The sequence below is a fragment of the Paraburkholderia silviterrae genome, from assembly GCF_004353915.1.
In the GTDB taxonomy this organism is placed as follows: domain Bacteria; phylum Pseudomonadota; class Gammaproteobacteria; order Burkholderiales; family Burkholderiaceae; genus Paraburkholderia; species Paraburkholderia silviterrae.
In genome coordinates, this window is the sequence record NZ_SMRP01000028.1 from 2883 (window position 1) to 60553 (window position 57671).

Sequence of the window (57671 nt, forward strand, 5' to 3'; positions counted from 1 at the left end):
CTCGGCCATCAGGCGTGCATTCGGGTTATAGGCGCGCTGCACCGGCATCGCCCAGAGCGTGATCTCGAAGCCGCTCGACAAGCCCGCCTTCGCGAGCAGTGCCTTCGCCTTCGCGGGGTCGTACGGGTTCGCCTTCAGGCTCTTGTCGTAGGACCATTGCGTCGGCGGCATCGGGTTGGTCGCCGCCTGGCCCGCGCCCTGGTACACCGAGTCGATGATCGCCTTCTTGTTGATCGCCATGTCGAGCGCTTCGCGCACTTCGAGCTTGTCGAGCGGCTTGTGCTCGACGTTGTACGACAGATAGCCGAGGTTGAAGCCCGGCTGCGAGGGCATTGCGATGGTCGGCTCGGCTTTCAGCGGAGCGATATCCGCGGGGCGCGGATAGGTCATCACCTGGCACTCGTCGCGCTTGAGCTTCTGCACGCGCACGCTGGCGTCCGGCGTGATCGAGAAGATCAGCTTCGAGAGCTTCACCGCGCCCGGCTTCCAGTAATCAGGATTGCCATCGAAACGGATGGTCGCGTCCTTCGTGTAGCTCTTGAAGATGAAGGGACCCGTGCCGACCGGGTTCTGGTTGATGTCGGCGGCCTTGCCGGCCTTCATCAACTGATCCGCGTATTCCGCCGACAAAATCGAGGCGAATTCCATCGCCATGTTCTGGATGAACGGCGCGTTCGGCTCGTTCAACGTGAACTTCACGGTGTACGGATCGACCTTCTCGACCTTCGCGATCAGCTTGTCGAGGCCCATGTCGGTGAAGTACGGGAACGAGACCGGGTAGGCCTTGCGGAACGCGTTGTTCGGATTGAGCATGCGGTCGAACGTAAACACGACGTCGTCCGCGTTGAATTCGCGCGTGGGCTTGAAGAACGACGTGGTCTGGAACTTCACGCCATGGCGCAGGTGGAACGTGTAGGTCTTGCCGTCAGGGGAAACATCCCACGATTGCGCGAGACCCGGTTCGACCTTGGTGCCGCCGCGCTCGAACTCGACGAGGCGGTTGTAGACGGTGAACGTATTCGCGGTGAAGTCGGTGCCGGTCGTGTATTGGGCCGGGTCGAAGCCGGCGGGGCTGCCTTCCGAGCAGTAGACGAGCGTCTTGTTCGGGATGCTACCCGCGGCGTGCGCGAGGGAGGCGCCTCCAATCGATGCCGCTGCGAGCGCCACGAGAGACGTCAGTCGTGCAGCACGCAACAGTTTGTTTTCTTTCATGTTTCCTCCAGTTCGGTGCCGACCTCGTGAGCCAGCGTAGCGCGATCTTACAAGAGCACTACCCGCGCTCACAAGCCAGCCAAAATGACCTTTGCGAGCAGGAAATGCCTGGTTGACAGCCTTGCTGCGAGCGGCTGCCCGAGCCAATTCGCGCGGAATTGCCCGGATCGCCTCGGGTCTGCTGTCAGAACGTACGCCGATTGCGTTTTTGCTGCTTTTTCGTCGTTCTTCTGTCGCATTTCGCTCGCTTCACGGCGCGCCGATGCGCAAACGGTGCGCCAGCCGGCCGCAGCGTGCGCTCACCGGCAGTGGACCTTACCGCGCCGTTATGCCGTTTGCAGTTGCGCGGGCAAGCGGCGCCCGCCCGGCGCTTGCCCTGAGCCATCCTGGGGGGCGCCCGGCCGCTTCCCGCCACTCCCCGCCACTCCCGGCCTTCCCTCGGCGGCCATTTCAGCCGTTCACCGGCTGCGCTCGCTCGCACCAGTCACGCCACATGAGCCGGTAAGCGGCTTCCATATTGCGCGCAAACCGTGCGCCGTCCATCAGCGGCGAGGCCGCCATGCGCGCGCGCAAGCCCGCGCGCAGCGCGGCGAGGCGTGCCGGATCGCGCGCGAGCGACACCACGATCTCGACGTACGCGGCATCGGTGTGCGCAGCCAGCTCCGGCAGCCCCAGGTTGGCGAGCAGCGAGAGGCCGGCGCGGCTCGCCGCCGAGCGGCCCATGCGCGTGGGCACCGGCACGCCCATCCAGAACGCATCGAGGCTCGTGGTATGCCCGTTGTAGGGAAACGTGTCGAGCGCGATGTCGATTTGCGCCCAGCTGCGCAGATAGTCCTCGCGCGGCTGAAAGCCCACGAAGCGCACGCGCGCCGCATCGACGCCATGCGCGCTCAGGCGCGCCACGAGCCGCTCGCGCGCGGCGCCGGGCGGCGCCATCAGTACGAGCCGAGCCGTGGGCAGCGCCGCGAACACGCCCGCCCAGAGCGCGAGCGTGGCATCGGTGAGCTTGCAGGGGTTGTTCAGGCAGCCGAACGTGAGGTGGCCGTCGTGTCCCGCGGCCAGCGCCGGCAGCCCGTTGACCTCGATCTCGGGCGCGAGCGCGTCGTAGCACCAGAAGGCGTCGGGCAGGCGCAGCGACCGCTCGGTGTACTGATCGTCCACTCCCGGCGCGCCGACGGGGTCGAGCCACGGATCGGTGAGCCGCCAGCCGATTGCCGCGCTGCCCGTGGTGCCCGGGTAGGCGAGCCACGCCACCTGCACCGGCGCGGGCCGCCGCGCGAACACGAGACGGCGTGCGCCGTCCATGTGCATGGTCAGGTCCACGAGAATGTCGATGCGGTCCTCGCGGATCTGCTGCGCGAGCCGCGCGTCGTCGAATTCGCGCACGTCGCGCCAGAGGTCGGCATGAGCGGCGAGGCGCGCCGTCACCTCGTCCGGCTTTGCCACGCTCGAATAGCAGACGATCTCGAACGCCGCATGATCGTGATGCTCGAACAGCGGCGTCGTGAACAGCATCTGGCAATGCGTGCGAAAGTCCGGCGAGACATAGCCGATACGCAAGCGCCGCGCCGCATCGGGCACCGTCGCGTGCGCCACCGGCTGCGCGAGCAGGGCCGCTTCGTGATGCGCGGACAGTTGCCCGGCGGCGGCACGGATGGCGTGGCCGTCGTCGGTCGCGAACATCAGCGCGTAGACGTAGTTGCTATGCGCGCCGATGCTGCCGGGCTCGCACGCGAGCGCTTCGCGATAGCACGCGAGCGCGGACTCGATGTCGCCCGCGTGCTTGTGCGCATTGCCCAGATTGCTCCAGGCGTTGGCGAAACGCGGCTTCAGTTCGAGGGCGCGCGTGAACGAGGCGCGCGCCGCGTCGATGCGTGAGAGGTCGACCAGCACGTTGCCCAGGTTATTCCACGCCGACGCGTTGTGCGGCGCGAGCGCGAGCGCGCGCTCCAGTGCCGCTTGCGCCTCGGCATGGCGGCCGCGCGCGCGCAGCAGGCAGCCGAGATTCGTGAGCACGTCGGCGGACTCCGGCGTGAGGGTGCGCGCATGTTCGAGCGCGGCCATTGCCTCATCCGTGCGCTGCAATGCGATCAGGACGTTCGCGAGATTGTTCCAGGCGTTCACTGACCCCGCGTCGAGCGCCACGGCTCGGCGCAGCGGCGCCTCTGCGCGCGCCGCGTCGCCGCTCGCGAGCAGCACGCTGCCATAGTTGTAGTGCGCACCCGCGTTGTCGGGCGTGAGCGTGAGCGCGCGCTCGAACGCCGCCAGCGCGCGCGTGAAGTCCCCTTGGGCGGAGTACAGGTTCGCGAGATTGTTTAACGCGATCGGAAAATCGGGATCGATGGCGAGCGAGCGCTCGAGTGCAGCGAAGGCGCCCTGCGCCTCGGTGGCCGCGTCATAGGTGAGGCTGAGGCTCACGAGGAAGTTGCGGTCTTCGCGCAGCGCGAGCGCACGCTCGAACAGCGCGCGCGCCGACAGCCGGTCGCGCGCCGTTTCGAGGATGCCGGCGAGATGCCATGCATCGGCATCCTGTGCATTGGCCGCGATGAGCCGTGCACAGCGTGCGCGCGCCTCCTCTAACGCGCCGGCACGCCAGGCGGCGACGGCATCGGCGAAGGTGCCGGCTTGCAGCGTGATCTCGGGATCGGAAGTCGTCATGCGCAGGGGTTGCTGCGGGTTGCCGCGCACGACGTGTGTCATTGCGCGACTACGCGGATAAAAACCCTCGATTATCAGCAGCGTCCCGTCTGCGTTTCTTGACATAGGTCACAAGCCCAAGCCGCAAAGGCCGCGCAAATAAAAACCGCGCGGCCCCTTGTGAAGGGTGCCGCGCGGTTTGCATGGCGCCGCGCGTGTGGCGGCTGGCTTGGGACTCAAGCGTTGCTCAGGCGCTCACAAATCGAGCCGCTCGCAAATCGCCTTGGTCGCGCCCGCCGCGTTGAGCGTGTAGAAGTGCAGGCCCGGCGCGCCGTTCTCGATGAGGCGGCGGCACAGGTCCGTCACCACGTCGAGGCCGAATGCGCGGATCGACTCGCGGTCGTCGCCGAAGCTTTCCAGGCGCTTGGCGATCCAGCGCGGCACTTCGGCGCCGCACATCTCCGAGAAGCGCATGAGCTGCGTGTAGTTCGTGATCGGCATGATGCCGGGCACGATGGGCACGTCCACGCCCAGCTTCCTCGCGTCTTCGATGAAGCGGAAGTACGCGTCGCCGTTGAAGAAGTACTGCGTGATGGCCGAGTTCGCACCGGCCTTCACCTTCTTCGCGAACGCTTCGAGGTCGTGGCGCGGCGAGCGCGCCTGCGGGTGGTACTCGGGATAGCCGGCCACTTCGATATGGAACGCGTCGCCGGTTTCCTCGCGGATGAACGCGACGAGCTCCGACGCATAGCGCAGCTCGCCCACTGCGCCCATGCCCGAAGGCAGGTCGCCGCGCAGCGCCACGATATGGCGGATGCCGTGCGAGCGGTACTGGCGCAGGATCTCGCGCAGGCTCTCCTTGGATGAGCCGATGCACGAGAGGTGCGGCGCCGCGTCGACGCCTTCCTTGGCGATGTCGACGATGGTGTCGAGCGTGCCTTGCTGCGTCGAGCCGCCCGCGCCGAAGGTCACCGAAACGAAACGCGGCTTGAGCGTGAGCAACTGCGCGCGCGTGGCACGCAGCTTCTCGACGCCGTCCGGGGTCTTCGGCGGGAAGAATTCGAATGAGAGTTCGATCGGTTTCATGATCGCTTTCGTAATAAGCCGGCCGAAGCTTGGCGCTTCGGCCAGGACAGGCGTCAGCCGAGGCTGCGGTTGCCGAAGATCAGCGCCGAGAGCAGCCAGGAGACGATGCTGTAGAGGATCGAGCCGAAGAACGCCGACCAGAAGCCCGACACCTCGAAACCCTTGAGCAGCGAAGCCGCCAGCCAGAAGCACAGCGCGTTCACCACGAGAATGAACAGGCCGAGCGTGAGGATGGTCACGGGCAGCGTGAACAGGATGAGCACCGGGCGCAAGACGGCGTTGATGAGCCCGAGCACGAGCGCGACGATCAGTGCGGTGCCGAAGCTGCGCACGTGGATCGACGGAACGAGCCAGGTGATGATCAGGAGCGCGAGCGCATTGATCAGCCAGGTCAGCAGCACGGTCATGGAAACTCCTTTTGCGTCGTTGTGATGTGTGCGGCCCGTGCGCGGCCGCAAGCGGCGCGGCGCACGGGCGTGATCACAGCATCGGCCTGGTCGCTTAAACGCGGCTTAAAAATGAGGGCCGCGTTGTGTCGCGTTATGCAGCGTTGTATCTGTTAGTAACGGTAGTGGTTCGGCTTGAACGGACCGTTCTTGTCGACGCCGATATACGCAGCCTGGTCGTCGGACAGCACGGAGAGGTTCGCGCCGATGCGCGCGAGGTGCAGGCGCGCGACCTTCTCGTCGAGGTGCTTGGGCAGCACGTACACCTTGTTCTCGTACTTCGCGCCTTGAGTGAACAGTTCGATCTGCGCGAGCGTCTGGTTCGTGAACGAGTTCGACATCACGAACGACGGGTGGCCCGTCGCGCAGCCGAGGTTCACGAGGCGGCCTTCGGCCAGCAGGATCACGCGCTTGCCGTCCGGGAAGATGATGTGGTCGACCTGCGGCTTGATGTTGTCCCACTGGTACTGGCGCGTGGAAGCGACGTCGATTTCCGAGTCGAAGTGGCCGATGTTGCAGACGATCGCGTTGTGGCGCATCGCCTTCATGTGGTCATGGCCGATCACGTGGTAGTTGCCGGTGGCCGTCACGAAGATGTCGGCCTTGTCGGCGGCGTATTCCATCGTCACGACGCGGTAGCCTTCCATCGCCGCCTGCAGCGCGCAGATCGGATCGATTTCGGTGACCCACACGGTGGCGCCCAGACCGCGCAGCGATTGCGCGCAGCCCTTGCCCACGTCGCCGTAGCCGGCCACGACCGCGATCTTGCCCGCGATCATCACGTCGGTGGCGCGCTTGATGCCGTCCACGAGCGACTCGCGGCAGCCGTACAGGTTGTCGAACTTGGACTTCGTGACCGAGTCGTTCACGTTGATCGCCGGGAACGGCAGACGGCCTTCCTTCTCCATCTGGTACAGGCGGTGCACACCGGTCGTGGTTTCTTCGGTCACGCCCTTGATGTGCGAGAGGCGCTTGGAGTACCACTGCGGATCGATCTCGAGGTGCGCGGCGATCGACTTGTAGAGCGCGACTTCTTCCTCGTTGGTCGGCTTGGCGATGACCGAGCGGTCTTTTTCGGCCTTCGAGCCGAGGATCAGCAGCAGGGTTGCGTCGCCGCCGTCGTCGAGGATCATGTTGGCGAACTCGCCGTTCGGCCATTCGAAGATGCGGTGCGAGAACTCCCAGTATTCGTCGAGCGATTCGCCCTTGAACGCGAACACGGGCGTGCCGCCTTGCGCGATCGCAGCGGCGGCGTGGTCCTGGGTCGAGAAGATGTTGCACGAGGCCCAGCGGACGTCGGCGCCGAGCGCCTTCAGGGTCTCGATCAGCACGCCGGTCTGAATCGTCATGTGCAGCGAGCCGGCAATGCGCGCGCCCTTGAGCGGCAGCTGCGCCTTGTACTCTTCACGCGTCTGCACGAGACCGGGCATTTCGGTTTCGGCGATGTCGAGCTCCTTGCGGCCCCAGCCGGCAAGTGCCATATCGGCGACGACGAAATCGTTGGCTTGATCTTGCGGAATTGCGGCGTTCATCACGCCCTCCTTTCTAAAAGTGACTAGAAATAAGACGTGAGCGCCGTTTCAGTGCGGTCGATTCAGGGAATTCAACCGGATTGAGCACCTTCGAGCCTGGCGGATCACAGAAAATCCGTCGCAACGCTCCTCGAAGACGAGGCGTGATTGTAGCAAAACGAGATGGCGGCCGCGCGGCGCAGATGCACTCGCGCGGCGCGGCGCCTGCGGATTCAGTGATCCGGCTGCGCCAGGTCGAGGGCGCGCACCTGCTTCACGCTCGCGATCGCGGCGTCGAGAAAGGCCTGCGAGCAGCGCACCGTTTCGGCCGTCGTAGCCGGGTCCGCTTCGACGAAGCCCATCTGGATGTTCAAAAAGCGCTCCGCATGAATGCCCGCGTGGTAGTGCATGCGCACCTGCTTGCCGCTGGTGAAGCGGCGCTGCCCGAAGATCTCGCGCAGCGTCCACGAGAGCGCGCCGTCCTCGCCGCCGTGGCGGCGGAAGAAGTCGTCCATCGGAAAACCGCCCAGCGCGAGAAAGGCGCTGCGGCGGATCACGAGGCTGCTCGGCACCGTGTTGCTGAGCACGGCGGCGTACTTCTCGAAATCGGGATGCTTCGTCAGCCGCTCGGGAAACCCCACGTAGTCGACGTCGAGGCGGATCGCCGCTTCGTGCGGGTGCTGCTCCATGTGCTCATGGGCGGCGGCGAGCGCGCCGGGCAGGTATTCGTCGTCGGCGTCGAGGAAGGCGAGAAGCGGGGTTGGCGCGTGCAGCGCCGCCCAGTTGCGCGCGCGAGCCGCGCCGCCGTTGCTCACCATCTGCAGGAGCCGTACGCGCGAATCGCGCATGGCATGGCCACGGGTGATGGACGCGGAGGCGTCGGACGAGCCGTCATCGACGACAAAGATATGTGTGGCGTCGCGCTGCGCGAGGCAGCTCTCCAGCGCGCGCGCAAGCGTGGCGGCACCGTTGAAACACGGGATGATGATCGAAATGGGGGACATGAAAGACAGCGGCAATGAACCGCATGATCCGCGGCAACAGGCTGGATCATAGGCGTGTCGCGACATCGTGAAATGCTGCGTGGCCGCGACGCAACGGCACACCCTGGCGGGCGGCCGCCCCCTTATATCGGCAGGAAGCCGAGTGCCGGCGCGAGCAGCACCATCACCACGCCCGCGATCATCATCGTGAGGCTCGCGACCACGCCTTCCTCGCTGCCGAGCTCGCGCGCCTTCGCGGTGCCTACGCCGTGCGCCGCCGCGCCGAACAGCGCGCCGCGCGCAAGCCGCGTGCGCAGCGGCACCACGCCGAGCACCAGTTCGCCGAACAGCATGCCGCACACGCCCGTGGCGATCACGAAGAGCGCCGTGAGGTCGCGCGGCGCGTGAATCTTGTCGGAGACCGCGAGCGCGAACGGCGTGGAGACCGAGCGCGTCATCAGGCTGCGCTGCAGCTCAGGCGACAGATGCAGCAGCTTGGCGAGAACGAGCGAGCCGCCCACGGCCACCACGATGCCCACCGTCACGCCGACTGCAAGCGAGATCCAGTGACGCTTGAGCAGCTCGCGGTATTCGTAGATCGGCACGGCGAATGCAACCGTAGCCGGGCCGAGCAGCCACATGAGCCAGCGTGTGTCCTGAAAGTAGACCGGATACGGAATGTGCAGCAGGAGCACGACCGCGCCAAGTACCGCAGGCACCGCGACGAGCGGCGTGAGCCACGGCGAGCGAAAGCGCGCGTAGAGCGCCTTCGAGGCGAAATAGAGCGCGACCGTGAGGACGAAGCAGCCGGCGGCGATCAGCCGCGAGGCGTCGTCGGCGAACAGGGAGGCGTAGAACGTGTTCATGATTGACCCCGGCGTGACGCTCAGGCCCGCGCCATGTGGCGCGAGTGGCGCACGCGGCGCAGCGCGAGACGGCGCTCGAGGCGGGCGGCCTGCTCCACGGCGAACGCCACGGCCACCATCACCATCAGCGTGCCGCCGGCCACCACGAGCGCGAGGCGCCAGCCGTCGGCGCGAAAGAGACCGCCGTATTGCACCGCCGCCACGGCGGCCGGGATGAAGAACAGCAGCATGTCGGAGAGCAGCCAGTCCGCGCCCGCCTTCACCCAGCGCGGCGTCACGCCGCCGCAAAACAGCAGCACCAGCAGCAGCACGAGTCCCACCACGCCGCCCGGCACGGGCAGATGCGTGGTGCGCACGAGCGCGTCAGCGGCGAACCAGACCCCGGCGAGCAGCGCGGACTGCGCCGCAATCCGGCCAACGCGCACCAGCCCACCCGTTTGCGGGGTCCTTGCGGAGGTAGTCGGAGAAGTCATGGCAAACCCTAAGTGACAGTGGAATGGAAGTCAGTATAGGGTGCGGCGCAGCATAAATAAAATGACTTAGGCTTATCGATTGCATTCCATAATGGAATGCAATCACCGGCAGACAGGAGACACAACTGTGGAATTGCGCGCCCTTCGCTATTTCATCGAGGTGGTGCGGCAGCCAGAATCACACGTGATGGGACGGCACACGCTTGACCCATGTACCTGGCGTGTTTGATTTCGTCGCCCGGCAGGTACAAGGTTGCCACGATCGAGGCACGAGGTAAGCGCTATCGCTCCAGCACCTAAGCTCGGCACGGCGTCTGAGCCTGCGCCGGGCGTGAGTATGACGCGCCCACCTCTGTGACCATAATCCCAAAGGCAGCGACGCATTCACGCTGAGTAGATGTTCGGTCTATAAAGTTCCATATATCGCTCCGGGTGGCTGATGTTAGTGAACCCATGACGTTTATAGACGCCGTGTGCATTCGATGTGACCAGGACGATCCGGCGTAGCCCCTTGAGCAGGTCAGAGCCAAAGATGTGGTCCAATAGCGCGTGGGCATATCCGCGAGTCTGGAACTCTGGTAGCACAAATACGTCGCACAGGTACGCGAAAGTCGCCATATCTGTTACAACGCGGGCGAACGCAACTTGACGCTGGCCTAGATATCCACCAAAACACAAAGATCGCTCAATGGCTCGTTCTACAGTTTCCCGCCCTATACCCTTCGACCAGGCAGCATGTTTGTGTAGAAAATCGTAAACGACATCGATATCCAATTCAGAGTTGTCGCTTGAGATACGCAGTACGTTTGTCAGCATTCGATTCAATCCTTCAAATTACGGGGCGGGGCTTCCGGTTTGCCGCGGCGTTCTGTCTGGATCCCACCGCATAGATGTTTCCCGCGAGTGCGATGACAATGAGGCCTGACGCAGCGATGCTTATCGCATCATAGTGTTCGTTGAGCACTAACCAGCCGCCCAACATACCGAAGACCGGGCTGATCAACGAGAAGGGGGCAACGAGCGAGGCCGGGTAGAGGCTCATAAGCTTTCCCCATGCGCCCAACGAAAAGAGCGTACCCACGAGAGCCAGAAAGAGCAGTGCTAAAGCACTTGTCCAAGTCAAGTTCCTGAATGCATTCGCAAGTCCGATCGGGCCGCCTTCTGTCATCAGGGAAAGCAGCAGCAGAGGAATCGGCGGCACGATGCTAAACCACACGGTAAATGCAAACATGTCTACTTTTCCTGCACGTTTCAACTCGATATTTCCCCACGCAAATCCAGCTGCACCAAGAAGCGCGAGTGCGACGGGAGCTAGCTGAAGCATCGCGTGGTATCGTGCGTAGCCAAGTAACAGCACACCAAGCAACGCAAGCACCATCATGAATTTTTGGGCCGAAGTGGATGTTTCTCTCAGAAAGATGCCGGAGAACAGGAGCGTTATAAAGACCTGCATTTGAACAAGCACTGACACGATGCCTGCAGGCACCCCCAACTGGATCGCAAAAAAAAGACAGCCGAACTGGATAACTCCGAGACAAAGCCCCGTGCGTAAATAAAGGCCGAAAGGCAACTTGGGCCGGCGAAGAAAAGTAACGCCAGCGGCAAACACAATAACGAAGCGCAGAGCTGCCAGGAGCAGTGGTGGGCATCCACGGAGGCCGATCGCGACGACCACAAAACTAAGACCCCAAATCGCTGCGACCAGCGTTGCAAGTGCGATATGCTGGATCTTCAAGTTGCCTCCTGTTCGTTTTGCATATCAAGTAACGCGGCTTCATACGCCTGTATGAAGAAGTCGATTTCGGATGCTGTCACGTTCAGCGGTGGAAGCAAGCGTATCGACGCCGGATCGTGAGCCGCTGGAATCGTGAGTACATTCTTATTCAGAAGCGCATGCCAAAGCCGCGCTGCCACCGCGTCGCCAAGGTGCCGGAGGCATTCTGGTGTCGTCCGGATCGAAAGGGCAAGGCCGATCCCGTCACAGCGAAGGCCGAGGCTAGCACCGGCATGCTCGATGCCGTTACGCAGGCGCTCGCCTTGCGTACATACGTTCATGCGAAGCTTGAGTTCACGCAGCAACGTAAGGACGTGCAAACCACAACGCATACCTAATCTGTTGCCGCTGAAAGTCGATCCGTGAATTTTCGCGGCGCCTTCGCGTCCAAACATCGACTGATAGATCGAATTTCGCATGAGAACAGCTGACACCGGGAAAAGTCCGCCAGTCAGTGCTTTGGACAGCAGTACCATCTGCGGCGGCGAAGCGCGGAGGGTCTGATAGGCGAACCAGTCTCCAGTCCTGCCTAAACCACTGAGAATCTCGTCGAAAATGAGCACGGTTCCATATAAGTCGCATTCACTGGCGATATCAGCAAGGTCCTCCCGATTCCAGACGCGTGCTCCTGCGGTTCCCTGAACCGGTTCAAGCAGGACCGCCGCTACGTCCTTGCGAGCGAGATGCGCTCGGATCGCCGCCACGTCGCCGAAGTCTACCTGTTTGAAGTCTTCCGGAGGTGGCGTTAAGTTACGGCGCCAGAATGAGTTGCCAGCCAGCCATGTCGCTGTGTGTGACAAGCCATGGAATCCACCGCCGATTGTCAAGATCCCTTTCCGGCGCGTATGTACCATCGCGAATTTCAGCGCAGCATCGACTGCTTCGACGCCGCTGCTGCCGAAATACACCTTTCCATCAGGCAAGCCACTCAGTTCGATCAATTGTGCGGCCAGCGCGCCGGCATCAAAGGAGATACCAAGGGGATTGAGATTTGGCAACGGGGAGTGCAGGTCGTTGCTCAAGCGATATAGGAGCGCGGGCAGATGATGTCCAAACGGCATCGCACCGTACCCGGACACGAAGTCGAGAAATCGGCTTCCGCCTTGCATCGTAATCCAGCTTCCCGAAGCACTAACGGGCTTTGTGTTAAGCCCGGCGAGTTGGACAACATCGGACCAAGCCGGGTTCACGAAGCGCTCGTATTCGTCTGTTTTTGTACCCATTTTGCCGATCAGGAAAGCGTATCCGCGTACGTTGTGAGCGAACAGATCGTCAGATCATGCTGCTTGCCGTAAAACTCTGCGGCCTGATCCATCGCCCGAAAATTTAGCTCAATCAGGAATGCCAGGTTGGCGAGCGCACGACGTTGCGCCACTGGGGAAATGGCTCGCAGCTCCTCAAAGAACAAACGCGACAGAGCCGCGTGATTCAGTTCAAGGTTCAGATCATCGTGGCGTTTCGCCACTTTTTTGTATTCGATTAGAGAAGAGCTCAATTTTTCCAGACGTTCATGGACAGGGTTATCGACACCAAGCATGCCTTCCGTGACCATGATTGAACTCATGTAGCCGATTGCGTCGTACCGCCCAAGCACTGTGAAAGCATCCACGTAGGCCTGAAACAATGGAAGCGGCAACGCTTTATCCAACTTTTCTGGTGCTATGCGGAGCGCGACACAGGTATCGCGCTCGAAGATCTCGTGCCCTAGCTCTTCCTGAAAGTACCGATAGATACGTTGCTTGATCGGCGAACGCGTGCGCTTGGTCATTAGCGGCGCGATGATTTCAACGAAGCGTTGAGTCACGTGATACTGCTCAATGAAAAGACCCTGAACCAGTGGCCCAAACTGCGTTGCGCTGTCGTTGATTTCTGTGACGTATCTTGATTGCCCTAAATGAGAGAGCGCGGATAACGCAAAATCTTCAGCTTGCCGCATAAAGTTGAGTCCGGTCTCGATCTGGTCGCATGTTGCGGTCGCTGCTACGCGACGCGCACGACCCTCGGTCGTCGCCAGATGCAAGAGATCTACCAGGCACATCAGATATGCCTCAATGTGCGCATTGCAATAAAAGCCAGCAGTTGTCGCTTGCATTTGGGATGGTGAGCTCTGTTTGCCGAGGGTCATCCCGAGGTAATGGCCTACCCGGAGCAGAATGTCACGCCACAGAGAAACGACAATTGGAAGGTTCTCTTCGACATAGAGTCTCTGCAGAAAAAAGGTCTGTAGGGCGAAGTCGTCATGGTCAGTAGCAGACCGGATATCGTCGACCGAAAACATGTCAGTTTTCGGGAGCGGGACGTCAAGCGCATGTACGAACATGGAAATGGCTTGTCGATACTTGTCGTGTTGGCCGTTCGAGGCGCGAATCAATACGGCTTCCGCTTTGCGCACGAGCTTTTCGCAAAGTTCATTGCTATCCTCAAAAACCCGCAAATCGGCGGGCTTGCTCTGCACCAGCGAGAGCTCGTCGAGCTTTTTTATCAGGTTCGCTTGCCACGGCTGTGCCAAGCCCAGTTTGATGTCAGACCAGAGTTGCGATTCAGGGTCGGCCATTGACCGAATGCTGTCTAGAAGTTGCGAGCCATCGATTTCATTTGACACAATTTCATATGCATTCGAACCTGAACTTAACACGACGGTTCGGCCATCCTTGTCGAGATCTACCGATAGCGGGACGAGCCGCGGCATGTCGTAGTGGTCAATATGCCAAGATTCCATTCTTTGCCTCTCTGCTAGCGAAATCACTGAAAGATTCGGGGGATCACTGCGTTCGGCTTACCGTAATAGCCGATGATCTCTTCTTCCTGCTGTGCCATCGTTTCGATCGCAAGCACTAGGTTCTTTTCGACTATAAGTTGCTCTTCACGACAGATTGCGCTTCGTTCGGCCAGAAGATCTGCTGTGACATCTTCGTGATCGAGAGCGTCATTGATGCTTGCGTGAGCGAGCAATGGCTTCGCGAACTCTGCTGGCAGACCAACCTTCGCACAGCACGAAGCCAGAGCTTCATTGAAGCTGACGCTCGGAATTTCGAAGAGAAATAGAATGCTTTGAAAGGAGAGCAAATGTTGCTTCGCGTAGACGCCGAGTGCGGCGCAAAGCGCGAATGTGGAAGGAAGCGGTAGCAATGAATCCAGCTTGCCTCCGGATGTGTCGATTCCTGCCGCCTCGAGGCTTTCGGCTAGCATCCGATCGTGATCGAGTTCGGAGACCAAGAAACGCTGTATGGTCTGCTGGTTTTTACGGCTGTCAGCTTGTGAGAGCGCCGGGGCGATAAGGCCCGGCGCTGCGCGGACGATGTAGTAATACTCGAGCGCGTAGCCGATCAGCATCTCCCGGGTCAACGATCCATCTTTCATCATCGAGAACAACTTCGACGTGCAGCGAGCCTGCATGGCACGAACGGTCAGGTCGCGAAGATGAGCGTTGAACTCGGGTCCAGAAAGGGTGCCGGCAGGCCATTCGAAGCTTGATTCTGTGACGAGCCCCAATCTGTCGAGCTCACCAAGCAGCCCGTCGATCGATGATGCAACTGACGGGTGTCGACCTCGCAGCTGATCCAATGTCTCATTACCAATCTTCATGGACTCGATCAATGCACGCACCGATGATCTCGCTTCGGCACTGATGGAGATATCGCACGACTGGTAGCCGTAAATTATCGACAATCCGTCGGTAGTTTCCTCGATCCTGACGCCTTTTCGCAGGGTCGGGCAATGGAAAAGTTCAGAAATTTCGGGAGCCAGCATGATGCCCTCAGTAGAGGTTGATTAAAGATGGTCGACACGGCGCAGTATTTCTCCCGCTGTCGAATAGTGTCTCCAGACGGCCGAGTAAAATGCATCGTACAATTCGACGAAGAGGTACGTCTGCGTGCGCATCCGCTTCATCGTCTCTTCATCGACGACTGGTATCTGGGAGAAAATTTTGCGAGTGAGGCTGCCATGCTCGCCCTGAAGGTTGATATCTGAATGCGCTTTCACTGGCCGCAGAAATTCGGGGTCGATTCCAATCCGAAATGCAGCATCAAGGAACGAGTCTTGGCGAATATCCTTGCCTTCAAGGATGCCAAGCGTTGTAAAGAAAAAGAGCGGGTCGTTATGCGCCCAGTATGCAAGACCGTTACAAAGTGCCATTGTCTGGGGCAACGGAATAGTGTGTGCGAGATCGTCGCGCGAAATTCCTATACGATTGAGCGCCTTCAGAAGTAGCTCGTCGTGACCGTATTCTTCAGAGAAGAACTCGTTCATCGCAAGACGAACCTTCGTGTTAGGAACATATGAGAGCACTGGCGCATCGAAGTAGCTTTCTCGGAAGAGGAAATGGTAGTTTTCAATCACCATTCCGTACACAACTGATTCCGGAACGTCGCCCGGATTCGTTGCTTTCGAGCAGTTCGTCCAGAATTCGTTGCGGTAGAGCGTTTCATAAAGAAGATGGTTCGATAGATCTTCGATTTCGAGGAGCGCTTCGAAACCAGTCTTTCCTGTTGGGCGGATAGCCGGGCGAATGATTCCATGTGCGGCCAAACACTCCACGAGCTGGCGAACGTGCTCACGCGCTCTAACCGGAAGTACATTCGCTATTTCCGCTTCAGTGCGCTCTTCTCCGAGAATTTCCAGCAAATCCTCGATTTCCCCAGCACTGACTACACCATCGGCGAGTTCAAAATCCTCGCCGACGCTTGTCCGGACAACAAGTGGAGTATGTGAAACCACTGATGAGTTCAATAAATATTTACGTGATTCCGACAAAATATTCTCCACTTCATCCTCCAATCAGATTGAATATAAATACGGAGCCACGGTATCTTCCGCAGCTCCGGCTCTTAACAGAGCGCCGTTCGATTACAGATGAACGGGGATCAGAACAGGACGCGGGTTACGCGGCTTTACCGAAATTACAACTTTTTCTGGCGTCGTCGATTGCGACATCACTATCTCCTTTGATTACTGGCTGAAAATGCCCACAAACACGTTGCGAGCAGGGGCTTTGCCGAATATCGGCAAATCGAAACATTGATACCTTTAAACTACGGCGACTCGCAATCCGAGTGCGATCAATACAACGGAGGAAAGCGCGCGAACTAATAGCCCAGATATTTTTCCATCAAACACTTTTTTCAACATAAGCCCGCCGCCGAGTGCAATGATCAGGTCAGACGGCATAGCTGTTATTGGAATCAAGGATCCAAGAATGAAAGATTGTACGGATACATTCCCCGCATCCGGGTTGATGAACTGGGGAATGAATGATAAAAAAAAGACTACAGTTTTTGGGTTCGTCACTTCAGTCAAGGCTGCCTGAAGATATATGGTTATCAATGGTGTATCTTTTATTTGTTCGATATTGCTGGTTGTGGACCGTGAACGACGAAGCAGGTCGATCGCTGCGCACACACCCAAATACAGAAGATAAAAGGCACCGGAAAACTTGATGATCTTGAAGATCAGCGGATTGGCGACGATCACTGCAGAGATGCCAAGAGTGGCAAGGAGTACGTGGAAGACACCGCCGGTAGCTAAGCCTAACGCCGATGCGATGCCTCCATCACGCCCTTGGGAGGCTGTCCTGGAAAGGATATACAGCATCGATGGACCAGGCGAGCAACTTAGAATAAATCCAGCGGCAATCACTGAAACGATGGCCCGCGTTTCGACCACCATCACATCTCACCCTCATCGACCGTGTATTGGAACGGATTTTCCGACGGCATACCGTTCGGAAGTTCCAGATCTCCTGCCTCGTGCAGTTCTCGAAGATAAGTGAAGTCACGGGTCACCTGCTCCAGTAGGTGATATCCGGCGACGATTTCCCTGTATTTAGTCATGCCATGCTTTTGCGTGGCAAAGCGTGAATGGGGGGAGATTTTTGAATTGAAATCCAAGGAAGAAAAGAATGGTATTGAATATCTCTCTTTTCCGGTATTGATAACCCGGTGAGAGTTTGATTTCCAGTATCCGTTTGTGAGGCACTCGAGCATATCCCCGATGTTCACGACAAAAGCGTCGACGATCGGTGGTACGGGCACCCAGGCACCATTCCGGATTTGCGCTTGCAGGCCCGGGCTATCCTGATAGAGGATTGTGAAACATTCATAGTCGGTGTGCGCGCCCATATTCGTATCCGTTATATCAGGCGGATCGCCGTTTTCAATGTAGTGAAGAAGCCGCAACTGCGAGGATGGATGATTCATCTTTGAGACTATTGCGCCTGGCTCTACGTCGAGTGACATTTCAATTACAGTCGAAAGCTCGCGGCTAATGTGAATCATGTTACAGAAAAAGATATATACGATATCCTTGAACGATGGTAGATCGGGCCAGTTAATTGGTCCGTTGAATATGTTATTGCCGACTTCGGCCGATACTGTCTCCAGAGAGAGATCGAACGACTCGTAACGACGACGCTTCCCTTCATCGCCGTACAATCCCTTCTCTGTCAGAGGGACATAGCCGGCGTGCCGCATGCCTGTTCCGATGCGGTAGCGGTCCTTGTACGCCGATGGCATTGAGTGAAATATCTCTGATTGCTCACGTACGGAAGATGGGTCGATGCCAAGCCCTGTTATATAAAACATTCCAAAATTCACCGCAGCATCATTAATCTTGTTTGCTAGAGCTTCTCGCGCACGGCCCGAATCGGAATAAATTGCTTCGGAGTTGATTATCGGAATAGTGAATGTGTTTTCCACAATTTCGTCTCGCAGTTATTTTTCAAGCATTTGATCAATATTTTTTTTCAGGATAAAGCTATCAAATTGATAGGTTGTTATGAGATAACGATATGGCAAACGACGGCAGGACAGCCTTCCCGGGGCCCTGCGTGAGATCGCTCACATCAAACGCGCGTTCTTCATTCCCGACTGGCTGGAGAGCACCGAACCGCGCCGCCGCGTCGATACCTGTGTACAAGGACGAGACCCGCAATGCGCTTGCTCGGTCGGTGTTGTTCTACCGTCTCGGTAGAAGTTCGCGATCGGAGCGTCGAGTTCCAGCGTTATCGTGCTGGTGGCCTGAATCTCGTCACTGCTGCAATCATGTTGCGGAACATCGACTGTCTTTTGGACGAGCGATTAAGGCTATAAGCGCACGGAACGTCGCCCTACACAACGCTGCCACCCTATTGTTCTCCGCCCGTTTGGCAGCGTGTCAACCTGGCCGGCGACTACGTGTCGAAGAACAACCAAGTAAGCTTCAGCCGTTGCGGCCATCACCGCTGGCATCTGCGTGAGCGCCAACTGAAGGAGGAGCCAACCGCTAAAGTTGCTTTATTTTCGGTTTTCTGAAGAGACCCCAGAGTAAGCGCTAAAGTGCCGACTCTGGAAGACAGGAGACACAACCGTGGAATTGCGCGCCCTTCGCTATTTCATCGAGGTGGTGCGGCAGCAGAGTTTCACCGCCGCCGCCGAACAGCTGCACGTGACCCAGCCCACCATCAGCAAGATGGTGAAGGCGCTCGAGGACGAGACCGGCACGCCGCTACTGCTGCGCGACGCGCGCCAGATGGTGCTGACCGACGCCGGACGCATCGTCTATCAGCGCGGCCAGGACGTGCTCGCCGCCTACGCGCAGCTGCAGGCCGAGCTCGCCGATCTGGACACGCTCGGGCGCGGCGAGCTCACCATCGGCATCCCGCCGATGGGCGGCTCGCTCTTCACACCGGCCATCGCCGCGTTCCGCCAGCGCTATCCGAAGATCGAGCTCAAGCTCTTCGAGCAAGGCTCGCGCGCGATCGAGGCCGCGCTCATCTCCGGCGAGCTCGAGCTGGGCGGCGTACTGCTGCCCGTCGATCCGGAGCAGATCGACGTGCTGCCGATCTCCCATGAGCTCCTGTGGCTGGTCGCGCCGCGCGGCTCGCGCTGGGACGGCACGCCAAGCGTGCCGCTCGCCGATCTGGCCGGCGAGCCGTTCGTGTTCTACGGGGAGAGCCTTGCGCTGAACGACGTCGTGCTCGCCGCGTGCCGCGCGGCGGGTTTCACGCCGCAGATCGTGGGCCGCAGCGGCCACTGGGACCTGATGGCGGCGCTCGTGCTCGCGGGCGTGGGCATCGCGCTGCTGCCCGCGCCGTATGTGCGCCGGCTCGACTCGGCGCGCTTCACCTGCCTGCCCGTTACCGATCCGCAAGTGCCTTGGGACATGGCGATCGGCTGGAAGCGCAGCGGCTATCTTTCGCACGCCGCGCGCGCGTGGCTCGAGGTGGCGCGCGAGGAATACGGCAAGCCGTCCACCTTCCTCGACGACTTCGTGCGCCCGCCCGGCCTCGAAAAGCCGGCCGCCGACACGCGCTGACGCATGAGCGCGCCTGCATCACGTTGCGGCGCAAAGTAAAAGAGCCGCCCGGCTCACGCCGGACGGCTCTCTACGCGTTTTTTAGGTGGTCTCTCTCGCGCTGCGCCGCGTAACGCTTTTTGCGCTTACTGCTGTGCTACGAACTCGATGCGCCGGTTGTGAAAGCGCCCGCCTTCGGTGTCGTTGCTGTCGACCGGCTTGGCGTCGCCGTAACCCTCGGCGATGAGCGTGGACGCGCTCACGCCCTGCGCGACCAGGTAGGTGCGCACGGCTTGCGCGCGGCGCTTCGAGAGCGCGAGGTTGCTCGCCTTGTTGCCGACGTTATCCGAATAGCCCGCGATTTCGATCTTGACCGGCTTACCTTCCTTCGCGCAGGCGTTGAGCACCTTGGCCGACTGGCGCAGGTCTTCGCCCGCCGAGGCCGGGATGCTCGTGCTGCCCGTCGCGAAATTCACCACCTGCAGGTTGAACACCTTCACGATATCGGCGGAAGCGCACGAGGCCTCGGTGCCGAACAGGCCCTTCACGGCGTCGCGGAACGATTGCGTGGCGTCGGCCACGGCCTTCTGCACGTTGAACACGCCAATGTCGAAGCCCGAGCCGAACAGCGCCTTGAGCTTGTCGAGCCAGCCGAGCTGCGCGTTGGCCGCGGCGCCGCTCAGCTCCACGTGCGAGCCGTCGATCTTGACTTCTGCGCCGGGCAGCGCGAGCAGCGGCAGCAGGCCGTCGAGGTGCGCGAGCCATGCGGCTGGCTTCGTGGCGGCGTCGACCGTCACGTTGGCGTCGAACTTGCCTGCGCCGAACTTCTTCGTGAGCGCGTCGAGGAGCTGGGCCTTCTCGGCCTCGGTGCCCACCGTCGCGGTGACCGTCGGCACGCCGGCCTTGTCGACCGTGAACGAGAGGTGCGAGTCCTGGGTCGGCGCCGGCGCGGCGTCGCTCGCCGACGAAGCCGCTTCAGCCGAGGATGCCGCTGCGGCGTCCGAGGCCTGCGAAGCCGGCAGTGCGACGGGTGCGTTCGCGTCCGATGCGGCTTGCGCTGCCGGCGCAACGGCCGAAGCGGCTTGCGCGGCACTCGCCTGGGTGTCTTCGGCGGCGTCGTCGCGCTGGCATGAGCGCAGCGCGAAGAATGCGATGATCAGCGCGATTGCGGCCAGCAGCCACCACAGCCACGAATGCCCGCGCTTCTCGGGCTCGATCGGCGGCGTTGCGGCGGTCTGAGGCGGCACGGCGGCGGAAATCGGGCGCACGGCCGGCTGCGGATGATCCAGATGCGCCGAGACATCTTTCAGGCGCGTGAGAATCGAGCCCGCGAAGCTGGCCGCGGTGCCGAGGCCCACGGCTTGGGCGAGGCGGTCGGTGAGGCTTGCATTGACCGACGAAAGTTGATGGCCGAGCAGCGTTGGCAGTTGTCCGACCAGGCCCTGCGAGCCCGTGAAGTGATGCTTCAGGATGCCCATGACCGCCGCGCCGACCACGCCGGTCAGCGAGAAGGCCGTCGACTGCGCCGCGCCGGTTTGCGCGGCCACGGCGTCGGCGAGTGCGCCGACGTTGATGCCCGCGGCCTTCTGGATCAGCTCGCGGCCCGCGGTTTCAAGCTGGCTCAGGCCCGAGGTGCTCGAGAGCATCTCCGGCAATTGCTTGCCGATCAGCGCGTTGACGTCCGGCGACATGATGGCGGAGAACAGGCCACGCGCGCCTTCGGGCGTGCTGCCACGATGCATGATGGCGGCGACGATGGCCGGAGCCGCTGCGCTCGTGACCTTGCGGGTGAGGTCGGGCGTGAGGCCGAAGCGGCCGGCGAGCGTGCGCACGACATCGTCGCTCAGGACCGTTTCCAGCAATTGAAAGACATTGATGCTCATCGAGCGGTTCCTCCAGTTCGCGGACGCGCCAACTGACACGCCCAGATGCCGCGCGATTATAGGGAGTCCGAAATCTCGAAAATACGCCTGGCGCTTGTGCCGCACACTCTTTGACGAAAACCCCTCTACAGGGTCTTTTCTTCGTCAACGCAATGTCAAAACGAGGCGGATTGCGCCGGCGCGCTGCGCCTCGTTTCGATGCTTCGCACGTGAGACGATCAACGTGTACGAGAGCGGGAAGATGCGTATCAGGCGATGACTGTTGCGCCGTGCGTCACGCTTCCGGCGCGCCGGCTCGCGGCGATGAAGTCGGCCGCGCGCTCGCCGATCATCACCGTTGGCGCATTGGTGTTGCCGCCTATCAGCGTCGGCATGACCGAGGCATCGGCGATACGCAGATGCGTCACGCCGCGCACGCGCAACTGCGGATCGACGACCGAGCGCGCGTCGCCGCCCATGCGGCAGGTCGCGACGGGGTGATAGATCGTGTCGGCGTGCGCCGCGATGACCGCGCGCAGTTCGGCGTTGCTCTGGTCCGCATGTGTGTAGAGCTCGCGGCCGCCCATCCGCGCGAGCGCGGGCGCATCGAGAATGCGTCGCGCAATGCGTGCGCCCTCTACCAGCAGATCGAGATCGCGCGCATCGGAGAAGAATTGCGGGTCGATCACGGGCGCGACGCGCGCATCGGCGCTCGCGAGCGTGAGCGTGCCGCGGCTCGCCGGGCGCAGCACGCATGCGTGCAGCGAGTAGCCGTGGCCCCAGTGCAGGTGGCGGCTATGGTCGTCGACGAGCGCCGTGCAAAAGTGCAATTGCAGATCTGGCCGGTCGAGCTGCGGGCGGCTCTTCAGGAAGCCGCCCGCCTCCGCCACGTTGGTCGTGAACATGCCGCGCCGGGTACGCAGATAACGCACGAGGCCGGACACCATCTTCACGCCGCCGCGCAGCGAATAGCCCACGGTCTCGCTCGAATGCACGCGCTTGTTGAACGTGAAGTCGATATGGTCGATCAGGTTGCGGCCCACCTCGGGCGCGTCGTGGCGCACCGCGATGCCGTGCGCGCGCAGTTGCGCGGCGGGGCCGATGCCCGAGCACATCAGGAGCTGCGGCGAATTGAACGCGCCGGCCGCGAGGATCACCTCGGCGCGTGCTTCGAGCGTTTCGGTGCGCCCGCCGCGCGCCACCTCGACGCCGCTCGCGCGCGCGCCGTCGAAGGTGACGCGCAGCACGGTCGCATCGGCGATCAGATGGAGATTCGTGCGCGGCTGGCCTGCCCGCTCGTCATAGAGATAAGCGCGCGCCACGGTGCAGCGCTCGCCGCCGCGCTGCGTCACCTGATAGAAACCCACGCCCTCCTGCCTGGCGCCGTTGAAGTCGTCGTTGAGGGGAAAGCCGGCCTCGTGCGCGGCCTGCACGAAGCGCTGCGCCACCGGATTGCGCTCGCACAGATCGGCGACCCCAAGCGGCCCGCCCGCGCCGTGCCACGCGCTGGCGCCGCGCGAATTGTCCTCGGCGCGCAGGAAAAACGGCAGCACGTCGTCCCACGCCCAGCCCGCGCAGCCCAGTTGCGCCCACTCGTCGTAATCGAGCGGATGACCGCGCGTGTAAATCATTGCGTTGATGGCGCTCGAGCCGCCGAAGCCACGCCCGCGTGGTTGATACCCGCGGCGGCCCGCGAGACCCGGCTGGGGCACCGTCTCGTAGGCGTAGTTGTTCTTCGTGCGTCGCGGCACGAGCGCCGCGACGCCCATCGGCATGTTGACGAACAGATTGCGCGCGGTGTGCGGCCCGGCTTCGACGAGCGCGATGCTCGCGTCGGGACAGCGCTCGGCCAGCCGCCCGGCGAGCGATGCACCGCCCGAGCCGCCGCCTACGATGACGTAGTCGTATTGCATGCCTCCTCCCTTGGTCGGCCGGCGTGAGTGCTTCAACACTGACGCCGGTCCAATGCACGAGGCGTTGCATGCAAAACGCGCTTGAGGCACGCTAGATGCACGCTCGTTCGATTTCGCTTTTCCGCGCATTGTAGGAAGCGTCCGAGACTGAGGTCAGCTTTTATGTCAGAACCTTTCCTCTAATCCTCAGGCCGCGTAGGCGGCAGCCAGGCGGCTACCATGAAAGGCCGTTCAGCCGCGCGAGCTGAATGATTCCAGCAAGCAGAACAGGGAGCGCTGGAGCGCGCATGGACCGCAGATCGGCCTTGTTTGGCCGCGCGCCCTCGCGCGCCGCCGATGGAGACACGTAGATGGACTCGACGGACCGCAGCGGCACGATGGACACAACGCAGGCATTGAGCGGCAACGCGCCGGGCGCCGATGCGTCGGGCGCCGATGCGTCGGGCGTCGCTACGCTCGCCTATCGCCCCGGCACCACCCACGAAGTTACGAATCAGGCGCCGCCGCTCGCCGATTACAACCTTTTCACGACCGATTCCGCGCTGGGCGAAGCGCTCGCGCGCGCCGGCGCCGGCTGGCATCGCGAGGCGCTCGTGCGTCACGGCGCAACGCTGGGCGCGGCGCCCACGCTCGCGCTGGCCGACCTCGCCAACCGGCACTCGCCCGAGCTGCATACGCACAGCCCGCGCGGCGAGCGCATCGACGCGCTCGAATTCCATCCCGCCTGGCACGAGCTGCTCAAGCTGCTGCGCGCCGAAGGCCTGCATGCGCTGCCGTTTTCGGAGCCGCGCCCCGGCGCGATGGCCGCGCGCTGCGCCGGCTATTTCCTGCACGCGCAGCTCGAATCGGGCTCGCTCTGCCCGCTGACCATGACGTTCGCGAGCATCCCGGTGCTGCAGTGCGAGCCTGCGCTCTTCGACACGCTGCGCGAGCGGCTTTACACGCGCGAGCACGACGCGCGCGACGTGCCGCTCGCCGGCAAGCGCTCGATGATGATCGGCATGGGCATGACCGAAAAGCAGGGCGGCTCGGACGTGCGCAGCAACCGCACGCAGGCGCGCCCGGCGGGCATCGCCAGCGGACGCGGCGCCGAGTACCTGCTCACCGGACACAAGTGGTTCTTCTCCGCGCCGCAGTGCGACGCGCATCTCGTGCTCGCACGCACCACCGAACATGATGGGCTGTCGTGTTTCTTCGTGCCGCGCTTCAAACCGGACGGCACGAAAAACGCGGTCCAAGTGCAGCGCCTGAAAGACAAGCTCGGCAACCGCTCGAACGCAAGCAGCGAGGTGGAATTCTTCGACGCGTACGGCGTGATGATCGGCGACGAGGGGCGCGGGGTGGCGACCATCATCGAGATGGCGAACTACACGCGGCTCGACTGCGTGATCGGCAGCGCGGCGCTCATGCGTGCCGCGCTGGTGCAGGCGATCCACCATGCGCGGCACCGCAGCGCGTTCGGCCGCGTGCTCGCCGATCAACCGCTGATGCAGAACGTGCTCGCCGATCTCGCGCTCGAATCCGAGGCCGCCACGGTGCTGTTCATGCAGCTCGCGCAAGCGTTCGAAGAGAGCGCGAATGACGCGAATGCAGCCGGAACCGTCACAGAAGAAAGCGGCCGTGCGCTCGTTGCCCGCGCCTGGCGGCGCATCGTCACGCCCGCCGCCAAGTTCTGGGTCTGCAAGCGCACCCTCGCCTTTACAGGCGAAGCGATGGAGGTCTGGGGCGGCAACGGCTACGTCGAGGAAGGGCCGATGGCGCGCTTCTACCGCGAGGCGCCCGTCAATTCGATCTGGGAAGGCTCGGGCAACGTCATGTGCCTCGACGTGCTGCGCGCGCTCGAGCGCGATGCCGACGCCGCGCAGATGCTCTTTCTCGCGTGGCGGCGCGAGGCTGCAGGGCATGCAGCGCTCTCAGCGGCGCTCGACCGGCTCTCGGCGCTGCTCAATGGCGCGCCCGGCACGCGCGAGACCAGCGCGCGGCACATCGCCCAGCAGATCGTGCTGATCGCGCAGGCCATGCTGCTGCGCGCGGGGCCGCCCGAGGTGGCCGAGGCGTTCATTGCCATGCGCCTCGACGAGCATGACGCCGACTGTGGGCGCGTGTTCGGCACGCTGCCCGCGCGCTTCGATCACGCGGCGCTGATCGCGCGGGCGTTGCCGCCGGACTATCTCGCTGCGTAAGCAGCAGCGCCTTGCGGCCTAAACGGCAACGCCTTGTGGCGTAGGCAGCAGCGCCTTGCGGCGTAAACGGCAGCGCCTTGCGGCATAAGCGCCAGCGCCGAAGACCGACGCATCCATCGCAACCCGGCATGGCCGTTGCGCCATCCTCACGAGGACCGACCATGAAGCAGGATCTGCCCGAAGCACTCGCACGTCAGGACGGTCACGACAGCGGCGGCGGCCCCAGCCGCGGCGCGCACAGCGCTGCGTCCGGCCTGCCGGGCGACTCCGGCGACTCCATCGACCCGCGCGAATCGTTGCACGCCTTGCTCGCCGCGCAGCGCGAAGCGCATCAGCGCGCGCCGTTTCCCTCATGGAGCGAGCGCGCGCGCCATCTGCGGGCGCTGCGCGACGTGCTTTTCTCGCACCAGGACGCACTAGCCGTTGCGATGAACGCCGATTTCGGCCAGCGCTCGAAAGCCGAGGTTGCGCTTGCGGAGTTCGTGGTGCTCAAGCAGGAGATCGACGCCGCGCTCAAGCACGGCGCGCGCTGGATGCGCCCGCAGCGCCGCCGCGTCGGCAAATGGCTCGCGCCGGGCAGCGCGCGCGTCGTGCCGCAGCCGCTCGGCGTGGTGGGCATCGTCGTGCCGTGGAACTATCCGCTCCTGCTCGGCGCGAGCCCGCTCGTGTGCGCGCTCGCAGCGGGCAACCGCGCGATGATCAAGATGTCCGAGCTCACGCCGCGCACCTCGGCGCTCTTCGAAGCGTTGATCAGCCAGACCTTCGCGCGCGACCACGTAGCGGTCGTGAACGGCGACGCCGCCATGGGCGCCGCATTCACGGCGCTGCCGTTCGACCATCTGCTCTTCACGGGCTCGACGCGCGCCGGCCACGAGGTGATGCGCGCGGCCGCCGCGAACCTCACGCCGGTCACGCTGGAGCTCGGCGGCAAGTCGCCCGTGCTGATCGGCGAGCACGCGCGCTTCGATTACGCCGTCGACAGCCTGCTGCTTGGCAAGACGCTCAACGCGGGGCAGACCTGCATCGCGCCCGATTACGTGCTGCTGCCGCGCGGCAGCGAGGAAGCCTTCATTGCCCGCGCGCGCACGCGCTTTGGCGAGCTCTATCCCGACTTCGCGAACAACCGCGACTACACCTCGATCATTTCGGCGCGCCACTATGAGCGGCTCGAGCGCCTCGCCGACGAAGCGCAGGCCGCGGGCGCGCAGTTGCATGCGCTTGGGTCCCGCGACGCCGCGACACGGCGCTTCGCGCCCGTGATCGTGACGGGCGCGCCCGCTCACACGCCGCTGATGCAGGAGGAGATCTTCGGGCCGCTGCTGCCGCTCGTGCCCTACGACTCGCTCGACGCAGCGCTGCGCTACGTGAACGCGCGCGCGCGGCCGCTTGCGCTCTACCTCTACGCCGACGACGCGCGCACCGTCGAGCGCGTGACGCGCGAGACCGTGGCGGGCGGCATGTCGGTGAATGAGACACTCATGCACATCGCGGCCGAAGGGCTGCCGTTCGGCGGCGTGGGCGCGAGCGGCATGGGCGCGTATCACGGCTACGAAGGCTTCACCACGTTCTCGCGGATGAAGCCCGTGTTCACCCAGGCGCGGCTGAACGCACGCGGCCTGATCGCGCCGCCCTACGGAAAGCTGTTCAACCTTCTGATACGCGTGATGTTGAAGTTCTAGCGGCGCGAACGCGCCTACCGCGGCAGCGCAGGCCAGCGCAGCGGATTCCCCCCAAGCGCCTTGGCATCCGGCAGACGCGACTGCGCCGCCGCTGCTTGCGCGTCTCTCGCGGCAGCGGCCGCTTTTGCCTGTCTCGCCTCGCTTTCCGCCGTTTCGAGCCCGTGCAGCCACGCGAGCATCTCGGCCACGGCCTGGTAGAGCTGCGGCGGGACCTGCGAATCCAGATCCACCTGCATCAGCAGCGAGACCATCTCCGGCGCCTCATGCACGTGGAGGCCCGCTTCCTTCGCGCGCTGCACGATCATCTCGGCGACGAGCCCATAACCCTTCGCGACCACGCGTGGCGCGCCGTCGCGCGCGACGGGGTCGTCGTAGGCGAGCGCAGCGGCGCTCCTGCGGTTCGTGCGGCTCATCCGAGCTCCCAGTCTGTCGAGTCCGTGGCGTGCGAGGCATCAGCCGCGTGTGAAGCGGGTGCGGCGTGCGCGGCCGCACCGTGCGCCTCGGCAGGGCCGGCTGCATGAGCGTCGCTCGTCTGCGCCGCGGCGGCGCGTGCATACGCACCGGCGGCCCGCGCGCCGTCCATGCCCATCGCCCCCCCTGCGCCGCCGATCTCGCGGATCGACAGCCCCGCGAGCGCGAGGCCAAGCGCTTCGAGCCGCCCGCGCAGCGCTTCGCTGTGCGCGGTGAGGCGCTGCGCACCGCCCGGGCTCGCCTGCACGCGCACCGCGAGCGTCGAGCCCGCGAGCGTCAGCTCCGCGTCGACGGTGCCCAGCGCCGGCAGCGCCAGCGTGAGACGCGTGCGCCATGGCGTTTCGTCGTCGGCGGTGCTGCGCCCGGCGCGTGAGTTGCGTGGATCGAGGCGCTCGTCGTCGTCCGGCTGGATGGTCCAGTCGAGCCGCACGCCCGGCCACGCCTCGCCGGTCCAGCGGAATTCGCCGGTCGCGAGCAGGTCGAGCTGCTGGCGCACGAGCGGCAGCAGCGCCTCGTGCACGCCGACACCCGTCCCCGCCCCGGCGGGCGTGCGGGCGGCGGGCAGCAGCGTGTCGGCGAGCGCCGCCGCCGTGCGGCCACCTTCGCGGAGAGCCTCCTGGGCGAGCGCGGTGGCATTGGCTTCGCCGCGCGCGCCCGAGGCCGCCGCCGTCCCCGCCGCGTTGGCGGTGTTGGCCGTGCGCGCGCCCTGCTGCGCGGCGCCGGGCAGATCGGTCCACAGCACGTCGTCGATGTCGTCCGCGGCCTGGCTCCAGTCGAGCGGCAATTGCGCGCCGTCGCTGGTCAGGCGGTTCTGCGGCTCGTCGGCGAGCTCGCCGGGCGTGCGCTGGCCGCGCAGCCATTGGGCGAGATGGGATTCGTAGAAGAGGCCGCTCGACGCCACGGTCTGCGCGAGCGTCGCGGCAAGCGCCGCGACCGGGCCGGATTGCGCGGCCAGTGCCGCCCCCTGGGCTGCCTGCGCGCCTTGCGGCGTGGACGCGGCGCCCCGCGGGCCGGCCGTGCCGCCATTTGCGCCACCTGCGCCGGCAGCGCCATCGGCGTCTTGCGCGCCGCCTGGCAGTCCCGCCTGCGCCGCCTCTGCCGCGAGATCGGCGAGCAGCGCGGCTTCCATTGACTGAACCTCGGCGGCGGCGCTCGCCTGACCGGCGGAATTGGCGAGGCCCGGCAGCGGCAGTGAGCCAGGGTCGCCCAAGGGCGCATCGCCGGCAGCCGTTGGATCGGCCCAGATCGGCGCGCGCCCGACCACGGCGGGCGTGGCCTCGCCGCCGGAGCGGATGATCGCGTCGAGCGCGAGCGCGACCGCCGAGAGCACGGTCTGCGCCGATGCCTGAGGGGAGCCTGCGCTGCGCGGGTCGGCCAGCGCGGCAACGCCGCCCGTGAGCGCGGAAACGCCCGTCTGCGCGGCACCCGCGCTGCCCTGGGAGCCGGTCGGGCCCAGCGCGCCTATGCGGCTAGCGAGCAGCGCTGCGGCGCTCGTATCGATTCCGTTCATGCGGAGCGTGGCCCGCGCGGGCCCGGTTAGGCGCCGCGCGGCCCAAGCGGCTGCGCGACGCGGTCAGATTTCTCGCTGGTGCGTGCTGCTGGTGCGTGCTGCCGGGTGCTGGCGCGGGGCGCTGCGCTTTCGTCGGCCATCCTCGGCGTCCGTCCGCGCGCGAGCGATGAACGCTCACGGCCCCTCACGGGCCCCGGCGGCCCTTGACGCGCCCCCTGCCGCACCGCCTACCGCGCGCCGTACAGCTCCTGCAACACCCGCGCCGGCTGCGTGGTGCCGTGAAAGAGCGCCGCAAGGCGCGCCATGCACGGACTCGCGAGGTCGCGGATCGCTGCGTCGTCGGCAAGGATCTGCCGGATCAGCTCGTACTTGCGGGTGCGCTCGGGTGCGGTGAGCCGCACGCCGAAGTCGGCGTTCTTGAGCGCGTCCACAAGGTGCCGGTACTCCTCCTGGAGCCCGATCAGCTCGTTCCAGTGCGCACCGCGCGCGGCATGGAGCATCCGCCCCGAAACCGCCGCAATCGCCTCGTAGTGGGCAAAGTAGTCTGCTTTCGAATTCATCTCGTCAATGAACCAGACACAGGTCCGGACGACTCTCTGGCCATCCGCTCCACTTCCGGCGCAATCCCCAACCAGGCTTCCTCGAGCGTCGCCAGCAGGCGGTCGACTTCGACCAGCATGGACTCGCTCTGTTGAATGTTCGCTTCGAGCAGGCGTTGCGTCATATAACCGTAGAGTGCGTTCAGGCGCTGCGCGACTTCTCCGCCCGCCTCGATGTTCAACGCCAGCTGAAGCCCGCTTTCGACAATCCGGATGGCCTTGCCGATCGCCTCGCCGCGCGGCCCCACATTACCCATCTGCAAATGCATGCGGGCCTGTGCGATCGCCTTGCGCGCGCCTTCGTACAGAAGCGCGATCAGCTTGTGCGGACTCGCGCCCATGACCCCTGTTTCGACACCCACGCGTGCATAAGCGTTGGCTCCAGACTGTGCAGGGGAAAACATCGGCGCTTCTCCTTCGAATGTGCGGCTATGGATACGTTGCATCAGGCCCTGGCGCCTCGTGGCGCGAGCCGGTTCTAGCCGTGTTATCGGAACAGCACAGGAGAAGCTTTAGTCAGACAAGTCTGATAAATCGGACAAAGGGCGCAGCGCGCGGCCTTCACACCTGGGTTTGCATGATGTCGGTGTAGGCCGAAACGAGCTTGTTGCGCACCTGCAGGCCGAACTGGAAGCCGATGTTGGCTTTCTGCATGTCGACCATGACGTCGTTGAGCGAAACGTTGCCAGCCCCCATCTCGAACGCCTGCGATTCGCCGACGGCCTTTTGCTGGTCGCCGCTGATCTTGTCGAGGGACGCCTTGAGCGCCGCGGCGAAGCCGCCCGCGGTGGCCGCACCGGAGCCGCCGTCGGCCGCGGCGGAACCGCTCGCCGCCTGAGTGGCCATCGACTGCATCTGCGCAAGGGCCGACGTGAGTGGGTTGACTGGCACGGTCATGTTTTCTCCTGTCGACCAGAGTTGGCGCTTTAGCTGTCGGCCGGAGTAAGTGCTTCAAGCACTTACTCCGGTCCCATGCAAAGCTGTTTCAAAGAGGGGTAGTGCGAGGGCGCGAGCCCACCCGGGCGGGGACGGCGCGCCGCCCGGCCAACCCGGCGCGCATACAGAGCGCCGAATCTGGTGAGGAGCATAGCAATTCGCCCATTCGGGAAGCCCCGAAACTAGGGGGAAAACCCGGCTCTATTCGCGCAATCGGCTTGCCAGAGGCTGCGGATAATCGCTGTCGTGAAAGTTTCCGCCGCGCGCGTGCCGCGCCGCGGGACAGCAAGTCTCCCGGAGAAACCCGTAGCATGGATTCGTCTGCCAACTCTTTGATCAACCCCGACGCCCGCGTGGGCCTCGCCACCAGCGGCGCCGCCACGGGCGCGGCCGCTGCAGGCGTGGCCGGCGGCGCCGCGGAGGACCTGGGCGGCGGCTTTGCGCAGCGCCTGGGTTCGCTGTCGTCGCTGGGCAAGGTGCGCGGCAACCCGCGCGCGCCGCTCATCGTCGCCGTGGCGGTGCTCGTGGCCGTGGTCGCCGGGCTCATCCTCTGGTCGCGCGCGCCCGACTATAAAGTGCTTTACAGCAACCTCTCGGACCGCGACGGCGGCGCCATCATCACGGCGCTGCAGGCCGCCAACGTGCCCTACAAGCTCTCCGAAGGCGGCGGCGCGGTCCTCGTGCCGTCCGACCAGGTGGGCGAAATGCGCCTGCGCCTCGCGCAGCAGGGCCTGCCCAAGAGCGGCTCGGTGGGCTTCGAGCTGATGGACAACCAGAAGTTCGGCATCAGCCAGTTCGCCGAGCAGGTGAACTACCAGCGCGCGCTCGAGGGTGAGCTCGAGCAAACGATTCAATCGATCCAGAGCGTGAAGTCCGCGCGCGTGCATCTGGCCATTCCGAAGCCCTCGGTGTTCGTGCGCGAGCGCGAGGCGCCCACCGCATCGGTGCTCGTCAACCTGTACCCGGGCCGCGCGCTCGACGACGGCCAGGTGGCCGCCATCACGCACATGGTCGCCTCGGCCGTGCCCGATCTGCCGGTGCGCAACGTCACCGTGGTCGACCAGGACGGCAACCTGCTCACGCAGAGCGCCACTAGCGCCGGCCTCGACGCCTCGCAGCTCAAGTACGTGCGCCAGGTCGAGCACGACACGCAGTCGCGCATCGACGCGATCCTGGCGCCCCTCTTCGGCGCCGGCAACGCGCGCTCGCAGGTGAGCGCCGACCTCGACTTCTCGAAGCTCGAGCAGACTTCCGAGAACTACGGCCCGAACGGCAGCCCGCAGCAAGCCGCCATCCGCAGCCAGCAGCAGAGCATCGCCACCGATGCGCAGCAGGCCAATGCCGGCGGCGTGCCGGGCGCGCTCTCGAACACGCCGCCGCAGCCGGCCTCGGCGCCCATCAGCGTGGCCGCCGGCGCAAGCGCGAACGGCGCGGCCCCTGCCACGCCGATCTCGGACCACCGCGACACCACCACGAACTACGAGCTCGACCGGACCGTGCGCCACTACAGCCAGGCGGCGGGCGACATCAAGCGCCTCTCGGTGGCCGTGGTCGTGAACTATCAGCAGCAGGTGGACGCCAAGGGCCACGCCACCATGCAGCCGCTCGACGCGCAAAAGCTCGCCCAGGTCGAGCAGCTCGTGAAGGACGCCATGGGCTACGACGCGAAGCGCGGCGACTCGGTGAACGTGGTGAACGCTGCGTTCCAGCAGGAAGTCGACCCGGGCGCGAACCTGCCGTGGTGGCGCCAGCCCGACATGATCGCGCTCGCCAAACAGGTCGCGACGTGGCTGGGCATCGGCGCGGTGGCCCTGTTCCTCTATTTCGTGATGGTGAAGCCGGCACTGCGCCGCGCCTTCCCGCCGAGCGCCCCGGCCGCCGCCACGCCCGCGCTTGCCGGCGATCACGAGCCGATGCTGCTCGATGGCCTGCCGGGCCTCGACAGGCTCGAAGGCGCAGGGGATGCCGAAAGCGACAACGGCCTCCTCGCCCTCGAGAACGAGAAGCACAAGTTCGAGCGCAACCTGGAGTTCGCGCGCAGCATCGCGCGCCAGGATCCGAAGATCGTCGCAACCGTGGTCAAGAACTGGGTGAACGATGAACGCTGAAGGAGCCACCAAGAGCGCACTGCTGCTCATGTCGATTGGCGAGGAAGAGGCCGCGCAGGTCTTCAAGTTCCTCGGCCCGCGCGAGGTGCAGAAGATCGGCGCCGCCATGGCCGCGCTCAAGAACGTCAAGCGCGAAGAGATCGACGGCGTGCTGCAGGAGTTCGTGAAGGAAGCCGAGCAGCACAGCGCGCTCTCGCTCGACTCGAACGACTACATCCGCAGCGTGCTCACCAAGGCGCTGGGCGAGGACAAGGCCGGCGCCGTGATCGACCGCATCCTGCAAGGCGGCGACACGAGCGGCATCGAAGGCCTCAAGTGGATGGATTCGGGGTCGGTGGCCGAGCTCATCAAGAACGAGCATCCGCAGATCATCGCCACGATCCTCGTGCATCTGGACCGCGACCAGGCCTCGGAGATCGCGTCGTGCTTCACCGAGCGCCTGCGCAACGACGTGCTGCTGCGCATTGCGACGCTCGACGGCATCCAGCCGCAGGCGCTGCGCGAGCTCGACGACGTGTTGACGAGCCTGCTCTCGGGCAGCGACAACCTCAAGCGCAGCCCGATGGGCGGCATCCGCACGGCCGCCGAGATCCTCAATTTCATGACCAGCCAGCACGAGGAAGGCGTGATCGAGAACGTACGCCAGTACGACGCCGAGCTGGCCCAGAAGATCATCGACCAGATGTTCGTGTTCGAAAACCTGCTCGACCTCGAAGACCGCGCGATCCAGCTGCTGCTCAAGGAAGTGGAGTCGGAGTCGCTCATCATCTCGCTCAAGGGCGCCCCGCCCGCGCTGCGCACCAAGTTCCTCTCGAACATGTCGCAGCGCGCCGCGGAACTGCTCGCCGAAGACCTCGACGCGCGCGGCCCTGTGCGCGTTTCGGAGGTCGAAGCGCAGCAACGGCGTATCCTTCAGATCGTTCGCAACCTTGCTGAAAGCGGCCAGATCGTGATCGGCGGAAAGGCGGAAGACGCGTATGTCTGACGAAGCAACGGAGATGGCAACGCAACAGCAGCGCGCGCGCTCGGCGTACCAGCGCTGGGAGATGGCGTCGTTCGACCCGCCACCCCCGCCCTCGCCGCCCCCCACGCCCGACGAGACGGCCGCGTTCGAGGCCGAGTTGCAGCGCGTGCGCGACACGGCGCACCAGCAGGGCCTCACGTCCGGCCACGTGGCCGGCCAGGCGCTCGGCTACCAGGCCGGCTACGACCAGGGCCACAAGCAGGGCTTCGAGCAAGGGCGCGAAGAGGCGCGCGCGCAGGCGCGGCAACTGGCGCAGCTCGCGCAGCGCTTTGCCGATGCCTTGCAGACGGCCGAAGCGGGCGTGGCCGACACGCTCGTCGAGCTCGCGCTCGACATCGCGCAGCAGGTGGTGCGCCAGCACGTGCAGCACGACCCGACGGCGCTGCTGGCTGCGGCGCGCGAGGTGCTCGCGCACGAGCCGCAGCTCGCGGGCTCGCCGCAGCTCGTGGTGAGCCCCGCCGATCTGCCGGTGGTGGAGGCGTATCTGATGGAAGAACTGCAGACGCGCGGCTGGACCGTGCGCACCGACGCGGCACTCGAGCGCGGCGGCTGCCGCGCGCAGTCGGCGACCGGCGAGACGGATGCGGCCATCGGCACGCGCTGGGAGCGCGTGGCGGCGGCGCTCGGCAAGGCGCGGCCATGGTGAATTCGACGCTGCACCAGACCGTGCACCAGGCGATCCACACGGGCGGCCTCACGCCGCTCGAACAGGAGCTCGCGCTCGCGTCGTTCGGGCCCGGCGCGCACGACCCGGCGCAAACGCACGGCGTGCTGGTGGGCGACGACACGCAGGCGGCCCAGCACGACGCCGATCCGCAGGAGCGGCAGGGCGCGCAAGCGGGCGCCGGCGAACGGCACGCGCCGGCGGACACAGCCGCAATGGCCGCAATGCCCGACGTTGCCGCTGGAGCCGGGCCGGGCGCCGAAGCCACCCACGCGCCGCGCGCCGCCGAGCCGCTGCCCTACGCCGCGCCGCGCACTGCACCGTACACCCCGCCGCCGAACTACGACCCCAGCAATCCTCACCTTGCCGCCTGGAATGCGCATCTCGCGAGCGTGCGCGCGCGCAACGCGCTGGCCTTGCCGCTGCGCGGCTGCGGGCGCCTCACGCGCGCCGCGGGCCTCGTGCTCGAGGCCGTGGGGCTGCGCCTCGCCGTGGGCTCCGAAGTGATGATCGAGCTGCCGCAGGGCAGCTCGCTGCCCATGGCCGAAGCCGAGGTCGTGGGCTTCGCGGGCGACAAGCTCTTTCTGATGCCCACCACCGAAGTCGCGGGCCTCTTGCCCGGCGCGCGGGTCTGGCCGCTGGAGAGCGCGCCCATTGCCGACCCGATGGCGGGCGCCAAGCGCCTGCCGGTGGGCTGGGGGTTGCTCGGACGCGTGCTCGACGCCTCGGGCCGCGCGCTCGACGGCCTCGGGCCGCTCAATACCGAAGCCGATGCGCCGCTCACCGCGCCCGTCATCAACCCGCTGAACCGCGAGCCGATCCACAAGGTGCTCGACGTGGGCGTGCGCGCGATCAACGCGCTCCTGACGGTCGGGCGCGGCCAGCGCATGGGCCTCTTCGCGGGCTCGGGCGTCGGTAAATCGGTGCTGCTCGGCACCATGGCGCGCGCAACCAGCGCCGAGGTGATCGTGATCGGCCTGATCGGCGAGCGGGGCCGCGAAGTGAAGGAGTTCATCGAGCAGATACTCGGCGAGGACGGCCGCGCGCGCTCGATCGTGGTGGCCGCGCCCGCCGACGTCTCGCCGCTGTTGCGCATGCAGGCCGCCGCGTACACGACCACGCTCGCCGAATACTTCCGCGACCAGGGCAAGCACGTGCTGCTCTTGATGGATTCGCTCACGCGCTACGCGATGGCGCAGCGCGAGATCGCGCTCGCGATCGGCGAGCCGCCCGCGACCAAGGGCTATCCGCCCTCGGTGTTCGCCAAGCTCCCGGCGCTCGTCGAGCGCACCGGCAACGGCCCGCAAGGCGGCGGCTCGATCACGGCGTTCTACACCGTGCTCACCGAAGGCGACGACCAGCAAGACCCCATCGCCGACTCGGCGCGCGCGATTCTCGACGGCCATATCGTGCTCTCCCGCGCGCTCGCGGAAGCCGGGCACTATCCGGCCATCGACATCGAGGCGTCCATCAGCCGCGCCATGACCGCGCTCATCGACGAGCCGCATCTGAACCAGACGCGCGCGTTCAAGCAGATGCTCTCGCGCTACCAGCGCAACCGCGACCTCATCAACGTGGGCGCGTACGTGAGCGGGCGCGACGCGGTGCTCGACCGCGCCATCGCGCTGTATCCGCGCATCGAGGCCTTTCTTCAGCAGGGCTTTCGCGAAACCGCGAACTACGAACAAAGCGTCGATATGCTCGGCGCGCTAATTGGCAACACTTCGGGTAACGGCCAGGGAGCGAGAACATGACAAAGCAGACCGCGCTGCAGACCTTGATCGGCCTCGCGCAGGACGATGTCGATGCCGCGACGCAACGGCTCGGGCGCGTCCAGCGTGAGCGCGTGGAAATCGAGAAGCAATTGAAGGCGCTGATCGACTACCGCGACGAGTATCACGCGCGCTTCACCGAGTCCGCGCGCACGGGCATGGCCGCGGGCAATGTGCGCAACTTCCAGGCGTTCATCGACACGCTCGACACCGCCATCGACCAGCAGCGCCGCATGCTCGAGCAGGCCACGCAGCGCGTGGAGGCCGCCAAGCCCGACTGGCAGCGCAGCCAGCAGAAGCTCGGCTCGTACGAGGTGCTGCAGTCGCGCCAGGACGATGTGCAAGCGCTCAAGGACGCCCGCCGCGAACAGCGCGACGCCGACGAGCACGCCGCTCGCGTGCTGCGCATGCGCAGCACGCATTCATGACGCAGGCGCGAGCGAGCGCGCTCGTGTCATAGCTGGGGCACGCCTCGGGACACACTCCCGGCGCGTCCAGATCACGTTCAAGAGAGCAGACAGCATGTCGCTTCTATCCGCAGTCAGTTCGTTGTTCGGCGCCGCCGTGGACGCCGCCACGGGCAGCACCAGCAACGGCGCGAGCCCGTCCGACCTCGCGAGCCAGGGCTTCGCGCAAACGCTGCAGCAAAGCATCGCCGCGCAAAACGCGCAGAACATGCCGGGCCCGCAGGGCAGCGCCTCGCAGCAGGGCGCGCAGGCGAATGCGTCGATCGCGTCGACCGCTTCTTCGGCTGCTTCGTCGGCCTACAACGGCGCGAGCCCGGCGGCGGCGCAGCATTCGTCGCAATCCTCGCCATCGTCCCAGCCGGCGCAACAGGCCAATAACGGCGCTTCGGTGCACGACGCGCAACACGCGTCGAATGGCAATCGCCGCGCCGACGACGCCCATGCGCGCCAGAAGCAGGCCGAAGCCGCAGGCTCGCAGGCCGCCGCGGCGCAGGTTCAGGTGCAACAGGCCCAGCAGGCGGCGCAGCAGCAGGCCCAGAGCGACGGCGACGCCGCCGCCCAGGCCACCGACGCCACGCTCGCCGGGGTGGCGTCGGCAGCAACCGGGGCAGCAGGCGCGGATGCCAGCGCCAACGGCGCGGCGGGCGACGGCACCGGCACCGGCACCGCCAGCGGCGACCCGAAGTCGGTGAGCGACGCGCTCAATGCCGCGCTCGCGACGCTGCGCGGCGGCGCGGCTACGCTGAACACGCACGTCGCGAGCGCCGCGCAGGGTGCGGCTTCGACCGGGTCGAGCATCGCGAGCAGCTTCGCGGCGCACATGGGCACGCAGGCGAAGGTGAAAACGCTGGGCACCGGCATCGACGACAAGAGCGCCGCCGACGGCACCTCGAAGTCCGTCGCCGCCACGGCAGCCGACACGGGCGCGCAGAACGCCAACGCCGCGCTTGCCGCGGCGGCAACGGCGACGCAGCAGGCCGCGTCCACGCAAACGGCCGCATCGAGCAGCGCCACAGACACGCTCGCCGCGACCCAGGCCGCCGCCGCAGCAGCGGCTCAGGCCCAGGCGACCCAGGCCACCCAGAGCGCGAGCGCCAACCCGGCCGCGGCGGCGGCGGCGTCCACCGCGCTCGCCCCGCAAGTGGGCACCTCGGACTGGGAGGACGCGCTCAGTCAAAAAGTGGTGTTCCTCTCGAACGCGCACCAGCAGTCGGCGGAGCTCACGCTCAATCCCAAGGACCTCGGGCCGCTGCAGGTCGTGCTGCAAGTCGCCGACAACCATGCGCACGCGCTGTTCGTCTCGCAGCATCAGCAGGTGCGCGAGGCCGTCGAGGCTGCCCTGCCGAAGCTGCGCGAGCAGATGCAGGAGAACGGCATCGGCCTTGGCAGCGCGAGCGTGAGCGACGGCTTCTCGCGCCAGATGAACCAGCAGGCGCAGCAAGACAGCGGCAGCGGCGCGGGCGGCTCGCGCACGTCGCGCTCGGGCGGCGCCGCCGGCGTCGGCCCGGCAGGCGGCGCGGACAGCGCCGCGAGCCCCGCCACGACGGCCACGCAGCGCAGCGTGGGCTTGATCGACACGTTCGCCTGAGGCGTGATGTAGCGCGCGCCGCAAGGCGCACGCGGGCACCGGGCACCCCGGCCCCGAGGCTTCCGGCGGCATGGCCGCGCCGCCTGCGCGCCCGCGCGTGCGTGAGCCGGCCTGCGCGCGCTCATCGATGCCACGCGCATCGAGCCTGCCGGGCGCGGCCGCGCTCACGCCACAAAGCCAGGAGATAGCCGCAAATCCCCCGTCTATTCCTCCCATCGCTGTAAGCCAAAAGCCGGAACAATGCAGGCTGCCGGAATGAATGCGAGCGCGCAACTCGACACTCACCCGCGGATCGGTAGCGATCAGCAACGGTGAACAGCGACGCGCCGCACGCCCTCCGGCCCCGACATCCGCAACACCAGGCTCACCCAAGGCTCATCCAGGCTCATCCAGGCTCACAACCGACATGGCGACGACCCCGACCGCAAACCCGCAAGCCGCGCTCCAAAGCGCGCAACCCGGACCGCTCAAGCGCATCCTTCTCATCGCGCTCATCGCGATTCTTGCCGCAGGCGCTGCGGGCGGCGGCGTCTGGTTCTTCATGTCGCGCCACGCGACGAGCGCGCCGGCCGCCGCAAGCGCGCCGCCGCCGCCCGCCGTGCCCGTCTACTACGCGCTCGAGCCGATGACCGTGAACCTGCAGGCCGACGACGGCGAGTCGCACTATCTGCGCGTCGGCCTCACGCTCAAGCTCGACAGCCAGGCCACCCAGGACGCGCTCGTCGCGCGCATGCCCGAGATCCGCAGCCGCGTGCTGCTCGCGCTCTCGAACAAGCATCCGTCCGATCTCGCACCGCTCGAGGGCAAGCGCGCGCTTGCCGCCGAGCTCGCCAGGCTCATCGCGCAGCCCTCCGACCCGCGCGGCACGCCCGCCAAGGTTGAAGACGTGCTGTTCACCGAATTCGTCGTCCAGTAAGCGCAGCATGAGCACGCTCAACATGAACCCGCGCGTTCGCCCGCATGCCGCGTGCGCGGGCACGACGCAGCCAATCTGGAGCCTGGCATCATGAGCATGGGTCACGACGAGTTCATGTCGCAGGAGGAGGTCGATGCCCTCCTCAAAGGCGTCACCGGCGAAGTCGACATCGAGTCGACCCAGACCGAGCATCAGGGTGTGCGCCCGTACAACATCGCGACGCAGGAACGCATCGTGCGCGGCCGCATGCCCGGCCTCGAGATCATCAACGAGCGTTTCGCGCGCCTCATGCGCGTGGGTATCTTCAACTTCATGCGCCGCACCGCCGAGATTTCCGTGGGCCCCGTGCGCGTGCAGAAGTACAGCGAGTTCACGCGCAACCTGCCGATCCCGACGAATCTGAACCTCGTGCACGTGAAGCCGCTGCGCGGCACGTCGCTGTTCGTGTTCGACCCGAACCTCGTGTTCTTCGTGGTGGACAACCTGTTCGGCGGCGACGGGCGCTTTCACACGCGCGTCGAAGGCCGCGACTTCACGCAGACCGAGCAGCGCATCATCGGCAAGCTGCTCAATCTCGTGTTCGATCACTACACCACGGCGTGGAAGAGCGTGCGCCCACTCACGTTCGAGTACGTGCGCTCGGAGATGCACACGCAGTTCGCCAACGTGGCGACGCCCAACGAGATCGTGATCGTCACGCAGTTCTCGATCGAGTTCGGCACGACGGGCGGCACGCTCCACATCTGCATGCCCTACTCGATGATCGAGCCGATCCGCGACGTGCTCGCCTCGCCGCTGCAAGGCGAAGTGCTCGACGTGGACCGCCGCTGGGTGCGCGTGCTCTCGCAGCAGGTGCAGGCCGCCGAAGTGGAGCTCACCGCCGATCTCGCGCAGGTGCCCGTCACGTTCGAGCAGATCCTGAACATGAAGAAGGGCGATGTCCTGCCGATGAACATCCCCGAGCACATCGTCGCCAAAGTGGACGGCGTGCCGGTGATGGAATGCGGCTACGGAATTTTCAATGGTCAATACGCGTTGCGGGTCCAGAAGATGATCAGCGCAGCCGACACGATGAAGGAAGGTGGATATGAGTGACGTGAACGCCACGCAAGGGGACGAGCCCGTGCCGGGTCAGCAAGCCGCCGCCGGCGCGGCCGATGCGATGGACGCCATGGACGACTGGGCCGCCGCGCTCGCCGAGCAGAACGGCCACGAAAGCCACGAAGTGGCCGCGCAGCCCGCCGCCGTGTTCCAGCCGCTCTCGAAGGTCGACTCGAACTCGACGCGCAACGACATCGACATGATTCTGGACATTCCCGTCCAGATGACCGTGGAGCTTGGCCGCACCAAGATCGCCATCCGCAACCTGCTGCAGCTCGCGCAGGGCTCGGTGGTGGAGCTCGACGGCCTCGCCGGCGAGCCCATGGACGTGCTCGTGAACGGCTGCCTCATCGCCCAGGGCGAAGTGGTGGTCGTGAACGACAAGTTCGGCATCCGCCTCACCGACATCATTACGCCCTCCGAGCGCATCCGGAAGCTGAATCGATGAAACGCCTTGCTGCATCCGCGGGCTTCGCGCTGGCTAGTGCATGCGTATGTGCTTGCGCATGGCTCGCCGCCCTGCCCGCGCAGGCCGCCGACCTGCAGGCCGTAAACGAGGCCGCGCGCTCGGCATCGAGCGCTTCAGCAGTCATCGCAGGCAGCGCGGTGCCCTCGCTCGGCTTCGGCGCGGTGCTGCAAACCGTGTTCGGCCTCGTGCTCGTGATTGGCGTGGTGTTTGGCTGCGCGTGGCTCGCACGGCGCCTGGGCCTGCAGCACGGCCCGAAGAGCGCGCTCGTGAAGACCGTGGGCGGCGCCTCGCTCGGCGGCAAGGAGCGCGTGGCCGTGGTCGAGATTGGCGACACCTGGCTCGTGCTCGGTGCCGCACCCGGCAACGTGCGCCTCCTGCACACGATGCCCGCGGGCGAGCTGCCCGCCTCTGCCGGCGTTGCGACCGGCTCCGCCGCCCTTCAAGGCACCTTCGGACAGCGCTTTCGTGACGCGCTGAAAAACGAAGCAGGCAAACGTTTCAAGCGTCACGACGGCGGAGCGCAGTAAATGCACGGCAGCACCCATCATGACGCGCTAGCGGGCGGCCACGCTCGCGCGCACACTTCCTCGATCGTGAGATTCTCGCGTGCGGCCTTGCCCGTCGCGCTCGTGCTCGGCGCGGGCGCCGCGGCGCTGCTGCTGCCGCACCTGGCTCACGCCCAGGCTGCCGCGCAGGCGCAGGGCCTGCCCGCCTTCAACACGAGCCCGGGCCCCAACGGCGGCACCACGTATTCGCTGAGCGTGCAGACGATGCTGCTGCTCACGATGCTGTCGTTCCTGCCCGCGATGGTGCTGATGATGACGAGCTTCACGCGCATCATCATCGTGCTCTCGCTGCTGCGCCAGGCGCTCGGCACGACGACCACGCCGCCCAACCAGGTGCTCGTGGGTCTCGCGCTGTTCCTCACCCTGTTCGTGATGTCGCCCGTGCTAGACAAGGCCTACAACGACGGCTACAAGCCGTTCGCCGCGGGCACGATCTCGATGGACGATGCGGTGACGCGCGGCGTCGCGCCCTTCAAGACCTTCATGCTGCGGCAGACCCGCGAGTCCGATCTCGCACTCTTCGCGCGCATCTCGCACGCGGCGCCCATGCAGGGCCCCGAGGACGTACCGCTCACGCTGCTCGTGCCCTCGTTCGTCACGAGCGAGCTGAAGACGGGTTTTCAGATCGGCTTTACGATCTTCATTCCGTTTCTCATCATCGACATGGTGGTGGCGAGCGTGCTCATGTCGATGGGCATGATGATGGTGTCGCCCGCGACGATCTCGCTGCCGTTCAAGCTCATGCTGTTCGTGCTCGTGGACGGCTGGCAATTGCTGATCGGCTCGCTCGCACAGAGTTTCACCTGAGGAGTTCGCTATGACGCCCGAAACCGTCATGACCCTTTCGCACGAAGCGATGTATGTGGCGTTGCTGCTGGCCGCGCCGCTCTTGCTCGTGTCGCTCGTCGTCGGTCTCGTGGTGAGCCTCTTTCAGGCGGCCACGCAAATCAATGAAAGCACGCTTTCGTTCATCCCCAAGCTCATCGCGATTGCGGTGACGCTCGTGATTGCCGGGCCGTGGATGCTCACCACCATGCTCGATTACATGCATCACATGTTCGCCAGCATTCCGTCGCTTGCGGGCTAAGCGCGCTTTTTAACCTCGCGCGCTCTGCGGCTCTCACACGATGTTCACCGTCACCTACGCGCAGCTCAATCTCTGGCTCACCGCGTTCCTCTGGCCGTTCACGCGCATTCTCGCGCTGGTGGCTGTGGCGCCCATACTCGGCCACCGCTCGGTGCCTACGCGGGTAAAGATCGGGATTGCGGCGTTCATCACGCTCATCGTCGCGCCTACGCTCGACCCCATGCCGCAGGTCACGGTGTTTTCGGCCGAAGGCGTGTGGATTCTCGTTAATCAGTTTCTGATTGGCGCGGCGCTTGGGTTCACGATGCAGATCGTGTTCGCTGTCGTGACAGCGGCGGGCGATTTGATGGGGCTGGGTATGGGGCTCGGCTTCGCGTCGTTCTTCGATCCGCAAGCCAATACGTCCACGCCCGCGCTTTCGTCGTGGCTCAACATGATGGCGATGCTCGCGTTTCTCGTCTTCGACGGGCATTTGCAGATGATTGCCGCACTAGTCGAGACGTTTCATAGCGTGCCGGTGTCGGCCAATGTGCTTTCGGGCAATGGCTACAGGTTGATCGCGGGCTGGGGCGCGACGGTGTTTAACGGAGGGCTGCTGCTCTCGCTGCCCGTGGTGGTGGCGCTGCTCATTACCAATATCTCGCTCGGCATTCTTAATCGGGCGGCGCCGCAGATCGGGATTTTTCAAATTGGGTTCGCGCTCACGATGCTCGTGGGCTTGCTGCTGATTCAGATGATGATGCCCAATCTGATTCCCTATTTCGCGCGGCTTTTTGATGGCGGCATCGATCAGATGGGGCGGGTGGCGGCGGGTCTCAGGCCAATGCCGTGAAGCACCCGCAACACCACACCACGCTCACCACTAGATCATGGCGGTGAGCGTCACCCAAGTCTGCTGACGCGCCGCATGCTCGAGACCCTGGCCCGTGCGCATCGCATAGCTGATCTGCGCCGAAACATGCTTGCCGCTATAGCTCGCGCCAATCCCATAACCCTGCAGACGCACCGACGCCCCCGCCATGAGACCATCGTTGCGGGTTCGGCCACGCGCGTCGTCATAAAAAATCTGCAACGCGGTGCCCGGCAGCGGCCGGATGAACTGGCTCACGCCAACGGAAACAATCACGCCGTCATCGACAGCGGCTGCGTTCTGGTCGTACGCGCGCACCGCCGATGGCCCACCCAGACCGAGCCGCTGCGAACCGTCCAGGGCCCGGCTGGCCCACTGGCCACGAACCGCCAGCGAGGCTTGGGTGGTGGAAGTGAGCGATTGAATAAACGTGGCGGACGGCTCGAGCTTGTAGAAGTCGTACCGGCGATCGACATACGGAGAATCGCTGGTCCCATGGTCGTATTCCTTCTGCCGCGTCGCGCCACGACTCGCGATGACGCTGTACTGCGTCACGTTCCTGCGCGCGCCCCAATTGCCATAAAAATTGCCATCGGCACGTAGCGACGCCACGAGACTGCGTTGCCGGCTCTCGAGGATATTGTCGAATTTTTCGTCGGTCGAGTCCCAGGCTTCCATGCCCGCGCCAAGGTCGAGACTCGCGTTGGCGGTGCGAATCGCCGGCGTGGAGCCATACAGGCTGACGACGTCGGCCGAGCCCGTGCCTAGGCCGCTAAACTCCTCGCCCAGCTTGTAGTCCACATGCGAGTACGCAAGGCCCGCGCGGCTCGCGCCCAATCCAGTCAACATGTCATAGGACAAACGGCCGAGACGCGTGCGCCCTTCCTCGCCGGCGCTCGTCTGCATGAAACGCGGCGTGAAATAGACGGTCGCCTGCAACTGGTCGCCCAGGCCGAGCGCGTTGTTGACGCCACCGGAAACGCCGACACGGCGCCACCCGGCTTGCCGCGAGCCCGAGTTGTCGAGGGTGGCCGCAGCGTAAAAGCGGTCGGCAGGCGTGACGTCGACATCGACGATCGTGCCGCCAGGCTCCGTTCCCGTCGCGAGCGCCGACGACACCGAGCCGACGCCGGGTATGCCTTCGACGACGCGCATATTGTGTTCGATTTCGCGCAACGTCGGCGTGGCCTCGCTGGTGCTCCCGAGAATGGCCTTGAGCCGTTGCGTCGACACTTTCGAGCCGTTTTCCACGCCGATCGATTCGACGTGGCCGCGCTCGATGCCGAAGCGCACGGCGCCGCCCGTGACGGTCTGCGGCGGCAGTGTCACGCGCACGAGCGTATCGCCGCCGTTGTACAGCACCGTCGTCAGCTCATCGCGCAGCGTCTGCAATTGCGCAAGCGTCACGCTGCGCCCGCGCCACGGCGCGAGAAATGCATCGACACGCTGCCGCTCGGCTTCGGAAAGCGCGCCGCCAAAATCGAATTCGTTGACGACGAAGGAAAACTCGCCCTCTGGAGCAGACGGCCCGGCCGGTGTCGACGACTGCAAGGCGGGCGCGCGCTCGGGCGCGGAGTCGCCTTCGATGCCACGCGTCATGTCGCCGTTCTGACGGAGCAGCGAGCCCGCGCTGGGGAGCTCATAGGCTTGTGCGCAGCCATGCCACGCCGCCAGGCCGAGCAATGGCAGGCAGGCAGGACCGAGGCGATGGCAAAGGTGCCGGTACCGGTTGGAGACTTTCAAGGTGCGAAGGGGAAACAAGGATGCAAATCGGGATGCAAGCGGCGCAAATCGACGCGATCCAATCCGGCAGACGTTGCCGGTGGTGCCGGGACGCGCAAAGGGGAAACGCCAACAAGGGAGGGAGAGGCAACGCGTGCCTCTCCCGTGTCGTGTGATCCGGCTGAACCGCCTGGAGGCGGAGGGCCGCCGGCGCAATCAGCGCAATCGGCGCAGGCCGAAGGCGCCGGCGGGCCGGTCTCCGCGATCCCCGGGGTCTCCGGGATCGATGCGGCTGTTATCGTCCGCCGCCGCTGCTGTCGCCGTTATCCGAAACGGTGATCGGCGTGGGCAGCGTGATCTGCGGCGCCGTCAGCTTGCCCCAATACGTCGGGGCCAGGGACTCCACCGTGATCGACTTGCCCGCCGTGTTGTTGGCCGCGTAGACAGCGACCGCGCGCAGCGAAATGTCGACGCCCGCGCGGGTCTGCGACGTCGGATACTGGCCGATCAGGCCGGTATAGGCGATCGTCGGGATCCCCGTAATCGGATCGAACGAGATGCCGGGATCGACGGCCATCATGATGCTGCCCTTGCGGCTCGTCACGTTGCCGAGCTGGTAGATGCCCTTCGTGCTGCTGTCCGTGCAGCCCGTGCCGGGGACGCAGACGTTATTCGTGGAATGGACCACGATGTCGCCATCGGCGTTCACGTCGCGAATCAGGTACACCGTGTCACCCTCGAGCGAGACGGTCTTGCCGCTCAGCAAGCCGGTCTGGAGCGTTCCGCTCGTGCCGATCTTCACGCTGTCGCCCGCAACGGTGCTCACGCCAATGTCCTGCACGACGTTGGAGCCCGTGAGGTAGACCGAGCCCTTGGACGCCGTGATGTTCGCGGACTGCTTCAGGTTGCCGCCGCTCGCGCTGTCAGACGAGATGGACACGTCGCCCGTCGAGGCGGTGATCGGCGCGTTCGCGTTGATATTGACACCCGTGCCCTGCATGGAGACGCTACGCCCATTGACCGCGCCGTTGACCGTGATGGCGCCGTCACCCGTCGCGCCGAGTTTGACGTCGCCGCCAGCGTTCAGCCTTTGCGCGAGGATGATGTTGCTTGCGCCAATCGACACGCCGTCACCCGCAGTGGTGCTGACGCCGCTCCTCTGCAAGACGTTGGTGCCCGTGAGCAGGACCGAGCCCTTGGACGCCGTCACGTTCGCGAACTGCTTCAGGTCGCCCTCGCCCGCGCCGTCGGCCTTGACGGACACGTTGCCCGTCGAGGCGGTGATCGGCGCATTGATCTCGAGATCCGAGCCCTGCAGGGACACGCTGCGAGCGTTGATCGCACCGTTGACCGCAAGCGGGCCGTAGTCCGTGCCGACCAGGACGTCGCCGCCGGCGCTCAGCCTCGATGCGAGGATGGTGTCGTTTGCGCCGATCTGCACGCCGTCACCTGCAATGGTGTTGACGCCATTTTTCTGGAAGACGTTGGTGCCCTTGATCAGGACCGAACCCTTGGACGAATTGATGTCCGCGTTCTGCTTCAGATCGCCCGAGCCAAAGGCGTCGGCCTCGATCGACACGTCGCCGGTCGAGGCGTTGATCGACCCATTGGTCTCGACGCCCGTGCCCTGCAACGACACGCTGCGCCCATTGATCGCGTTGTTGGCCACGAGTGAGCCTTCCAGCGTGCCAACCTGGACGTCGCCGCCGCCGATCAGCCTGGCTGTCTGGATGTTGCCGTCTGCGCCAATCGAAATGCCGCCACCCGCATTGGTGACGACGCCGTTTTTCTGCACGACGTTGGTGCCCGTGAGCAGGACCGAACCGTTGGACGCCGTGATGTTCGCGTTCTGGTTCAGGTCGCCCTGACCCAGGCCATTGGCCTTGATGGACACGTCGCCCTTCGTGGCGGTAATCCACGAATTGAGGTCGACGCCCGTGCCCTGCATGGACACGCTGCTGCCGTTGATGCCGTCGACGACCTTGACCGCGCCTGGCGCGCCGAGTTGCACGTCGCCCACGGCGTCCACGCGTGCCACCTGAAGCGCGTTGCTGGCGCCGATATTCACGCCGTTGCCGGCATAGGTGACGTAGCCCAGCTTCTGCGTGACGTTGGTGCCGGTGAGATTGACCGAACCCTTGAACGCCTTCACGTCCCCGTTCTGGTTCAGATCGCCCTTACCCAGGCCATTGGCCTTGATCGACACGTCGCCCGTCGAGGCGTTGATCCACGAATTGACGTCGACGCCCGTGCCCTGCATGGACACGCTGCGGCCATTGATCGCGTCGTTGACCGCAATGGGGCCCGCCGCGCCGATCTGGATATCGCCGTTGCCGCTCACCCGGGCGGCCTGGAGCGCGCCGGTTGCGCCAATCTTCACGCCATCGCCGGCATAGGTGCCGATGCCCTTCTTCTGGACGATGTTGGTGCCCGTGAGGTTGACCGAGCCCTGGTTCGCCGTCACGTTCGCGTTCTGATTCAGATCGCCCTTGCCAAGGCTATCGGCCTTGATGGACACGTCGCCCTTCGTGGCGGTAATCCACGAATTGAGGTCGACGCCCGTGCCCTGCATGGACACGCTGCTGCCGTTGATGCCGTCGACGACCTTGACCGCGCCTGGCGCGCCGAGTTGCACGTCGCCCACGGCGTCCACGCGTGCCACCTGAAGCGCGTTGCTGGCGCCGATATTCACGCCGTTGCCGGCATAGGTGACGTAGCCCAGCTTCTGCGTGACGTTGGTGCCGGTGAGATTGACCGAACCCTTGAACGCCTTCACATCCGCGTTCTGGTTCAGATCGCCCTTGCCCAGGCCATCGGCCTTGATCGACACGTCGCCCGTCGAGGCGTTGATCCACGAATTGACGTCGACGCCCGTGCCCTGCATGGACACGCTGCGGCCGTTGATCGCGTCGTTGACCGCAATGGCACCCGCCGCGCCGATCTGGACATCGCCGGTTGCGCTCACCCGGGCGGCCTGGAGGGCGCCGGTTGCGCCAATCTTCACGCCATCGCCGGCATAGGTGCCGATGCCCTTCTTCTGCGCGATGTTGGTGCCCGCGAGGTTGACCGAGCCCCGGCTCGCCGTCACGTTCGCGTTCTGATTCAGATCACCCTTGCCCAGGCCATCGGCCTTGATGGACACGTCGCCCGTCGAGGCGCTAATCGACGAATTGATGTTCACGCCCGTGCCCAGCATGGACACGCTGCGCCCGTTGACGTCGTTATTTGCCGTGAGCGGGCCGCTCAGCGCGGCAAGCTGGACATCGCCGCTGTTGCCATTCACCCGCGCTGCCTGCAGCGCTCCGGTCGCGCTAATGCTCACGCCGGTGTTGCCGTAGGTGCTGGTGCCGGTCTTCTGCGTAACGTTGGTGCCCGTGAGGTTGACCGAACCTCTCGACGCCTCCAGGTTCGCGTTCTGATTCAGGTTGCCGGCGCCCGCGCCATCGGCCTTGATGGACAGGTCGCCGGTCGAGGCGGTCATCCACGAATTGATGTCGACGCCGGTGCCCTGCACGGCCACGCTGCGCCCATTGATCGCTTCGTTGACCGCGACGGCCCCGGTTCCGCCCGCGCCGATTTTGACATCGCCGCCGCTGCTGATGCGGCCGTTCGACACGACATCGCCACCGCCGGTCCCGATCGAGACCGCGCCTTGCGATGTGGTCAGATACGCGCCTTTCTCGATGGTCACGTTGTGGCCGGTGCTGCCATATTCGCCACCCGTGGGCGCCGTGGCGGCGTCAAAGGGGGAAAGGGTCGGCGGGTAGCTCACCGGCGCGGAGCCGATCGTAATGTCGGTCGCCGCATTGATGCGGCCGCCCGCGCTGATGTTGCCGTCGAGTTGCGAGCCGAGGATGATCGAGCCGCCCTCGCCCGAGCTTGCGCGCGTGGCTTCCAGCGTGCCAGAGTTCTGCACCACCGTGGCGAGCATCGCGCCCGTTGCCGCTGCATTGAGCTGGACGTTGCCGCCGTTGGCCGTGATCACGCCGCTATTGGCCGCGAGTGCGTTCTGCGCTTCGCGGCCGAGCATGACCTTGAAACCGGAGTTGCTCATCTGCATCGCTACGCCGTCGGCCGCGCCGAGCGTGACGTCCTTCGCGCGGATCGTGCCCTGGTTGGTGGCTTTTGCGCCGAGCAGAACGACGGCTTCGGTCGCGCTCAGTTGGCCGTCGTTCGAAACCACGCCAGTGCCGCCGTTCGCGGAAAGGTTCATGAGGCCTCGCGCATCGCCGCCATCCATGAATTGCTTGTCGTCGACGTTCAGCGTGGACGCCACGAGACTCCCCACGTTCACCGACGACGTCTTGCCAAACATCACGCCCGCGGGGTTGACCACGAAGACGCGGCCGTTCGCCGTCAGCGTACCGTCAATTTGTGTGGGTGCCGCCGTCGCCACGCGGTTGAGGATCGCCGAGCTGGCGCTAGGCTGCTTGATCGCCACCGCCTGATTCCTGGCGATGTCGAAGTTGGTCCAGTTGACGACCATCCGGTCGCTGCCCTGGGTGATCGTCGTATTGTTGCCCTGGGTATTGATGGTCCCGCTGCCCGCTGCGACAACACCGCCTTGTACCGCCCAGGCGCCGTTCATGTAGCCAATGGCCGCGGTCATCATGGCCGGCATGACCGCAAGCCGGAAGGCCTGCTGGCGCGTCGATTGGGAGCGTTTGTGGCGAGTGGATTTGCTGTGACTCATTTCCTGGCCTTGTATCGATTTCTTTTCGTTACCCGGGCGGGACGCTTTGGTCGTTCCTCACGCGGGAGCTCTTCGGACTGCTTGCGAAAGCGAATGTAATTAAATGTAAGCAAACGTAAGCAGACTAAAGAGTCTATTCGGCCTCGGGAAAGCGGAATGTAAGATGACTCTTAAAAGTGAGCGCCAACTGGAGTTGGGCAAGGGGCGCGCTGACAGCGCCCAGATAAAAAAGCGGGGGTGCGCGTAACGCGCACCCCCGCTGTCTCTACCGGGGAACTCCACCCGGCACCCACGATCAGGGATTGACGTACTGGAACGGCGAAAGCTGTTGAGTCACTGCAAAACGCTTCTGCGAAGCCGTCAGCGCATTCGGCAACTGTGCGTACTGCTTATAGCCCGTACTGCGTAATAGCCGCAGTCGTATCGGTGGTCGTGAGCCTCCTTTGGAATGTCGCAGCCACCACCCATCAATCAGTAGTCCTTTTTCTTGCCGGCGGCATCGAGCCGGTTGTCCCGATCCATAGAGCGCTGAATATCGTCGTCTTCTTGCTGGGACTGCTGCAAGACGCAATTCGCAAATGCGTCGGTACCCGGCTTGAATCCATAGCGGCTACAGTTTTCCTGGAAGCGGGGGGTCGAATCGAGGAGGCCACAGCCACTCACTGCAAATATCAAGGCTGCGGTAAAGACACATCTGAAAATCATGCACGGCTCCTTAGAAAATCTCAGCGCGCGCATCGTACACGTCTCAGTGTCTTAAAAAAGCTCACCGCAGGAAATTCGTCATACTCTGACGCATGTAGGACAAACTCCGCTCGTCCGGATCCAGTCCGGCCGGCGCAGCCGCGTTCACGACGCGATCTCAGAATGAAGAAACAGCCCGGCCGGCGCGAGCCAGGCGGGCTGTTTCGGTCAAGCTCGAGGACTGTCTCATTGCGGCGGCACGCCCAACGCACGCCGCCGCTTTCCCCGCATGAGCCATCTCATCAAGGATTGATGTACTGGAACAGCGAAAGGTTTTGAGTCGCGGCGAAACTCTTCTGCGAAGCCGTCAGCGCATTCGACAACTGCGTGTACTGCGTAATCGCCGCCGTCATATCGGTCGTCGTGAGATCCGATAGATTCGACGTCACCTGCAGCGAATTCGTCGACGTCACCGTCTGCAGCGCCTTCACTTCCTGCTCGCGCCCGCCTACCGACGCCTGGATCGTGACCACGTTCGAGATCGAGTTCCCGATCGCCGTGAGACCGGCCTGCAGCGCATTCGTGAGATTGGCGCCCGCGCTCGGGCTGCCGTTCACCGGCGTCTGCAGCGCGGCAATCACGCTGTCGATCGTCGAGAACACGCTGCTGTTCTGCTGCGTCGTGGCCGGCGTCACCGAGAACGTGTCGTTCCACGCGGGCGTGCCCGAGATCGTCACGTTCATGCCGTTGCCGAGGTTGATCGCCGAGCCATCGGTGTACGGTTGACTCGTCGCGACCGGCTGCTTCGTGGTGCTGTCGGTCACCGTGTAGGTGAGCGGGTTCGAGCCCTGGTCGAACGAGATCGAGTAGCTGTCGCCGTTCGTGGCTTGGGCAGGATCGGTCACCGTGACGCCGCTAATCGTGCCGGTGCCGGTATTGGCCGAGCTGCCCGCGGCCACTGCTTGCGAGCCCACGGCCGAGACGCTCTGGAACACCGCCGCGCCGGTGTCGCTCACCGCGATCTGGCGCGCTCCGCCCACCTGGACCAGGCGCTGGCCCAGGTCGCCGTTGTACTGCACGCCGCCGCCCGGCAAGTTCGTGAAGACCTGCGCAGTGCTCTTGAAGCCCGAGAACAGATAGTTGCCCTGACCGTCGGTGGTATTGGCGAGCGTGAGCAGCTGGCTGCGCTCGCCCTGCAACTGCTTGGCGAGCGCCTGGCGGTCGGAGTCGTTGAGCGAGCCGTTGAGCGCCGACTGGATCTGCTGGCTGATGGACTGCAGCGTGCTCGTCACGCTCGAGAGCGTCGAGTCTTCGAGCTGCAGCGAGGAAAGCGCCGTGTTCTGGTTCGACGCGTACTGCGTGAGCGTCGCGCTCGTGGCCGAGAGCTGCACGGCCTGGGCCGCGCCGAGCGGGTTGTCGGCGGGGCTCGACAGCGAGACGCCCGTCGAGACCTGCTGCTGCACCTGGAGAAGCTGCGCCTGCTGGTTCTCCATCGTGGAGAGGCTGTTCGAATAAATCTGGGAAGTCGCGATACGCATGGGTCAGCGCCTCACTGGAATATGCCGAGCAGCGTCTGGAACAGCGACGCTGCCGTCTGGATCACCTTGCTGTTGGCCTGGTAGAGCTGCTGGTACTGCAGCAGGCTGGCCGCTTCTTCGTCGAGGTTCACGCCCTGCACCGACTGCTGCTGCGAGGTGAGCTGCGTGACGAGCGACTGCTGCGAGGTGCTCGACGCCTTCAACTGGCTGGCCGTGTTGCCGATCGTGTTCACGTAGTTCGAGTACGCGGTCGTGAGCGTCTGCGAGTTGGTGAAGGCGGTGCCCGAGGTGAGGTTCGCGAGCGCGAGTGCGTTGCGGCCGTCCTGCGCGGCGCCCGTGTTCGGCCCGACGGTGAACTTGTCGCCGTTCGCGGGTGCGCCCGTCATTGTGAAGCTCACGTTGTTGGCCACGCCGGTGGCGTCCCCGCTGATGGCGATCGTCGCGCCCGTGCTCGGGTCGTAGGGGACCGGTGTGGTGCCGTCCGTGATGGGGTACGTCTGGGGCGTGCTCGAGCCGGGAACCGTCACGGTGACCGTCGACCCGCCCGGGAAGCCCGACAGCGTGCCGCCGCTACCCGATGCCGCCGCCGCATAGCTCAGGTTCAGCGTCTGGCCATTCGTGCCCACGGCGAAGCCCGCGCTCACCTGGCCCTGCGTGACGGCTGCCGTGCCCGTGTTCGCGCCGCCCGCCGTGACGAGCACGGGCGAGGCGGCCGCGATCGCCGATGGGTCGCTCGTCGCGACGGCGAAACTGTCGAGCGCGCCCGCGGTCGGCTGGATCGCGAACGAGTCGCCGTCCTTCATCGTGCCCGTCCAGGTGATCGAGAGGCCGGAGTTGTCGCTCGCGGGCGGGAACGGGCTGCTACTGGACGGCGGCGTGGTGGTCGTGGCGACTACCGAATTGGTCGTCGAATCGGTGAGCGTCCAGGTGCCGGTCGAGTACGAGAGCGTGTAGTTGTCGGTGGGCGGGCTCACCGCGTTGGTGAGCTGCGCCGAGACCGTGCCGGTGCCGGAATTGTTCAGATTGGCCGTGACGACCGGCGCGCTCACGTTGAAGAGCGCGCCGCCCTTCTGGCCGCCCAGCGTCAGGCCGAGCTGGTTCTGCTGGTTCACCTGGGCGGCGAAGCTCGTGGCGATCGCGCCCAGTTGAGCCTGCGCCGGGTCCAGCGTGTTCTGCATGAACGAGACGAGCCCGCCCACGGTGCCGCCCTGCAGCGCCGCGCTGGAAAGCGCTTGCGGCGTTGCAGTCGAACCAGGCAGGCCCTGCCAGGCCACCGTGGTTTCCGAGGGGTTCGAGCTCGAGGGCTGCGTGGTGAGGTTGTAGTTCTGACCGCTCACCACGAGCGGCTGGCCGTTGCCGAGGAAGACGCTGTAGCCGCTGCTGTTCTGCACGACCTGCACGCCAACGAGCTGCGAGAGGTTCGAGACCGCGCGATCGCGCTGGTCGAGCAGCTGGTTCGGCTGCTGGCCCGACGAGCTCGCCGACGCAATCTGCGTGTTGAGCTGCGCGATCTGCTGCGTATAGGTGTTGATCTGCGTAACGGCGTTCGAGAGCTGCGTATTCACGCTCTGGCGCAACGAGTCGTACTGCTGGCCGGCGGCGTTGATCTGGTCGGCGAGCGACTGCGCGTCGGAGATCGCGGTCTGGCGCGTGGCAACGCTCGCCGGCGAGTTCGAGACGTTTTGCAGGCCCGAGAAGAACGCCGAGATCGACGAGGCAATGCCCGAAGTCGGGCTGCCCACGAGGTTCGAGAGCTGCGTGGCGAGCGTGTACGACGCGGTGAGCGAGCTGTTGCTGGACTGCGCGTTGTTCAGCGAGGTCGTGAGGTACTGGCTATAGGCGCGCTGCACCGTAGCCGTGGTCACGCCGCCGCCCATGTAGCCCGAGCCCGTGTACTGGCCGCTCGCTTCGCTGAACACCGCGTTTTCCACGTTGTAGCCCGTGGTCGACGAGTTGCTGATGTTCTGGCCGGCAGTGGCAATACCGATCTGGGCCGCCTGTAATCCGGAGAGCCCGATCGAGAAGATGTTGGACATGCGTAATCCTCAGGGACGGCCTTTCCGACACCTCGGTCGAACGGCCGCGTGGGTGAACCAACGTAATAACGGCAGCGGGGCGCGAAAATTGAGCGCCTGCAATCAGGAAAATGGGGGGGAAGCCGCGAAGAAAACGTTTGGCGCGCGAGGCGCGACCGCACACGCAGCGCAACTGATGCGCTGCGCGTCGAGGCGACGCCTGGCGCGTCCCGGCGGCGCGGGCCGTGAAGGCGCGCAGCGAAGGCCGGGCGCGCCGGCGCGGCGCGCAATGTCGCCGCGGCGTTTGTCGCGCGGCTGGCAGACTGGGTGCGGCGCACGCGCCCGGCGGTCCCGGGCGCCGAATCCCGGAGGCGCTCAGGCGCGCTGGAACGCGCGCCGCTTCATTTCGAGCTGCGTGATGTAGCGCTGCAGGGTGTTCTCCGCGGCGCCGGGCAGCGTCACGAATCTGAAGCCCAGGTGATAGCGCCGCTCGCCGCTGGGCAGGTCGATGAAGCGCAGCACCGCGAGCGCCAGATCCACGCGCAGCACGCCATGCGCGCGCAGGTCGAGCTCGACGCCGGGGAGCTTCAGGCCCATCTCGATGTTCGCCGCGCGCTCGTCGGTCGTGCGCAGGCCGATGCCGCCGAGCGAGAGATCGTGCACCTCGAACTGGAAGCGCTGGCCGTCCGAGGGCAGCGCGCCGCGGCACAGGCACGGCTCCAGCACGGGCGTGTCGACGCGGAAATACTCGCGGCGCTGCACGTAGTAGAGCACCTCGGGAAACGCGGCTTCGAATGCGGGCCGGCCTTCGAATTCGGTCTCGCGCGGCGCGACCGTGGCGAACTCCACGCGCACGCCGTCGGGCGAGGCATGGAACTGGCACTGGGCACACGCGAGCACGTCGTGGTTCTGCTCGGGCAAGGCGCCCCAGTCGAACACGAAGGTGCGCTCGCGCGTGTTCACCTCGAGAATGCGCGTGACCAGTTGGCCACCGCCGTATTGCAAGGTCAGGAAGTCGCCCCGATTGACGAGGTTGCGCAACTGCACCCCGACTTCTAGCGGGTTGCGCCGGCCATAGTCGGGGACTTCGCCCTCGGAGGCTTCCTGTTGATTCGACTGAACGGTATTCATCGGCGTGCCGGAATTTCGTGGACATGCCGGCGCGCCACGGCCTGAGCCGCCACGCGCCGTCCGGGCGGTTATCGCCGCCCCTGATTCTTTTACTTCTCGCCTGCATTAGCGGCAGGCGCAGAGAGAAATTTAGGGGTTCCATGCAAATATTCCGTGCTCTCGCGCACGGCCGCGCCGGAGTTTCGCGCAAACGTCGCATAACGTCGGCGAGGCAACGTTTGCGTTCGGCGATCACGGCGCGATCGGGCCGTCAGGCCATTTGCTGCATGATCGACATGAGCTTTTTCGCGTATTGCGGGTCGGTCGCGTAGCCCGCGCGCTGCATGCCGTGCGCGAAGCTCTCCGCGCTGTGCGAGTTGTTGATCACCGAGGCGTAGCGCGGGTTGCTCTTGAGCAGGTTCGCGTAGTCGGTCATGGCGTCGTCGTACGAGTCGTAGGCGCGGAACTTCTCCACCACGCGGTGCGGCGTGCCGTTCACGTATTCGGTCGTCATGGTCGAGACGGTCTTGCCCGTCCAGTCCTTCGTGGCCTTGATGCCGAACACGTTGTGGCTCGTGGAGCCGTCCGCCTTCATGATCTCGCGCTTGCCCCAGCCCGACTCCAGCGCCGCCTGGCCGACGATGAAGCGCGCCGGAATGCCGGTGGCCGCGCTCGCCTGCTGCGCGCCGCCCGCGAGCTTGTTCACGAAGGCATCCACTTTTTCGTCGCCGTTGCCACGCACGGGCGGCGTGAGCGCGCTGTTGGCGTCCCAGCCTTGTCCCTTGCCGAGCGCGCCGTTCGCGCTGGCGTTGCCGTAGGCGCGGCCCAGCGCGCTCAGCATCGCCATGTTGCCTTCGTTGCCGCTGCCGCCCGAGCCGGCCATGCCCGACATGGCGCCGGCGATGCCGCCTGCTCCACCGGCGCTATCTGCACCACCGGCACCACCGGCGTCGCCGCCCATGCTGCGCATGAGCTGCTTGATCATGGCGCTGGCCACGCCGATGCCCTTGTTCGACATCTGCTGCGCGAGCTGCTGATCCATCATCGAGGTGAACTGCGCGCCGTCTTTCGAGTCGAGCGGGCCGTCGTCGGGCGTCGCCTCGCGCATGCTCTTGAGCATCATCTGCGTGAACACGGCGTCGAACTGCTTGGCGGCCATCTTCACGCCCTGCTGGGGCGCCGCATTGGCCGCGGCCCGCATCGAGTCGAAGCCCTGCACGTCCAGCGCGAAGCGGTTCGTGAGGTCGAGGCTGCCGCCGATATTCGAGTTATCCATGCTCGCTCCTTAGATAATCTGAAGATCGGCGCGCAGGGCGCCTGCCGCCTTCATCGCCTGCAGGATCGACATAAGGTCCGCGGGCGTCGCGCCCAGCGCGTTGAGCGCCTTCACGACTTCCGCGAGGTTGGCGCCCGCCGTCACGAGCTTGAGCGACCCGTTGTCCTGCTTCAACTGGATCTGCGACTGCCGCGTCGCCACCGTGGTGCCGTTCGAGAACGCGCCGGGCTGGCTCACCGCCGTCTGCGTGTTCACGACCACCGAGAGATTGCCGTGCGCCACCGCGCAGCTATCGAGCGTGACCATCTGGTTCATCACGATCGAGCCGGTGCGCGCGTTGAGGATCACCTTCGCCGCCGGCTGCGCCGGGCGCACGTCGAGATTCTGGATCTGCGCGATGAAGCCCACCTGCTGCGAGGGGTCCGTCGGGCCGCGCACCTGGATCGTGCGGCCGTCCACGGCCTGGGCGACGCTCTCGCCGAACATGTTGTTGATCGCCGCCACGATGCGCTGCGTCGTGTCGTAGTCCATGTCGTTGACTTCCATCTGCAGGATGCCGCCCGCCTGCGTGACGGCCGAGGGCACGGCGCGCTCCACCGTGGCGCCTGCCGAGATGCGGCCTGCCGCCAACTGGTTCACCTGCACCTTGCTGCCGTTGGCCGAGGCGCCCGCGCCGCCCACCGCCACGTTGCCCTGGGCGATTGCGTAGACCTGGCCGTCGGCGCCCTTGAGCGGCGTGAGCAGCAGCGTGCCGCCGCGAATGCTCTTGGCGTTGGCGAGCGACGACACGGTCACGTCGATCTGCTCGCCGGGACGCGCGAACGGCGGCAGCGTGGCGGTCACGATCACGGCCGCGACGTTCTTCAGCTGCATGTTGTTGAGCGTCTGCGAAGAGCCCGTGGCGCTCGAGGTGTTGTTGATCGAGATGCCCAGGTTCGCGAGCATGTTCGCGAGCGTCTGCGTCGTGAAGGGCGCCTGGGTGGTCTGGTCGCCGGTGCCGTCCAGACCCACCACGAGGCCGTAGCCAATGAGCGGGTTGTCGCGCACGCCGGAGATCGACACGAGGTCCTTCACGCGCTCGGCATGCGCGGGCACGGCGTAAGCCAGCAGCGCGCCGCACGCGAACACGAGACCGGCCACGAATCCCAGTGCGGTGAGCACGTCTTTCACGCGCGAGCGGCGCGAGTGACGGAAGCGGATCTTTACCATGGCGCGATATTCAAAAAGAAGCGTTGCAGCCAGCCCATGGTCTCGGCTTCGTCGATCACGCCTTTCGCGGAATATTCGATTCTCGCGTCGGCCACGTCGGTCGAGAGCACGGAGTTGTCTCCGGCGATGGTGTTCGGGTTCACGACGCCGGACAAGCGCACGAACTCATTGCCCTGGTTGATGAGCATCTGCTTCTCGCCCGAGACCACCAGGTTGCCGTTGGGCAGCACGTTCGTCACGGTCACGGTGATCACGCCCGTGAAGGTGTTGGACGCATTCGCCCCGCCCGTCGCGTCGAACTGGTTCGCGCCCTGGGCGTTGAGGTTCGCGCGCGAGAAGAAGCCCGGCGCGAAGCCCGCGGTCGGCACGTTGAAGCTCGTGCTGCCGCCGCGCTTGGTGT

48 protein-coding genes and 1 riboswitch (1 of these 49 only partly in view) are annotated in these 57671 nt (G+C 65.0%); of the genes, 16 read left to right on the forward strand and 32 right to left on the reverse strand.

The genetic code is table 11. The features are described from left to right. The 16 genes from EYW47_RS33330 to EYW47_RS33405 form a co-directional block, all read right to left on the reverse strand. A partial coding sequence (locus tag EYW47_RS33330) for an ABC transporter substrate-binding protein (protein ID WP_240764026.1) occupies window positions 1–1212 on the reverse strand: 1212 nt, incomplete at its 3' end. Between the two features lie 450 nt (window positions 1213–1662). Then, a complete protein-coding gene (locus EYW47_RS33335) occupies window positions 1663–3870 on the reverse strand; it encodes an O-linked N-acetylglucosamine transferase, SPINDLY family protein (protein ID WP_165976747.1) in 2208 nt (735 codons plus the stop codon). 234 nt (window positions 3871–4104) lie between these two features. Beyond that, on the reverse strand, window positions 4105–4935 hold the full coding sequence (metF, locus tag EYW47_RS33340) for a methylenetetrahydrofolate reductase [NAD(P)H] (protein WP_133199077.1): 831 nt from the start codon (window positions 4933–4935) through the stop codon (window positions 4105–4107). Window positions 4936–4988: 53 nt separating this feature from the next. Next, complete coding sequence (locus EYW47_RS33345; RefSeq protein ID WP_133199078.1) at window positions 4989–5342, reverse strand: phage holin family protein; 354 nt, start codon at window positions 5340–5342, stop codon at window positions 4989–4991. Between the two features lie 152 nt (window positions 5343–5494). Next, window positions 5495–6913, reverse strand: a complete 1419-nt coding sequence (gene ahcY, locus EYW47_RS33350) for an adenosylhomocysteinase (RefSeq protein ID WP_133199079.1) — start codon at window positions 6911–6913, stop codon at window positions 5495–5497. 31 nt (window positions 6914–6944) lie between these two features. Next, window positions 6945–7051, reverse strand: a riboswitch (S-adenosyl-L-homocysteine riboswitch). 74 nt (window positions 7052–7125) lie between these two features. Continuing rightward, the gene (locus tag EYW47_RS33355) at window positions 7126–7896 is read right to left on the reverse strand and encodes a glycosyltransferase family 2 protein (protein ID WP_133199080.1); all 771 of its coding nucleotides are present in this window, start codon (window positions 7894–7896) and stop codon (window positions 7126–7128) included. A 122-nt stretch (window positions 7897–8018) separates the two neighbouring features. Beyond that, window positions 8019–8741 (reverse strand): LrgB family protein, encoded by a 723-nt coding sequence (locus EYW47_RS33360; protein ID WP_133199081.1) that lies wholly within the window; start codon window positions 8739–8741, stop codon window positions 8019–8021. A 20-nt stretch (window positions 8742–8761) separates the two neighbouring features. Then, window positions 8762–9214, reverse strand: a complete 453-nt coding sequence (locus EYW47_RS33365; RefSeq protein ID WP_133199082.1) for a CidA/LrgA family protein — start codon at window positions 9212–9214, stop codon at window positions 8762–8764. A 384-nt stretch (window positions 9215–9598) separates the two neighbouring features. Then, window positions 9599–10030 carry a GNAT family N-acetyltransferase gene (locus EYW47_RS33370; protein ID WP_133199083.1) on the reverse strand — a complete coding sequence of 144 codons (432 nt, stop codon included), beginning with the start codon at window positions 10028–10030 and terminating at the stop codon, window positions 9599–9601. A gap of 13 nt (window positions 10031–10043) precedes the next feature. After that, a complete protein-coding gene (locus EYW47_RS33375; protein ID WP_133199084.1) occupies window positions 10044–10949 on the reverse strand; it encodes an EamA family transporter in 906 nt (301 codons plus the stop codon). Continuing rightward, the gene (locus EYW47_RS33380) at window positions 10946–12211 is read right to left on the reverse strand and encodes an aspartate aminotransferase family protein (protein ID WP_133199085.1); all 1266 of its coding nucleotides are present in this window, start codon (window positions 12209–12211) and stop codon (window positions 10946–10948) included. Before EYW47_RS33380 ends, EYW47_RS33375 begins: the two co-directional genes overlap by 4 nt. 8 nt (window positions 12212–12219) lie before the next feature. Next, a complete protein-coding gene (locus EYW47_RS33385; RefSeq protein WP_133199086.1) occupies window positions 12220–13707 on the reverse strand; it encodes a hypothetical protein in 1488 nt (495 codons plus the stop codon). Between the two features lie 23 nt (window positions 13708–13730). Then, the gene (locus EYW47_RS33390; RefSeq protein WP_133199087.1) at window positions 13731–14738 is read right to left on the reverse strand and encodes a hypothetical protein; all 1008 of its coding nucleotides are present in this window, start codon (window positions 14736–14738) and stop codon (window positions 13731–13733) included. 21 nt (window positions 14739–14759) lie between these two features. Continuing rightward, entirely contained in the window at window positions 14760–15755 is a 996-nt protein-coding gene (locus tag EYW47_RS33395) for an iron-containing redox enzyme family protein (RefSeq protein ID WP_240764027.1), read from the reverse strand. A gap of 261 nt (window positions 15756–16016) precedes the next feature. Continuing rightward, the gene (locus EYW47_RS33400; protein ID WP_240764032.1) at window positions 16017–16655 is read right to left on the reverse strand and encodes a LysE family translocator; all 639 of its coding nucleotides are present in this window, start codon (window positions 16653–16655) and stop codon (window positions 16017–16019) included. Beyond that, window positions 16655–17683 (reverse strand): isopenicillin N synthase family dioxygenase, encoded by a 1029-nt coding sequence (locus EYW47_RS33405; RefSeq protein WP_133199089.1) that lies wholly within the window; start codon window positions 17681–17683, stop codon window positions 16655–16657. The genes EYW47_RS33400 and EYW47_RS33405 overlap by 1 nt, the downstream gene beginning before the upstream one ends. A 649-nt stretch (window positions 17684–18332) precedes the next feature. Here EYW47_RS33405 and EYW47_RS33410 point away from each other — a divergent pair. Next, window positions 18333–19280: a LysR family transcriptional regulator gene (locus tag EYW47_RS33410; RefSeq protein ID WP_133199090.1), complete on the forward strand. Its 948-nt coding sequence runs from the start codon at window positions 18333–18335 to the stop codon at window positions 19278–19280. Window positions 19281–19405: 125 nt separating this feature from the next. Here the strand turns inward: EYW47_RS33410 and EYW47_RS33415 are convergent, their stop codons facing one another. Further along, window positions 19406–21142: an OmpA family protein gene (locus EYW47_RS33415; RefSeq protein WP_133199091.1), complete on the reverse strand. Its 1737-nt coding sequence runs from the start codon at window positions 21140–21142 to the stop codon at window positions 19406–19408. 248 nt (window positions 21143–21390) lie between these two features. Beyond that, complete coding sequence (locus EYW47_RS33420; protein ID WP_133199092.1) at window positions 21391–23034, reverse strand: GMC family oxidoreductase; 1644 nt, start codon at window positions 23032–23034, stop codon at window positions 21391–21393. Between the two features lie 350 nt (window positions 23035–23384). On the opposite strand from EYW47_RS33420, the gene EYW47_RS33425 reads away from it, so the two are divergent. Together EYW47_RS33425 and EYW47_RS33430 are read left to right on the forward strand one after the other, a co-directional pair. Beyond that, window positions 23385–25217 carry an isovaleryl-CoA dehydrogenase gene (locus EYW47_RS33425; protein WP_240764028.1) on the forward strand — a complete coding sequence of 611 codons (1833 nt, stop codon included), beginning with the start codon at window positions 23385–23387 and terminating at the stop codon, window positions 25215–25217. A gap of 161 nt (window positions 25218–25378) precedes the next feature. Continuing rightward, a complete protein-coding gene (locus EYW47_RS33430) occupies window positions 25379–26896 on the forward strand; it encodes a coniferyl aldehyde dehydrogenase (protein WP_133199093.1) in 1518 nt (505 codons plus the stop codon). A gap of 14 nt (window positions 26897–26910) precedes the next feature. Here the strand turns inward: EYW47_RS33430 and EYW47_RS33435 are convergent, their stop codons facing one another. The 5 genes from EYW47_RS33435 to fliE form a co-directional block, all read right to left on the reverse strand. Beyond that, window positions 26911–27309, reverse strand: coding sequence for an EscU/YscU/HrcU family type III secretion system export apparatus switch protein (locus EYW47_RS33435; protein WP_133199094.1), 399 nt, complete (start codon window positions 27307–27309; stop codon window positions 26911–26913). Beyond that, window positions 27306–28877, reverse strand: a complete 1572-nt coding sequence (gene fliK / locus EYW47_RS33440; RefSeq protein ID WP_133199095.1) for a flagellar hook-length control protein FliK — start codon at window positions 28875–28877, stop codon at window positions 27306–27308. The genes EYW47_RS33435 and fliK overlap by 4 nt, the downstream gene beginning before the upstream one ends. 227 nt (window positions 28878–29104) lie before the next feature. Beyond that, the gene (locus tag EYW47_RS33445) at window positions 29105–29437 is read right to left on the reverse strand and encodes a flagellar protein FliT (RefSeq protein WP_133199096.1); all 333 of its coding nucleotides are present in this window, start codon (window positions 29435–29437) and stop codon (window positions 29105–29107) included. Beyond that, a complete protein-coding gene (fliS, locus tag EYW47_RS33450; RefSeq protein ID WP_133199097.1) occupies window positions 29434–29880 on the reverse strand; it encodes a flagellar export chaperone FliS in 447 nt (148 codons plus the stop codon). Before fliS ends, EYW47_RS33445 begins: the two co-directional genes overlap by 4 nt. A gap of 157 nt (window positions 29881–30037) precedes the next feature. Beyond that, window positions 30038–30373, reverse strand: a complete 336-nt coding sequence (fliE, locus tag EYW47_RS33455) for a flagellar hook-basal body complex protein FliE (RefSeq protein ID WP_133199098.1) — start codon at window positions 30371–30373, stop codon at window positions 30038–30040. A gap of 350 nt (window positions 30374–30723) precedes the next feature. Between fliE and fliF the strand changes: the two genes are divergently transcribed. From fliF to fliR, 13 genes are all read left to right on the forward strand, one after another. Next, on the forward strand, window positions 30724–32520 hold the full coding sequence (fliF, locus tag EYW47_RS33460) for a flagellar basal-body MS-ring/collar protein FliF (RefSeq protein ID WP_133199099.1): 1797 nt from the start codon (window positions 30724–30726) through the stop codon (window positions 32518–32520). Then, window positions 32510–33505: a flagellar motor switch protein FliG gene (gene fliG, locus EYW47_RS33465; protein WP_133199100.1), complete on the forward strand. Its 996-nt coding sequence runs from the start codon at window positions 32510–32512 to the stop codon at window positions 33503–33505. The genes fliF and fliG overlap by 11 nt, the downstream gene beginning before the upstream one ends. Next, window positions 33498–34190 carry a flagellar assembly protein FliH gene (gene fliH, locus EYW47_RS33470; RefSeq protein ID WP_133199101.1) on the forward strand — a complete coding sequence of 231 codons (693 nt, stop codon included), beginning with the start codon at window positions 33498–33500 and terminating at the stop codon, window positions 34188–34190. Before fliG ends, fliH begins: the two co-directional genes overlap by 8 nt. Then, window positions 34184–35962: a flagellar protein export ATPase FliI gene (gene fliI / locus EYW47_RS33475; RefSeq protein ID WP_133199102.1), complete on the forward strand. Its 1779-nt coding sequence runs from the start codon at window positions 34184–34186 to the stop codon at window positions 35960–35962. The genes fliH and fliI overlap by 7 nt, the downstream gene beginning before the upstream one ends. Next, window positions 35959–36408: a flagellar export protein FliJ gene (gene fliJ, locus EYW47_RS33480; RefSeq protein ID WP_133199103.1), complete on the forward strand. Its 450-nt coding sequence runs from the start codon at window positions 35959–35961 to the stop codon at window positions 36406–36408. The genes fliI and fliJ overlap by 4 nt, the downstream gene beginning before the upstream one ends. Before the next feature lie 94 nt (window positions 36409–36502). Beyond that, window positions 36503–38035 (forward strand): flagellar hook-length control protein FliK, encoded by a 1533-nt coding sequence (locus EYW47_RS33485; protein WP_133199104.1) that lies wholly within the window; start codon window positions 36503–36505, stop codon window positions 38033–38035. Window positions 38036–38441: 406 nt separating this feature from the next. Continuing rightward, window positions 38442–38951, forward strand: coding sequence for a flagellar basal body-associated protein FliL (fliL, locus tag EYW47_RS33490; RefSeq protein ID WP_133199105.1), 510 nt, complete (start codon window positions 38442–38444; stop codon window positions 38949–38951). A gap of 96 nt (window positions 38952–39047) precedes the next feature. Continuing rightward, window positions 39048–40046: a flagellar motor switch protein FliM gene (gene fliM / locus EYW47_RS33495; protein WP_028221863.1), complete on the forward strand. Its 999-nt coding sequence runs from the start codon at window positions 39048–39050 to the stop codon at window positions 40044–40046. After that, window positions 40039–40500, forward strand: coding sequence for a flagellar motor switch protein FliN (gene fliN / locus EYW47_RS33500; RefSeq protein WP_133199106.1), 462 nt, complete (start codon window positions 40039–40041; stop codon window positions 40498–40500). The genes fliM and fliN overlap by 8 nt, the downstream gene beginning before the upstream one ends. Further along, entirely contained in the window at window positions 40497–41048 is a 552-nt protein-coding gene (fliO, locus tag EYW47_RS33505; RefSeq protein WP_133199107.1) for a flagellar biosynthetic protein FliO, read from the forward strand. The genes fliN and fliO overlap by 4 nt, the downstream gene beginning before the upstream one ends. Further along, entirely contained in the window at window positions 41049–41894 is an 846-nt protein-coding gene (gene fliP, locus EYW47_RS33510; protein ID WP_133199108.1) for a flagellar type III secretion system pore protein FliP, read from the forward strand. Between the two features lie 10 nt (window positions 41895–41904). Then, the gene (gene fliQ / locus EYW47_RS33515) at window positions 41905–42174 is read left to right on the forward strand and encodes a flagellar biosynthesis protein FliQ (protein WP_133199109.1); all 270 of its coding nucleotides are present in this window, start codon (window positions 41905–41907) and stop codon (window positions 42172–42174) included. 40 nt (window positions 42175–42214) lie between these two features. After that, a complete protein-coding gene (gene fliR, locus EYW47_RS33520; RefSeq protein WP_133199110.1) occupies window positions 42215–43006 on the forward strand; it encodes a flagellar biosynthetic protein FliR in 792 nt (263 codons plus the stop codon). Window positions 43007–43036: 30 nt separating this feature from the next. Here the strand turns inward: fliR and EYW47_RS33525 are convergent, their stop codons facing one another. From EYW47_RS33525 to EYW47_RS33565, 9 genes are all read right to left on the reverse strand, one after another. Next, entirely contained in the window at window positions 43037–44623 is a 1587-nt protein-coding gene (locus EYW47_RS33525) for a ShlB/FhaC/HecB family hemolysin secretion/activation protein (protein ID WP_133199111.1), read from the reverse strand. Between the two features lie 418 nt (window positions 44624–45041). After that, on the reverse strand, window positions 45042–49439 hold the full coding sequence (locus EYW47_RS33530; RefSeq protein WP_133199112.1) for a beta strand repeat-containing protein: 4398 nt from the start codon (window positions 49437–49439) through the stop codon (window positions 45042–45044). Between the two features lie 471 nt (window positions 49440–49910). Further along, the gene (locus tag EYW47_RS33535; RefSeq protein WP_133199113.1) at window positions 49911–50144 is read right to left on the reverse strand and encodes a hypothetical protein; all 234 of its coding nucleotides are present in this window, start codon (window positions 50142–50144) and stop codon (window positions 49911–49913) included. A gap of 281 nt (window positions 50145–50425) precedes the next feature. Further along, window positions 50426–51661, reverse strand: coding sequence for a flagellar hook-associated protein FlgL (flgL, locus tag EYW47_RS33540; RefSeq protein WP_133199114.1), 1236 nt, complete (start codon window positions 51659–51661; stop codon window positions 50426–50428). Window positions 51662–51672: 11 nt separating this feature from the next. Continuing rightward, window positions 51673–53697, reverse strand: a complete 2025-nt coding sequence (gene flgK / locus EYW47_RS33545; protein WP_133199115.1) for a flagellar hook-associated protein FlgK — start codon at window positions 53695–53697, stop codon at window positions 51673–51675. A 354-nt stretch (window positions 53698–54051) separates the two neighbouring features. Then, a complete protein-coding gene (locus EYW47_RS33550; RefSeq protein ID WP_133199116.1) occupies window positions 54052–54807 on the reverse strand; it encodes a flagellar brake protein in 756 nt (251 codons plus the stop codon). Window positions 54808–55057: 250 nt separating this feature from the next. Continuing rightward, the gene (gene flgJ / locus EYW47_RS33555) at window positions 55058–56062 is read right to left on the reverse strand and encodes a flagellar assembly peptidoglycan hydrolase FlgJ (RefSeq protein ID WP_133199117.1); all 1005 of its coding nucleotides are present in this window, start codon (window positions 56060–56062) and stop codon (window positions 55058–55060) included. A gap of 9 nt (window positions 56063–56071) precedes the next feature. Next, a complete protein-coding gene (locus EYW47_RS33560; RefSeq protein ID WP_133199118.1) occupies window positions 56072–57271 on the reverse strand; it encodes a flagellar basal body P-ring protein FlgI in 1200 nt (399 codons plus the stop codon). Further along, window positions 57265–57671 carry the 3' portion of a flagellar basal body L-ring protein FlgH gene (locus tag EYW47_RS33565; protein ID WP_240764033.1) on the reverse strand. 223 nt of this gene lie beyond the right edge of the window, so the window shows 407 of its 630 coding nt (coding positions 224–630); the start codon falls outside the window, past its right edge; the stop codon is at window positions 57265–57267. Before EYW47_RS33565 ends, EYW47_RS33560 begins: the two co-directional genes overlap by 7 nt.

Bases quoted from the DNA above. Each gene is read 5' to 3' on its own strand.
- EYW47_RS33335 (WP_165976747.1), bottom strand. From the start codon at position 3,870: ATGACGACTTCCGATCCCGAGATCACGCTGCAAGCCGGCACCTTCGCC.
- metF (WP_133199077.1), bottom strand. From the start codon at position 4,935: ATGAAACCGATCGAACTCTCATTCGAATTCTTCCCGCCGAAGACCCCG.
- EYW47_RS33345 (WP_133199078.1), bottom strand. From the start codon at position 5,342: ATGACCGTGCTGCTGACCTGGCTGATCAATGCGCTCGCGCTCCTGATC.
- ahcY (WP_133199079.1), bottom strand. From the start codon at position 6,913: ATGAACGCCGCAATTCCGCAAGATCAAGCCAACGATTTCGTCGTCGCC.
- EYW47_RS33355 (WP_133199080.1), bottom strand. From the start codon at position 7,896: ATGTCCCCCATTTCGATCATCATCCCGTGTTTCAACGGTGCCGCCACG.
- EYW47_RS33360 (WP_133199081.1), bottom strand. From the start codon at position 8,741: ATGAACACGTTCTACGCCTCCCTGTTCGCCGACGACGCCTCGCGGCTG.
- EYW47_RS33365 (WP_133199082.1), bottom strand. From the start codon at position 9,214: ATGACTTCTCCGACTACCTCCGCAAGGACCCCGCAAACGGGTGGGCTG.
- EYW47_RS33370 (WP_133199083.1), bottom strand. From the start codon at position 10,030: ATGCTGACAAACGTACTGCGTATCTCAAGCGACAACTCTGAATTGGAT.
- EYW47_RS33380 (WP_133199085.1), bottom strand. From the start codon at position 12,211: ATGGGTACAAAAACAGACGAATACGAGCGCTTCGTGAACCCGGCTTGG.
- EYW47_RS33385 (WP_133199086.1), bottom strand. From the start codon at position 13,707: ATGGAATCTTGGCATATTGACCACTACGACATGCCGCGGCTCGTCCCG.
- EYW47_RS33390 (WP_133199087.1), bottom strand. From the start codon at position 14,738: ATGCTGGCTCCCGAAATTTCTGAACTTTTCCATTGCCCGACCCTGCGA.
- EYW47_RS33400 (WP_240764032.1), bottom strand. From the start codon at position 16,655: ATGGTGGTCGAAACGCGGGCCATCGTTTCAGTGATTGCCGCTGGATTT.
- EYW47_RS33415 (WP_133199091.1), bottom strand. From the start codon at position 21,142: ATGAGCATCAATGTCTTTCAATTGCTGGAAACGGTCCTGAGCGACGAT.
- EYW47_RS33420 (WP_133199092.1), bottom strand. From the start codon at position 23,034: ATGCAATACGACTACGTCATCGTAGGCGGCGGCTCGGGCGGTGCATCG.
- EYW47_RS33425 (WP_240764028.1), top strand. From the start codon at position 23,385: ATGGACTCGACGGACCGCAGCGGCACGATGGACACAACGCAGGCATTG.
- EYW47_RS33430 (WP_133199093.1), top strand. From the start codon at position 25,379: ATGAAGCAGGATCTGCCCGAAGCACTCGCACGTCAGGACGGTCACGAC.
- EYW47_RS33435 (WP_133199094.1), bottom strand. From the start codon at position 27,309: ATGAGCCGCACGAACCGCAGGAGCGCCGCTGCGCTCGCCTACGACGAC.
- fliK (WP_133199095.1), bottom strand. From the start codon at position 28,877: ATGAACGGAATCGATACGAGCGCCGCAGCGCTGCTCGCTAGCCGCATA.
- EYW47_RS33445 (WP_133199096.1), bottom strand. From the start codon at position 29,437: ATGAATTCGAAAGCAGACTACTTTGCCCACTACGAGGCGATTGCGGCG.
- fliS (WP_133199097.1), bottom strand. From the start codon at position 29,880: ATGTTTTCCCCTGCACAGTCTGGAGCCAACGCTTATGCACGCGTGGGT.
- fliE (WP_133199098.1), bottom strand. From the start codon at position 30,373: ATGACCGTGCCAGTCAACCCACTCACGTCGGCCCTTGCGCAGATGCAG.
- fliF (WP_133199099.1), top strand. From the start codon at position 30,724: ATGGATTCGTCTGCCAACTCTTTGATCAACCCCGACGCCCGCGTGGGC.
- fliG (WP_133199100.1), top strand. From the start codon at position 32,510: ATGAACGCTGAAGGAGCCACCAAGAGCGCACTGCTGCTCATGTCGATT.
- fliH (WP_133199101.1), top strand. From the start codon at position 33,498: ATGTCTGACGAAGCAACGGAGATGGCAACGCAACAGCAGCGCGCGCGC.
- fliI (WP_133199102.1), top strand. From the start codon at position 34,184: ATGGTGAATTCGACGCTGCACCAGACCGTGCACCAGGCGATCCACACG.
- fliJ (WP_133199103.1), top strand. From the start codon at position 35,959: ATGACAAAGCAGACCGCGCTGCAGACCTTGATCGGCCTCGCGCAGGAC.
- EYW47_RS33485 (WP_133199104.1), top strand. From the start codon at position 36,503: ATGTCGCTTCTATCCGCAGTCAGTTCGTTGTTCGGCGCCGCCGTGGAC.
- fliL (WP_133199105.1), top strand. From the start codon at position 38,442: ATGGCGACGACCCCGACCGCAAACCCGCAAGCCGCGCTCCAAAGCGCG.
- fliM (WP_028221863.1), top strand. From the start codon at position 39,048: ATGGGTCACGACGAGTTCATGTCGCAGGAGGAGGTCGATGCCCTCCTC.
- fliN (WP_133199106.1), top strand. From the start codon at position 40,039: ATGAGTGACGTGAACGCCACGCAAGGGGACGAGCCCGTGCCGGGTCAG.
- fliO (WP_133199107.1), top strand. From the start codon at position 40,497: ATGAAACGCCTTGCTGCATCCGCGGGCTTCGCGCTGGCTAGTGCATGC.
- fliP (WP_133199108.1), top strand. From the start codon at position 41,049: ATGCACGGCAGCACCCATCATGACGCGCTAGCGGGCGGCCACGCTCGC.
- fliQ (WP_133199109.1), top strand. From the start codon at position 41,905: ATGACGCCCGAAACCGTCATGACCCTTTCGCACGAAGCGATGTATGTG.
- fliR (WP_133199110.1), top strand. From the start codon at position 42,215: ATGTTCACCGTCACCTACGCGCAGCTCAATCTCTGGCTCACCGCGTTC.
- EYW47_RS33525 (WP_133199111.1), bottom strand. From the start codon at position 44,623: ATGACGCGTGGCATCGAAGGCGACTCCGCGCCCGAGCGCGCGCCCGCC.
- EYW47_RS33530 (WP_133199112.1), bottom strand. From the start codon at position 49,439: ATGAGTCACAGCAAATCCACTCGCCACAAACGCTCCCAATCGACGCGC.
- EYW47_RS33535 (WP_133199113.1), bottom strand. From the start codon at position 50,144: ATGATTTTCAGATGTGTCTTTACCGCAGCCTTGATATTTGCAGTGAGT.
- flgL (WP_133199114.1), bottom strand. From the start codon at position 51,661: ATGCGTATCGCGACTTCCCAGATTTATTCGAACAGCCTCTCCACGATG.
- flgK (WP_133199115.1), bottom strand. From the start codon at position 53,697: ATGTCCAACATCTTCTCGATCGGGCTCTCCGGATTACAGGCGGCCCAG.
- EYW47_RS33550 (WP_133199116.1), bottom strand. From the start codon at position 54,807: ATGAATACCGTTCAGTCGAATCAACAGGAAGCCTCCGAGGGCGAAGTC.
- flgJ (WP_133199117.1), bottom strand. From the start codon at position 56,062: ATGGATAACTCGAATATCGGCGGCAGCCTCGACCTCACGAACCGCTTC.
- EYW47_RS33560 (WP_133199118.1), bottom strand. From the start codon at position 57,271: ATGGTAAAGATCCGCTTCCGTCACTCGCGCCGCTCGCGCGTGAAAGAC.